At 68.8% G+C, this 45185-nt stretch carries 43 protein-coding genes; 10 read left to right on the top strand and 33 right to left on the bottom strand.

Features of this window, described 5'->3' with window-relative positions; all coding sequences use genetic code 11:
- Positions 1 to 219: 219 nt before the first annotated feature.
- Positions 220 to 1191 carry a helix-turn-helix transcriptional regulator gene (locus tag EV137_RS40325; protein ID WP_134133448.1) on the bottom strand — a complete coding sequence of 324 codons (972 nt, stop codon included), beginning with the start codon at positions 1189 to 1191 and terminating at the stop codon, positions 220 to 222.
- On the bottom strand, positions 1188 to 2144 hold the full coding sequence (locus EV137_RS40320; RefSeq protein ID WP_133787977.1) for a helix-turn-helix transcriptional regulator: 957 nt from the start codon (positions 2142 to 2144) through the stop codon (positions 1188 to 1190). The genes EV137_RS40325 and EV137_RS40320 overlap by 4 nt, the downstream gene beginning before the upstream one ends.
- A gap of 87 nt (positions 2145 to 2231) precedes the next feature.
- Between EV137_RS40320 and EV137_RS40315 the strand changes: the two genes are divergently transcribed.
- Both EV137_RS40315 and EV137_RS40310 read left to right on the top strand, forming a co-directional pair.
- On the top strand, positions 2232 to 3332 hold the full coding sequence (locus EV137_RS40315) for a DUF3866 family protein (protein WP_134133446.1): 1101 nt from the start codon (positions 2232 to 2234) through the stop codon (positions 3330 to 3332).
- Positions 3333 to 3364: 32 nt separating this feature from the next.
- Complete coding sequence (locus EV137_RS40310; RefSeq protein WP_134133444.1) at positions 3365 to 3862, top strand: hypothetical protein; 498 nt, start codon at positions 3365 to 3367, stop codon at positions 3860 to 3862.
- A 59-nt stretch (positions 3863 to 3921) separates the two neighbouring features.
- Here EV137_RS40310 and EV137_RS40305 read toward each other — a convergent pair whose 3' ends face one another.
- The 3 genes from EV137_RS40305 to pafA all read right to left on the bottom strand — a co-directional run bounded on the left by EV137_RS40305 (position 3922) and on the right by pafA (position 7786).
- Positions 3922 to 4878 (bottom strand): FKBP-type peptidyl-prolyl cis-trans isomerase, encoded by a 957-nt coding sequence (locus tag EV137_RS40305; RefSeq protein WP_133787974.1) that lies wholly within the window; start codon positions 4876 to 4878, stop codon positions 3922 to 3924.
- 143 nt (positions 4879 to 5021) lie between these two features.
- Positions 5022 to 6308, bottom strand: coding sequence for a GNAT family N-acetyltransferase (locus EV137_RS40300; protein ID WP_134133442.1), 1287 nt, complete (start codon positions 6306 to 6308; stop codon positions 5022 to 5024).
- Positions 6309 to 6424: 116 nt separating this feature from the next.
- Entirely contained in the window at positions 6425 to 7786 is a 1362-nt protein-coding gene (gene pafA, locus EV137_RS40295) for a Pup--protein ligase (RefSeq protein ID WP_130387242.1), read from the bottom strand.
- Positions 7787 to 7943: 157 nt separating this feature from the next.
- Here pafA and EV137_RS40290 point away from each other — a divergent pair, with 157 nt between their 5' ends.
- The 4 genes from EV137_RS40290 (at position 7944) to EV137_RS40275 (ending at position 11969) form a co-directional block, all read left to right on the top strand.
- Positions 7944 to 8879, top strand: a complete 936-nt coding sequence (locus EV137_RS40290; protein WP_238175882.1) for a hypothetical protein — start codon at positions 7944 to 7946, stop codon at positions 8877 to 8879.
- Between the two features lie 94 nt (positions 8880 to 8973).
- Positions 8974 to 10077 (top strand): alpha/beta hydrolase, encoded by a 1104-nt coding sequence (locus EV137_RS40285; protein ID WP_134133441.1) that lies wholly within the window; start codon positions 8974 to 8976, stop codon positions 10075 to 10077.
- A 42-nt stretch (positions 10078 to 10119) separates the two neighbouring features.
- Positions 10120 to 11037, top strand: a complete 918-nt coding sequence (locus tag EV137_RS40280; RefSeq protein ID WP_134133439.1) for a hypothetical protein — start codon at positions 10120 to 10122, stop codon at positions 11035 to 11037.
- Positions 11034 to 11969, top strand: coding sequence for a hypothetical protein (locus tag EV137_RS40275; protein WP_134133437.1), 936 nt, complete (start codon positions 11034 to 11036; stop codon positions 11967 to 11969). Before EV137_RS40280 ends, EV137_RS40275 begins: the two co-directional genes overlap by 4 nt.
- Positions 11970 to 11981: 12 nt before the next feature.
- Here the strand turns inward: EV137_RS40275 and EV137_RS40270 are convergent, their stop codons facing one another.
- From EV137_RS40270 to ald, 7 genes are all read right to left on the bottom strand, one after another.
- Positions 11982 to 12716 (bottom strand): pseudouridine synthase, encoded by a 735-nt coding sequence (locus EV137_RS40270; protein ID WP_133787971.1) that lies wholly within the window; start codon positions 12714 to 12716, stop codon positions 11982 to 11984.
- Positions 12706 to 13845 carry an SMC-Scp complex subunit ScpB gene (gene scpB, locus EV137_RS41920; RefSeq protein ID WP_311136394.1) on the bottom strand — a complete coding sequence of 380 codons (1140 nt, stop codon included), beginning with the start codon at positions 13843 to 13845 and terminating at the stop codon, positions 12706 to 12708. Before scpB ends, EV137_RS40270 begins: the two co-directional genes overlap by 11 nt.
- The gene (locus EV137_RS40260; protein WP_134010498.1) at positions 13842 to 14828 is read right to left on the bottom strand and encodes a segregation and condensation protein A; all 987 of its coding nucleotides are present in this window, start codon (positions 14826 to 14828) and stop codon (positions 13842 to 13844) included. Before EV137_RS40260 ends, scpB begins: the two co-directional genes overlap by 4 nt.
- Positions 14825 to 15187 carry a hypothetical protein gene (locus EV137_RS40255; RefSeq protein ID WP_134010496.1) on the bottom strand — a complete coding sequence of 121 codons (363 nt, stop codon included), beginning with the start codon at positions 15185 to 15187 and terminating at the stop codon, positions 14825 to 14827. The genes EV137_RS40260 and EV137_RS40255 overlap by 4 nt, the downstream gene beginning before the upstream one ends.
- Entirely contained in the window at positions 15172 to 16242 is a 1071-nt protein-coding gene (locus EV137_RS40250) for a ParA family protein (protein ID WP_305000167.1), read from the bottom strand. Before EV137_RS40250 ends, EV137_RS40255 begins: the two co-directional genes overlap by 16 nt.
- 200 nt (positions 16243 to 16442) lie before the next feature.
- On the bottom strand, positions 16443 to 17393 hold the full coding sequence (gene xerD / locus EV137_RS40245; RefSeq protein ID WP_134011437.1) for a site-specific tyrosine recombinase XerD: 951 nt from the start codon (positions 17391 to 17393) through the stop codon (positions 16443 to 16445).
- Positions 17390 to 18505: an alanine dehydrogenase gene (gene ald / locus EV137_RS40240; protein ID WP_134133435.1), complete on the bottom strand. Its 1116-nt coding sequence runs from the start codon at positions 18503 to 18505 to the stop codon at positions 17390 to 17392. Before ald ends, xerD begins: the two co-directional genes overlap by 4 nt.
- 355 nt (positions 18506 to 18860) lie before the next feature.
- On the opposite strand from ald, the gene EV137_RS40235 reads away from it, so the two are divergent.
- Both EV137_RS40235 and EV137_RS40230 read left to right on the top strand, forming a co-directional pair.
- Positions 18861 to 19685 (top strand): LLM class F420-dependent oxidoreductase, encoded by an 825-nt coding sequence (locus tag EV137_RS40235; RefSeq protein WP_134133451.1) that lies wholly within the window; start codon positions 18861 to 18863, stop codon positions 19683 to 19685.
- Positions 19686 to 19814: 129 nt separating this feature from the next.
- Positions 19815 to 20510, top strand: a complete 696-nt coding sequence (locus EV137_RS40230) for a DUF4386 family protein (RefSeq protein WP_134010491.1) — start codon at positions 19815 to 19817, stop codon at positions 20508 to 20510.
- Positions 20511 to 20519: 9 nt separating this feature from the next.
- On the opposite strand, the gene EV137_RS40225 is transcribed toward EV137_RS40230, so the two are convergent.
- A complete protein-coding gene (locus tag EV137_RS40225; RefSeq protein WP_134133433.1) occupies positions 20520 to 20939 on the bottom strand; it encodes a cupin domain-containing protein in 420 nt (139 codons plus the stop codon).
- Between the two features lie 28 nt (positions 20940 to 20967).
- Between EV137_RS40225 and EV137_RS40220 the strand changes: the two genes are divergently transcribed.
- Entirely contained in the window at positions 20968 to 21576 is a 609-nt protein-coding gene (locus tag EV137_RS40220; RefSeq protein ID WP_134010487.1) for a hypothetical protein, read from the top strand.
- Here the strand turns inward: EV137_RS40220 and EV137_RS40215 are convergent.
- From EV137_RS40215 to EV137_RS40140, 17 genes are all read right to left on the bottom strand, one after another.
- The gene (locus EV137_RS40215) at positions 21559 to 22287 is read right to left on the bottom strand and encodes a peptidylprolyl isomerase (RefSeq protein ID WP_134133432.1); all 729 of its coding nucleotides are present in this window, start codon (positions 22285 to 22287) and stop codon (positions 21559 to 21561) included. The two genes, EV137_RS40220 and EV137_RS40215, sit on opposite strands and share 18 nt — an antisense overlap.
- Complete coding sequence (locus EV137_RS40210; RefSeq protein ID WP_255517884.1) at positions 22287 to 25265, bottom strand: GH92 family glycosyl hydrolase; 2979 nt, start codon at positions 25263 to 25265, stop codon at positions 22287 to 22289. Before EV137_RS40210 ends, EV137_RS40215 begins: the two co-directional genes overlap by 1 nt.
- A gap of 5 nt (positions 25266 to 25270) precedes the next feature.
- Entirely contained in the window at positions 25271 to 25663 is a 393-nt protein-coding gene (locus EV137_RS42125) for a hypothetical protein (RefSeq protein ID WP_255517883.1), read from the bottom strand.
- Between the two features lie 121 nt (positions 25664 to 25784).
- Positions 25785 to 26702, bottom strand: coding sequence for a hypothetical protein (locus EV137_RS40205; RefSeq protein ID WP_134133430.1), 918 nt, complete (start codon positions 26700 to 26702; stop codon positions 25785 to 25787).
- A gap of 97 nt (positions 26703 to 26799) precedes the next feature.
- Positions 26800 to 27450: an NUDIX domain-containing protein gene (locus EV137_RS40200; protein WP_134133428.1), complete on the bottom strand. Its 651-nt coding sequence runs from the start codon at positions 27448 to 27450 to the stop codon at positions 26800 to 26802.
- Positions 27447 to 29192, bottom strand: coding sequence for a CTP synthase (gene pyrG, locus EV137_RS40195; protein WP_134133427.1), 1746 nt, complete (start codon positions 29190 to 29192; stop codon positions 27447 to 27449). Before pyrG ends, EV137_RS40200 begins: the two co-directional genes overlap by 4 nt.
- Positions 29193 to 29213: 21 nt before the next feature.
- Positions 29214 to 30239: a glycosyltransferase family 4 protein gene (locus tag EV137_RS40190; RefSeq protein ID WP_134133425.1), complete on the bottom strand. Its 1026-nt coding sequence runs from the start codon at positions 30237 to 30239 to the stop codon at positions 29214 to 29216.
- Positions 30236 to 31813 (bottom strand): murein biosynthesis integral membrane protein MurJ, encoded by a 1578-nt coding sequence (gene murJ / locus EV137_RS40185; RefSeq protein ID WP_238175881.1) that lies wholly within the window; start codon positions 31811 to 31813, stop codon positions 30236 to 30238. Before murJ ends, EV137_RS40190 begins: the two co-directional genes overlap by 4 nt.
- Complete coding sequence (locus EV137_RS40180; RefSeq protein ID WP_134133424.1) at positions 31792 to 32601, bottom strand: hypothetical protein; 810 nt, start codon at positions 32599 to 32601, stop codon at positions 31792 to 31794. The genes murJ and EV137_RS40180 overlap by 22 nt, the downstream gene beginning before the upstream one ends.
- A 1-nt stretch (position 32602) precedes the next feature.
- Positions 32603 to 33550: a copper transporter gene (locus EV137_RS40175; protein ID WP_134133422.1), complete on the bottom strand. Its 948-nt coding sequence runs from the start codon at positions 33548 to 33550 to the stop codon at positions 32603 to 32605.
- Positions 33547 to 34728, bottom strand: coding sequence for a putative cytokinetic ring protein SteA (gene steA / locus EV137_RS40170; protein ID WP_134133420.1), 1182 nt, complete (start codon positions 34726 to 34728; stop codon positions 33547 to 33549). The genes EV137_RS40175 and steA overlap by 4 nt, the downstream gene beginning before the upstream one ends.
- Before the next feature lie 110 nt (positions 34729 to 34838).
- A complete protein-coding gene (recN, locus tag EV137_RS40165) occupies positions 34839 to 36569 on the bottom strand; it encodes a DNA repair protein RecN (RefSeq protein ID WP_134133419.1) in 1731 nt (576 codons plus the stop codon).
- Complete coding sequence (locus EV137_RS40160) at positions 36569 to 37498, bottom strand: NAD kinase (RefSeq protein ID WP_134010466.1); 930 nt, start codon at positions 37496 to 37498, stop codon at positions 36569 to 36571. The genes recN and EV137_RS40160 overlap by 1 nt, the downstream gene beginning before the upstream one ends.
- A gap of 9 nt (positions 37499 to 37507) precedes the next feature.
- Complete coding sequence (locus EV137_RS40155) at positions 37508 to 38323, bottom strand: TlyA family RNA methyltransferase (protein WP_134133417.1); 816 nt, start codon at positions 38321 to 38323, stop codon at positions 37508 to 37510.
- 12 nt (positions 38324 to 38335) lie between these two features.
- Positions 38336 to 38812 carry a hypothetical protein gene (locus EV137_RS40150; protein WP_134133416.1) on the bottom strand — a complete coding sequence of 159 codons (477 nt, stop codon included), beginning with the start codon at positions 38810 to 38812 and terminating at the stop codon, positions 38336 to 38338.
- 1 nt (position 38813) lies between these two features.
- The gene (locus EV137_RS40145; RefSeq protein ID WP_134010460.1) at positions 38814 to 39332 is read right to left on the bottom strand and encodes a polyhydroxyalkanoate synthesis protein PhaF; all 519 of its coding nucleotides are present in this window, start codon (positions 39330 to 39332) and stop codon (positions 38814 to 38816) included.
- A gap of 159 nt (positions 39333 to 39491) precedes the next feature.
- The gene (locus tag EV137_RS40140) at positions 39492 to 40598 is read right to left on the bottom strand and encodes an HAD-IIA family hydrolase (RefSeq protein WP_134133414.1); all 1107 of its coding nucleotides are present in this window, start codon (positions 40596 to 40598) and stop codon (positions 39492 to 39494) included.
- Positions 40599 to 40622: 24 nt separating this feature from the next.
- Between EV137_RS40140 and EV137_RS40135 the strand changes: the two genes are divergently transcribed.
- Positions 40623 to 41774, top strand: coding sequence for a DUF1015 family protein (locus EV137_RS40135; RefSeq protein WP_134010456.1), 1152 nt, complete (start codon positions 40623 to 40625; stop codon positions 41772 to 41774).
- 1 nt (position 41775) lies between these two features.
- Here the strand turns inward: EV137_RS40135 and EV137_RS40130 are convergent, their stop codons facing one another.
- Genes EV137_RS40130 through EV137_RS40120 form a run of 3 tightly spaced genes read right to left on the bottom strand, consistent with a single transcriptional unit; the run spans position 41776 to position 44360 of the window.
- Positions 41776 to 42630 (bottom strand): CHAD domain-containing protein, encoded by an 855-nt coding sequence (locus EV137_RS40130; RefSeq protein WP_134133412.1) that lies wholly within the window; start codon positions 42628 to 42630, stop codon positions 41776 to 41778.
- A 3-nt stretch (positions 42631 to 42633) separates the two neighbouring features.
- Positions 42634 to 43617 carry a hypothetical protein gene (locus EV137_RS40125; RefSeq protein WP_238175880.1) on the bottom strand — a complete coding sequence of 328 codons (984 nt, stop codon included), beginning with the start codon at positions 43615 to 43617 and terminating at the stop codon, positions 42634 to 42636.
- Positions 43614 to 44360, bottom strand: coding sequence for a hypothetical protein (locus EV137_RS40120; RefSeq protein WP_134133411.1), 747 nt, complete (start codon positions 44358 to 44360; stop codon positions 43614 to 43616). Before EV137_RS40120 ends, EV137_RS40125 begins: the two co-directional genes overlap by 4 nt.
- Positions 44361 to 45185 lie beyond the last annotated feature (825 nt).

Genomic DNA, 45185 nt, shown 5'->3' with positions numbered 1-45185 from the left:
CCACAAGCCCTCATCGCCTTGACCATGCTCACCCTCGGCGGCTACCGACCACCCCTCCCAGGCCGCACCTGACCCACACATCAGACAGAAGACCCGGTTATCCGCTCGTGTGTTGGGTTCTCCCCTCGTGTACGAGCAGAGAACCCTGCAGTCGAGGGGTTATCCCCTCGAATGCACCCGAAGGCATCGCGGCGTTCGAAGGGGGCGATTGGGTGTGTGTTAGTCGTCGTACGCCGAGAGGGCGTCGCGGGCTGTGGCGGCTATCTGGGTGGTGAGGTCTGGCGGGTCCAGGACTGTGGCGGCTCCGCCGAGGCGGAGGACCAGGCGCTGGAGCCAGGCGGTGTCGGCGACGCGGAGTTTGACGATGAGGGAGTTGTCGGGGCCCTCTTCGACGGACTCGTTCGGGTAGTACTCCGCGACCCAGCGGGCCGGCGGAGCGAGTCTCAGGGTCGCCAGCAGGTCGCGCTCCGACGGCTGGAACATCCCGTTGGACAGGTCTCGCGGCGTCGCCTCCGGCGGCGGCTCGCTCGGGAGGTCGAGCAGCTTGACCGCAGCGATCCGGTCCAGGCGGAACAGTCGCACGTCCTCGGCCAGGCGGCACCAGGCCTCCAGGTACGTGCGTCCCTCCGACACGACGAGCCGCATCGGGTCCACGTCGCGCTCGGTCGTCTCGTCCCGCGACGGTACGTCGTACGTCAGATGCAACCGCCGCTTCGTGGCCAGCGCGCGGTTGACGATCTCGGCGATCTCCGGTGCGGCCGGCTCGACGTGAACGTGCGCGGCCGCACCCTCACTCGCCGCCGCGGCCTCCCCGGCGGCCCGCTCCAGCTTCGCGATCGCGCGGTCGACCGCGTCCCGGTCCGGACCACCTGTCACCTCGCGCAGCGTCCGCAGGGCGGTCAGCAGCGCCAGCGCCTCCGCCGCGGCCAATCGCAGCGGCCGTGCGAGGTAGTCCGCGTTGTTGATGTGGATGACCCCGTCGCCCTCGGCCGCCTCGATGTCGATCTCGATCAGATCGCCCATCTGCGCACCCGGCAGCCCGCAGAACCACAGCACCTTCAGGTCCGCGATGATCTGCTTCGGCCGTACGCCGAACTCCTTGGCGACGTCGTCGACGCGAGCACCGTCGTTCTCCCGCAGGTACGGCACCAGCGCCAGCAACCGCTGCACCTGGTCACGTGCATTGCTCATGCCCCGGCCACCGTCCGCAGCCGCCATAGCACGCCGTCCAGTACGTCGCCTGGTCCCTCTACGACCGCGTCAGGTCCGTACGACGCGATCTCCTCGGCCAGCACCGATGAGTCGGCGTACGGGACGTGCAGCAGGTCCCAGCCCTCCTCGTACGGCTCGATGGCGTTCGCGCGGCGCCGCAGGCTCACACACGACCCGGTCCGCGCTCGCACCTTCGCCTCCGAGGTCGGCCGTGGCGGGGCCAGCTCGGTCACCAGCGACCGCAGGTCCGTCCCCTCGGGCACGGTGAACGCACCCGGCTCCCCCACCGTCTTCACGTCCCCGCCGATCCGGGACATCCGGAACATCCGGGTCGCCTCGCGATCGCGGTCCCGTCCGACGACGTACCAGCGGCCGTGCCAGGAGACGATCCCCCACGGCTCGAGTGTCCGCGTGGTCGGCTCGGACGCGCCGCTGCGCAGGTGCTGGAACCGCACCGCCTGCCGAGCCACGACAGCGGCCCACAGCGGATCGAAGGCCGGCTCCGACGCCCCGACGTGCGGCTCGATCGCGCTCAGCGCCGACTGGTCGGTCTGGATCCCGGCCGCCTTCAGCTTCAGCACCGCCGACGTGGTCGCCTCGGACAGACCGGCGTGCTGCCAGACCCGCGCGGCCACGCCGAGGACGGCGGCCTCGTCCGGCTCCAGGTGCACTTCGGGCAGCTCGAAGACGTCCCGGCGGATCCGGTAGCCGACGTCGTCGGAGAAGAACTTGTCGATCGTGCCCATCTCGATCGGGATGCCGAGATCGCGCAACTCGTCCTTGTCGCGCTCGAACATCTTCTCGAAGGCGTCGTCGGTCTGTCCCGCGTACCCCTCGACGACCTCGCGGATCCGCTCCTTGGTCACATAGGTGCGCGCGACCAGGAGGCAGATGACCACGTTGAGCAGTCGCTCACTCTTCCGCGCCGACACCCGACCACCTTACGGCCTCGGGGCGTCCAAAACCCGCCTTTCCGCACCAGAACTTCGAACACCGGTTCGACCCAGTAGTGTCGGGCTGTGATTCGGTGGCGGGACGGTGTGGTGGCGCAGGTCGGGCGGAGCTGGGCCGGTGCGCTGGAACTGACAGTGATGGTCGGCGAGCAGCCTGTGCGCGCGCTGGCCTACCCGGACCTGGTCGGTACGCCGGTAGCCGGTGACCGCGTGCTGCTCAACGTGGGCGCGCTGGACCGTGGCCTGGGCACAGGGGGGTACGCGTTGGTGGTCGCCGTACCGGACCGGCTGCCGGAGGATCCGCCGGAGCGCGGGCACCTGGTGAAGGCGCGGTACACGCCACTGCAGGCGATGGTGCTGGGTGCGGACGAGCAGGACTCCCCCGATCACGACGTACTGCGGGACGCAGACGACCTCTTCGGTACGCCGGTAGTCGTCGCGGACCTGCACTCCGCCCTCCCTGCCGTGCTGGCAGGTGTGTACGAGGCGCGGCCGACCACACGGGTGGTCTACGTGATGACGGACGGCGGTGCGCTGCCACTGGCGTTCTCGCGGAGTGTCGCGACCCTGCGCGACGCCGGTTGGCTCAGCGGCACCGTGACCGTCGGCCAGGCGTACGGCGGTGACCGCGAGGCGGTGACAGTCCACACCGGGCTGTTGACCGCCGTACACGTCCTGGCCGCGGAGCTGGTCGTCATCACTCAGGGCCCGGGCAACCTGGGCACAGGTACTCGCTGGGGGTTCTCCGGCGTGCAGTCGGGTGAGGCGGTCAACGCAATCGGCACACTGGGCGGCCGGGCCGTCGCCTCGCTCCGGATCTCGGAGGCGGACCCGCGTCCACGCCACCGTGGCATCTCGCACCACAGCCTCACCGCGTACGGTCGCGTAGCGCTCCAGCCGGCCGATGTCGTCGTACCGGATCTTTCCGGCGACTTCGGTGACGCCGTACGGGACGCTGCCGAGCCGTTGAAGGCACGGCACCGCGTGGTGCGTGTAGGGGTCGACGGGCTGTACGACGCACTACAAGCGGCCCCCATCAAGCTGTCGACCATGGGCCGCGCCCTGGACGAGGACCGCGCCTACTTCGAGGCCGCTGCGGCCGCAGGCCGGCACGCCGCGCGTCTGGTGGATGTACCACCACCTGGAGTGGGGTCGCAGTACTCCTGACCGGACGGGCTCCCGCGGCGACAGTTGGTGGTATGAACAGCACCAAGCACCGCGCTCTCACGATTCACGACGTCGCCCGTCCCCAGCCGCCGCTGGCGGTCCGGGGCGCGACGACCCTGTGGTTCACAGCCGTCGGTGCCGGTGTCGCCGAGTCCGTGCTCGGAGTTGCCGGCGCGATCGCCGACGGCTCCTCCGTCCTCGGCCTGCTCGTCCAGATCGCCTTCCGCGCAATCGTGTACGGCGGCTTGTTCGTGGTCATCGACCGCTACTTCCGCCCGGGTGTCCGCTGGTCCCGCTGGCTGCTCACCGTCCTGCTCGGCACCGTCGGCATCGCCTCGCTGGCGATGGGGCCGGTCGGCTGGTTCTTCCGCGACGGCGACTTCGGCGCGCTCGACTGGTCGGCGTTCTTCATCGCGTTCGGCGCGATCCGCTGCGTCCACGTCACCGCGGTGATCACGGCGATCGTCCTCAGTTTCCACACCGACGCCAACCGGTGGTTCAGCGGCCGCCCGGTCCGGCGTACCCGCTGAAACGCCGAAGGACCGGCCTCCCGAGATGGGGAGCCGGTCCTTCGAGGTTCAGGCTGCGACTACTGGCCGGTCTGCTTCGGGGCCGGGAAGGCGTTGAGGACGTCGATCACGGCGAATGCGTTGACGGCCTTGCCTGCCTGGTCCTTGGAGGCGGGGAGCTCGACCAGCACGCGGCTGCCGACCGGGATTCCGGCGAACCCGTCCAGCGGGCCGGGTTGGGCGCCGCCGACCGTCGGGAGCTGGTCGGTCGGCGCGGCCGGCTGCGCGGGGCTCTGCGCGGTCGCGGGCTGAGCGTCCCAGGTGCTGGCCTGCTTCTTGCCGGTGTAGTCGTAGATGACGAACCGGCCGACCAGCTGGTCGCCCTTCTCGATCGGCTTGCCCTTGCCCTGCGCGAACACGACCGGCTTGCCCGGCTTCGCCGGCGGCTTGGTGCCGGCCGGAACCGTCACGGTCGGCGCGGCGTTCAATGGGCCGGAGACCTTGATCTTGGTCGGTGCCGACGGGGTGACCGGGTCGGCGTTCAGCTGGGTGTCGTTGCCGGCCGCGGCGACCAGGTCGACGACGAAGATCAGCGTGTCGTCGCCCTTGATCCCCGCCTTCTCGTTGCCCTCGGACTTGTAGCCCTTGTCGGACGGGATCGACATCAGCACGCGGCTGCCGATCTTCTTGCCGACCAGGCCCTCGTCCCAGCCGGAGATGACGCCGCCGACGCCGATCGGGAACGACGACGGCGCTCCGCGGTCGTAGGAGTTGTCGAAGACCTTGCCGTCGCGCCAGATCTGGCCGAGGTAGTTCGCGGTGAGCAGCTCGCCCTTCTTCACCTCGGGACCGTCGCCCTCCTTGAGGACCTCGGTCACCAGCTGCTTCTCCGGGTCGCCGTCGCGGTGGGTGATGGTCGGCTTCTGCCCGAAGTCCGAGGTCACCTTGATACCGCCGGCCCCGAATCCGTTGTCGCCACACGCGACCAGGGACGCCCCCAGCGCCGCGACTACGACGAAACTCAACAACTTGCGCACGAAACCAGCACCTCGAACCATCCCGGCGCCTAGTGCGCCGATTGCCTCCGGTCAACAACGCGGACCACCCTAGCTTGCGGACTCAACTGGGTGATCGGGCGCGTGCGTCACCGTTGCGTCACACCACGTACAGTCACAGCGACTCAGAAACCGACAGCGTTGTGCGGAGCACGGTCCGGGCGCAGCAGCGCGTCCAGACGTGACACTGCGCCGGGCGTGCGCTCTACGATGCGTCCGGCGTACGAGAGCTCGCTTGCGCGGACTCCGCCGAGGTACAGCGAGCCCAGCTCGTTCACGCTCAGGCTGAGGTCCGGTTCCGCGTTGACTGCGGTGCAGACGGCTCCGTCCGGTGCTGCGTCCAGCCTCCAACGACCGGCGCCGTACAGGTCGTCGGAGACGTCTAGCACGAGTGAATCGGTTGCCGCATAGGTGCGGGCTTCGAGAGCACGCCGTACGTCGAGAACGCGCAGCCAGAGGTTGTCCCGGGTCCGGGTGAGCTTGAGCGCTCGCGGGTTGGTCAGCATCCACCGCAGCGGCTCGTCGACCGGTCGCCTCGCGGCCACGACGCGCTTCGTGAGGTCGAAGTCCAGCAGCAATCCCCACAACGCACGGTACGCATCCGACGTCAGCGCCTCGATCGCCTCGACCTGCAGTACGCCGGCCTGCTCCGGGTCCGGCGACCACGGCAACCGGAAGATCGCGGCACCGTCCACCGCCCCGGTCGCGTCGTGATGCAGGAGGTGATGCGCCGGCCCGGACCCGTCAGCGGGCAACCCACCGCCTGCGAGCCCGTCCCACTTGCCCGGCAGCGGGCTGATCTCTCCGACCCGCTCTGCGCGCATCTGCTCGTGCAGTACCGGCCACGCCTTCGCGGCCTCCGCTCCGTCCACCAGGTCGAGTGAACCCGGGTCCGCGAACTCGGAGCGGAAGGCGACATCGGTACGGCGTACCTCCCATCGGTGCTGGAACGTCGCGGGCGAGAACCCGTAGCGCCCGTAGATGGTCGCCTCGCTCGCGCTCAGCCCGGCCAGGAACTCACCGCGCTCGCGGCAGTCGTCCAGCATCGCCGACATGATCTTCCGCAGCAGTCCACGCCGCCGGTACGTCGGCACCACAGCGGTTGATGTCACGCCGCCAAGGGCTACCTGTTGTCCGCCGGGGACGGTGACCTGCACCGAGACGATCGCCGACGCGCCTGCGATCTTACCGTCGACGAACGCCGCCTGTGGCCGGAACCAGTCCGTCAGGAGCTCCTGGGCGTCCCGCTCCAGCTCGTCCGCCGACTTCGGGACCTGTGGTGGCCAGGCTGCGCTACCGGCGTACCAGGCAGACGGCTCAGGCTCCTCCTGCGGGAAGCCGTTCACATACGGCAGCACCCGCAGGTACTCCTTCGCCTCGGCCTGGGTCACAGGCCTGATGTCACTCGCCATGCGCCCTTTCTAAGCAGCGCACAGCGACCAAGCATGCTATTTAGCCAGGACCTACATGCTGGCGATGAGCTTCTCTACGCGCTCGTCGTGGGCGCCCACCCCAGCTTTTCTTTCTTCTACATGCTGGCGATGAGCTTCTCGACGCGCTCGTCGTGGGACTTGAACGGGTCCTTGCACAACACCGTCCGTTGCGCCTGGTCGTTGAGCTTCAGGTGCACCCAGTCGACGGTGAAGTCCCGCCGCCGCTCCTGGGCGCGCTTGATGAACTCGCCGCGCAGCCGCGCCCGGGTGGTCTGCGGCGGCACCGACTTGGCCTCGAAGACCCGCAGGTCGTCGACGACCCGGGTGACCGCTCCCCGGCGCTCGAGCAGGTAGTACAACCCGCGCGGCCGGTGGATGTCGTGGTACGCCAGGTCGAGCTGCGCCACCCGCGGGCTGGCCAGACCGAGGTTGTTCTGCGACCGGTACCGCTCGATCAGCCGGTACTTGATCACCCAGTCGATCTCGCGCTCGATCCCGGACAGGTCGCCGGACTCGATCGCCTTCAGCGTCCGCTCCCACAGCGACAGCGCCCGCTCGACGGCCGGCGTCCCCAGCTCGCGGCGGTCGACGAAGTCGCGCGCCTTGGTCAGGTACTCCGTCTGGATGTCGAGGGCGCTCGCCTCGCGGCCGTTCGCCAGCCGCACCTCGCGGCGGCCGGACATGTCGTGGCTGATCTCGCGGATCGCCCGGATCGGGTTGTCCAGGGTCAGGTCACGCATCACGATGCCGGCCTCGATCATCCGCAGCACCAGGTCGGTGCTGGCCACCTTGAGCAGCATCGTGGTCTCGGACATGTTCGAGTCGCCGACGATCACGTGCAGCCGGCGGAACCGCTCGGCGTCCGCGTGCGGCTCGTCGCGCGTGTTGATGATCGGCCGGGACCGGGTGGTCGCGCTGGAGACCCCTTCCCAGATGTGCTCCGCGCGCTGCGACACGGAATACACCGCGCCGCGCGGCGTCTGCAGCACCTTGCCGGCGCCGCAGATCAGCTGCCGGGTGACCAGGAACGGGATCAGCACGTCGGCCAGCTTGGCGAAGTCGCCGTGCCTGCTGACCAGGTAGTTCTCGTGGCAGCCGTAGCTGTTGCCGGCCGAGTCGGTGTTGTTCTTGAACAGGTAGACGTCGCCGAAGATGCCTTCGTCGTGCAGCCGCTTCTGCGCGTCCACCAGCAGGCCTTCGAGGATCCGCTCGCCGGCCTTGTCGTGCGCGATCAGGTCGGTGACCGAATCGCACTCCCCGGTCGCGTACTCCGGGTGGGAGCCCACGTCGAGGTAGAGCCGCGCCCCGTTGCGGAGGAAGACGTTGCTGCTCCGTCCCCAGGACACGACCCGCCGAAACAGGTACCGCGCCACCTCGTCCGGGGTCAGTCGCCGCTGCCCGCGGAACGTACAGGTGACGCCGTACTCGTTCTCCAGACCGAAGATTCGCCGGTTCACATCACCCACACTACGGCGCACTTCCGACAACCGGGTGATGTCTCAGGCGCGCCGTCGTACGGCGTTATCCCTTTGATGCCCGCAACAATGGGGCGTCCGCCCGCATCGATCACTCGGAGGCACCATCTCCGACCAGACTGAGAAGGGCGAAAACGATATGAAGAAGAACAGGCGCGCGCTCGGTGCGATCGCCACCGGGGCGCTCGCTGCGGGCACCCTGATGACCGTGGGAGGCACCGCACCGGCCACGGCCGCACCAGCCGGCACGGCCGCTGCCTGCTCGCTGCGACTGGGCTCGGTTACCCCAGGTGGCGACCACACTCTGCAGACCATCACCGCAGCCCCTTCCGCCAGTGTCCGGCGGCTGGGCCCGATGAACCTTTACCCGGACGGGCAGGCACATCTGCCCACCTCGGTGCGCACCGAACTGGTGGTACCGGCCGGCGAGCAGCGCACCGGCCTGGTAGCTCTCGGGGCGCGTATGTACGGCACCAGCTACATCACCGACGGCACCGGAACCTCCGTCGTACCGGGCACCGTCAAGCAGACCCTGGTCGGTGGAGGCTGGGACGAGCTGCACAAGTACGTCGAGCTCAGCCGGTACTCCGTGGCCGGCTTCAGCCGGTCCAACGTCTACTCGCTGATCAATCAGTTCACCGACGGCCTGATTGCTCGCTGGACGGTCACTCCGAGCGGCTGGAAGTACTACACCACCTTCGGCGGCTTCGGCTCGGTCAAGACGATGACGCTGATCGGTCAAGGCCGTGCGTACGACACGTTCCTGGCGACGACGAACGGTGGCGCGCTCTACACGGTCCAGGTGCCCACGGGCTCCGGGAAGCCGGTGGTGACGAAGATCCGCACCTCGACCTGGCAGAGCTTCGAGACACTCATCGCCGAGAAGTGCGGCAACTACGGCACCCTGCTGCTCGGCATCGACAAGGACACCGGTGCGGGTTACCTGTACGCCGTCAGCCACGCCAACGGCGCCGCTACGGTCATCAAGGGTCTCGGCAAGGTCCCGACCACCTTCCCGGCCGCAGACTCGTACTTCCGCTACTACACGGCCGGCACCCAGCTGACCGGCGCCTGATCATCACTGGCATCTCCACCCGGGGCTGGAAGTCCGGGTGGAGATGCCGATGGCTCAGCCGACCTGCGGTTTCCATCGTGCCAACGTCGTCGGCATGAGACGACGAACCTTCCTCACCGCCACCGCCGCCTCCGCTCTGACAGGTGCACTCCCACTCTCAGCGTCCGCGGCCACCGACCTGACACTCCGTCTGCCCGCTCCCACCGGCAATTGGCACGTCGGTACGACGACCCGTGCCCTGGTCGACCCGGACCGCTCCGACCCGTGGAACGGCTCACCCACCCGTGAGCTCGCGCTGACGGTCTTCTACCCGGCCACCGTCGTACGCGGGTACCAACGGGCATCACAGCTCGCACCGGCCGCTGCAGAGGTCTTCAAGGGTCTGGACGCCGGCGTGCTGCATCCGGAGCTGCCGACCAGTGGAGTGAACTGGGCCGCCATCCTGACCCACTCGTACGTCGACGCACCGGCACTGCCCGGACGGCGGCCCACGCTGCTCTACAGCCCAGGTGGTGCAGACCCACGGACCATCGGCACCTCGGTGGCGGAAGAGCTCGCCAGCCACGGGTACGTCGTACTCACAGTGGACCACCCGGGTGAGGCGAGTGAGGTTGTGTTCCCGGACGGGCGGCTACGGGTCATCGAGATCGGTCCGGACGTGCAGACGGACCCAGTGCAGTCGCGGCTGATGATGGACACGCGTTTCGCCGACATGCGGTTCGTGCTGAACCACCTGTCGGATCTGCATGAGTCGATCGACCTGCGGCGTGTTGGTGTCTACGGGCACTCAGCTGGAGGTGCAACCGCCGCAGTGTCGCTGGAGCACCCGCGGGTCCGTGCCGCCGCCAACCTGGAGGGCTACCTGGACACGCTGGACGGTGAGCTCTACCCAATCGCTCGGCACGGCACGCGCAAGCCGCTCCTGCTCGCTGGGACAGACGGGTTCCGGGACGAGCGTTTCGACCGCACCTGGTCAGCTGTGCTCTCACAGGGCGGTCCGGTACGGCGGGTGCAGCTGTCCGACGCGAACCACTGGATCTGGACGGACTACGCCGCGTTCGCGCCGCAACTGCAGTCCGCCGGCCTGATGACGGCTGCCGCGCGAGCCAAGCTGGTCGGTACGCCGCGCTGCGGCGTACCCGCCGTACGGCGATTGGTCCGGGAGTTCTTCGACCGGTCCCTAACCTTTTCGGGATAGTCGGCATCGAGGTGGATGACACGACTCCTCGAAGGGGGCTGCATGATCAGAAGGCGGATCGCCGCGGGTGCGCTGGGCGCGGCGATGACGGCGGCAGCGCTGGTGCCGGTACCGGTACAGGCTGCGGCGGGGCAGGCGAGCGCGGCCTGTTCGATGACGCTGGGCACGGTGACCGTGCAGGGCGACCACAAGTTCCAGCGGATCACCGCGACCGCGCCCGTGACGGCGTCACCGCCCAGCATCGGGCCGAAGGCGTTGTTCCCGGTCGACTCGGTTCGGCTCGCGACGTCCGTCGGCTGGGAGCCGGATCCGCCGGCCGCCATCCTGGACCGGGGGTACGTGGTGATGGGGACGGACCTCTACCGGTTCAGCTACGCCACCGCCAACGGTCAGCTCGACCCTGACTCGGTCCAGAAGACCAGGGTGGGCGGTGGTTGGATCCACCAGACGTACCTGGAGCAGTCGACCTATTACGGTCCTACGACGCGTAGGAATGCATATGCGTTGCAGGGCGACGTCGTCACGCGCTGGACCGTGGAGGGGTCCGTCTGGCGCAACAAAGCGACGTACAGCGGGTTCTCGGCGGTGAAGACGATGACACTGATCAGTCAGACCCGCGGCTACGACACGTTCCTCGCCAACACGCGCGGCGGAGCGCTGTACACGATCCGCATCCCAGTGAGCGGCGCACCGGTTGTGAAGAAGGTGCGTGCGTCGACGTGGCAGGGGTTCGAGACGCTCATCGCCGAAAAGTGCGGCAACCAGAGCACGCTGCTGCTGGCCATCGACAAGGACACGCGGCGCGGCTACCTGTACGCCGTCGGCCACGCCAACGGCACCGCCACGGTCATCAAGGGTCTGGGGCAGGTGGGCGACCAACTCGCCGCACCTGAGGACAAGACGTACTTCCGGCACTACCCCGGCAGCTCAGAATCCAACGTCCTACTGTACGGAGAGTGACCGAGATGATCAGGAAGCGTGCTGCGGGGTTCCTGGGGCTGGCGATGGCTGCCGGGGCACTGGTTCAGGCAGCGCCCGCCACAGCAAGTACTACTGACGCGGCAGCTGTGCCGTTCTGTCAGCTGGTGCTGGGCTCGACCACCAGCGGAGGGGACCTCATCGTGCGGGGTCTGTACGGAGTGAGTCCGCCGGGCGCCAGCCCGAGCACGTGGGGCGGCAAGGACCTGCTGCCGGACAACCAGCTCCGGGTCGCCAGTGGGATCGGCACACAGACGAACGCCGAGCAGACGGGTGAGGGCCGGCGGCAGTACGTCGTCCTCGGGTCCACCCTGAACCTGCTGACCTACACGGCGAACGGGTTCCCCAGCGAGGTCGATCCGTCCACCGTGAAGCGAACCCCGATCGGCGGCGGCTGGGGCGATGTCCGCTACCTCGAGAGCTCCCGGTTCAACCGCGACAGCACACTGGTCCGCCAGAACATGTACGCCGTCCTGGGCGACAACATCGTGCGCTGGAACGTCGTCGACGGTACGTCGTTCAGCCGGAAGACGTCGTACGCCGGGTTCAGCGCGGTCAAGACGATGACGCTGATCAGCCAGACCGCGACGTACGACACGTTCCTCGCCAGCACGCGCGCGGGGGCGCTCTACACGATCCGGATCCCGCTGACCGGCAAGCCGGTGGTGAAGGTCGTGCGGCGATCCACCTGGCAAGGGTTCGAGGCGCTGGTCGCGAACAGCTGCGGCGAGAAGACGATCGTGGTGGGCGTCGACAAGGAGACCGGGGCGCCGTACCTGTACGAGTTCGGGCACGCCAACGGGACGGCGACCGTGATCAAGGCGTTCGGCAAGGTGCCGCGCACGTTCAGCGAAGTGGCGTACTCCCGGCTCTACCAGGACAACCAGGCCTACGAGCAACTGTTCGGCGAGTAGACCCGGCCCCGGTCAGAGGTCTACGAGGTCGAGGAGTTGGCCTAGCTCGGGTGGGTCGAGTTCGCGGAGCTCTCCGGTGTGGAGGTTGCCGCGGCGGACCGGACCGATCGCGGTACGGGTCAGCCGCTTCACCGGGTGACCGACCGCGTCGAACATCCGGCGGACGATCCGGTTGCGGCCCTCGTGGAGTGACATCTCCACGAGGGTGCGGCCGGGCACCGTCGAGACGATCTTCACCGTGTCCGCGCGGGCCGGGCCGTCCTCGAGCTCGACACCGTCCAGGAGCGCGCGCAGTACTACGGGCTTGACGTTGCCCTCGACCTCGGCGACGTACGTCTTGGAGACCTCGTACGACGGGTGCGCGAGGCGATGTGCGAACTCGCCGTGGTTCGTGAGCAGCAGCAGACCTTCGGTGTCGGTGTCGAGCCGGCCGATGTGGAACAGCCGCTCGGGCCGGTCCTCCACGAAGTCGGCGATACACGGGCGCCCCTGCGGGTCGGACATCGTGGTCACGACGCCGCGGGGCTTGTTGAGGACGAGATACACGTTCGCGCTCACCGGCGGAATCCGCGCACCGTCGACCCGGATCACCGCCGTCTCAGGATCCACCCGGACCCCGAACTCCGTCACCACCCGCCCGTCGACCTCGACCCGCCCCTCCTCGATCAAGATCTCCGAGTTCCGCCGCGAGGCGACGCCCGCCCTAGCCAGAACCTTCTGCAACCGAACCCCGCCGTCATCCCCCATCTCGCACCCCCGCCTCCACACCCAGATCCCCAGCGTCCGCGTCTGCACCCTCTTCAGCGTCCACGTCGTCGGACTCCACGTCCACGCCGTCCGCAGCTGCCTCGCCAGAGCCGCTGTCCGTCGCACCCGCAGGAGGCTCCTCGCTCACCTCAACCGCACCAACCTCCGCGCCCTCCGCGCCCACTTCGGCGTCCTCGGCGTCCTCGACGAAGGTGCTGTCCGCGGCAGGTGCTGTGGCGTCGTCCGACCCCTCAGCCTCACCGGCCTCGTCTGCTGATGACTGCGGGTCGGGCGTGGGGGCGGGTTGGAGGGTCTGGGCGGCCAGTTCGTCCTCGATGTCGTCCATGTCGGGGAGGTACGGGGCCAGCTCGGGGAGGTCGTCGAGGGACTGCATGCCCATGCGTTCCAGGAAGTACGTCGTCGTGCGGTACAGGGTCGCCTGCGACTCGGTGTCCGAGCCGGCCTCCTCCACCAGACCGCGGGCGACGAGCGTACGCATCACGCCGTCCACGTTCACCCCACGAATCGCGGAGACACGCGCCCGGCTGACCGGCTGCTTGTAGGCGACCACAGCGAGGGTCTCGAGCGCAGCCTGCGTGAGGCGTGCCTGCTGACCGTCGAGGACGAAGCGTTCGACGTACGGCGCGGCTTCGGCGCGGGTGTAGTACCGCCAGCCGCCGCCCACCTCACGCAGGTCGAATCCACGCCCCTGCTCGGTGTACTCCGCCGCCAGCTCCTCGAGCGCTGCAGCCACATCACCCGTCGGCCGGCCGACCGCACGAGCCAACGTCAGCACCGGTAACGGCTCGTCGGTCACCATCAGGATCGCCTCGAGCGCCCGCCGCATCGTCTCGTCGTCGACAACAACCTCGTCCCCGACGGGCACCGCCGTCTGCCCCGTCGGCAGATGCTCCTCGTCCTCCCCACCCGCCTCGTCGGGTTGGGGAGAGTTACCTGCCGATTCGGGGGCAAAACCCTCCCCAACCACCTCGTCCGACACTCCCGACTGCTCCACGGCATCGGAGGTGGTGGTCGCGTCGGGGGTGATCGTCGGGTCGGGGGTGGTGGACGGCTGCGCCTCGGTGGACGTTGTGTCCTCTGGAGTGGAGGGCTCGTGGGAGTTGGTCACTGGTTTGCCGTCTCGGATTCGTCTGGGGCGGGTTCGTGGATGTCGGATTCGTCGGTGAGAATCTCACCGGGTTCGAGGAAGTGCGTATCGTCCTCGACGACCGGCGCCTCGCCGGTCTCGTCGGCGGGCTTCGGTTCCTCGTCGAACTCGTCGCTGACGGCGATCTCACCTTCGTCGGTCCCGGTCCACCGAATGGTCAGCTCGCCCAACGGCGTGACCTGGTCGAACGTCACGGCCGCCTCGCGGAACAGCTCCAGCAACGCCAGGAACCGGCACACCGTAGTGACAGTGTCCGGCGAGTCAGCCACCAGCGACCGGAACGTAGCGCTCCGCTGCCGCCGCAACCGGTCGACGATCACCTCCGCCTGCTCCCGAACAGTGACAGCCGGCGCGTGCAGGTGCGCAAGCGAAACCCCAGGAGGTACGTCGTCCTTGGGCGCCATCGCCTTGGCTGCCAGCGCTGCCAACCCGGCCGGGTCAATCCCCAGCAACACCTCAGGCAGCAGCTCCGCGAACCGCGGCTCCACCCCCACAGCCCGCGGGAACCGGCGCGACTCGACCGCCATCCGCTCCTGCACCAGTGCGGCGATCTGCTTGAACGCCCGGTACTGCAACAACCGCGCGAACAACAGATCCCGTGCCTCGAGCAGCGCGAGGTCCTCGTCGTCCTCGACCTCGCCCTTCGGCAGCAACCGCGCCGCCTTCAGATCCAGAAGCGTCGCCGCGATCAGCAGGAACTCCGACGTCTGGTCGAGGTCCCACTCCGACCCCAGCGCCTTGATGTGCGCGATGAAGTCGTCCGTGATCACCGATAGCGCGATCTCGGTGATGTCCAGCTTGTGCTTCGAGATCAGCTGCAGGAGCAGGTCGAACGGCCCCTCGAAGTTCACCAGGTGAACACTGAACCCCTTGCCCTCGGCAACAGCCGGGGCAGCGTCGGTGCCCAGGTCCAACGGCAACGAGTCCGAGGAGGACACGGTCACTCCGACGCCTTCAGCCGCCGTACCAGCACCGAGTCCGGCCCGTGGTCGACGAAGTCGGCGAGCAGGACGTCGATCGCCTCGCGGACGATCCGGCCCCGGTCGGCCGTCAGGCCGTGCTCCGCGCGCAGCGCGAGTCTGGTCTGTTCCAGGCCGAGCAGCTCCTCCTCCGTCACGTACACGGTGATCTTCGTGTCGTGACGGATCCGACCACTCGACTTCCGGTCGTCGACGACCGCGGTCCGGGACCGCACAGTCGAGGACGGTCCGTCGGTGGTGGTGCGCTTCTCGGGTCTGGTCTGCTTCGGTGCCGCACCCCCGAAGAGTTCACTGGCACCTGGCAGGCTCACCCGGCGGGACAACGCGCCAGCACCTCCTTGGCAAGGTCGCGGTACTGCGTGGCCGCTTGGGACGATGGCGCGTACGTCGTGATCGGTTCGCCGACGACCGTGGTCTCGGGGAACTTGACGGTACGCCGGATGACGGTGTGGAAGACGCGCTCGTCGAAGGCCTGGACCACCCGGTCGAGGACCTCCCGGGCGTGCGTCGTGCGCCCGTCGAACATGGTGCCGAGGATCCCGACGATCTCCAGCTTGGGGTTCAGCCGGTCCTGCACCTTGGCGATCGTGTCGGTGAGCATCGCCAGGCCGCGGAGCGCGAAGAACTCGCACTCGAGCGGTACGACGATGCCGTTCGACGCGGTCAGCGCGTTCACGGTGAGGAGGCCGAGCGACGGCGCGCAGTCGATCAGGATCACGTCGTACAACGGGATGATCGGGTCCAGCACCCGCTGCAGCGTGTACTCGCGGGCGACCTCCTGGACCAGCTGGACCTCGGCCGCCGACAGGTCGATGTTGGCCGGCAGCAGGTCGAGGTTCTCCACCCGGGTCGGCTGGATGACCTCGTCCGGGGTGATGTCGCGCTGCATCAGCAGGTTGTAGACCGACAGCTCGAGGTCGTGCGGCTGGACGCCGAGACCGATCGAGGCGGACCCCTGCGGGTCGAAGTCGATCAGCAGCACCTTGCGACCGGTCTCGGCGATCGCCGCGCCGAGGTTGATCGTGGTGGTGGTCTTGCCCACGCCGCCCTTCTGGTTGCACATCGCGATCACCTGCGCCGGGCCGGTCTTGGTCGGGGGCTGTGGCGTCGGCAGGTCCGGCAGCGGCCGGCCGGTCGGCCCGATCCTGTGCCTCGGGCCGTTCGCGTCGTTCACGGGTGCAAGGTCCTCCGCGGTGAGCTTGGCCGTCGGCTTCGGCATCTCCGCATAGTTGTCGGGCAGGGCGCGCGCCGGCGCGGGGGCCGGACGGGGCGGTTCGCTGGGTGGCGTGCTGATCGGCTGGACCGGCTCCGGGGCGGGAACGTGTCCCGGAAGGTGGCCCATCACGTGTTCGGTGCCCGGGAATGTCGACTCGTTCATGACTCGTCAAACCTTTCAACCGATACGGGCGATCCCAGCGACTGTAAGCGTGCATTCAAGCACTCTCAACCAGCCACTCCGCACCGGGGTGGGGCTGTTTGTCGACAAAGCTCCGAACTCGGCCGATCACTCTCCCCGGATCACCGGCCGTGACGAGATGATCGCACGCCGTCCACGGACTCAGCGCACCGGGGTGGCCCTCAGGAGGACAGCGCCCGCGGGTGTGAGGTGGCGTAGACCTCGCGGAGCTTGTCGACCGTCACCAGCGTGTAGACCTGCGTCGTCGTCACCGACGCATGTCCCAGCAACTCCTGGACCACACGTACGTCGGCGCCGCCGTCGAGCAGATGTGTCGCGTACGAGTGCCGCAGTGTGTGCGGGGAGATTTCCTTCGAGATCCCGGCCCGCTGGGCAGCACGACGCAGTACCGTCCAAGCGCTCTGCCGGGACAGGCGCCCGCCGCGGGCGTTCAGGAACAGCGCAGGGGTGCCGCGACCCCGTGACACCAACTCAGGGCGCCCACGGACCAGGTACGCCGACAGCGCTTCACGGGCGTAGGTGCCGACAGGTACTACCCGCTCCTTGCTGCCCTTACCGCGCAGCAGTACCGCACCGGCGTCCAGATCGATGTCGTCGACGTCCAGCCCAACCCCCTCCGAGATACGGGCGCCAGTGCCGTACAAGAACTCCAGCAACGCCGCATCCCGTGTTGCCAGTACAGCGGGCTCAGCCTCGGCCCCAGCGGCCGCCGAGAGGATCCTGGTCACCTCGTCGACAGACAGGGCCTTTGGCAGCCGCTGCGGCGGCGCAGGTGGTTTCACCGCCGCCGCAGGGTCCACTGCGGTCAGTCCCTCGCGCACACAGAACTTGTGGAAGCCACGGACCGCCACCACGGTCCGCCCCGCACTGGACGCGGTCAGTGGCGGGTGGTCGGCGTCGCCCTCGCGCAATCGCATCAGGAAGTCGCTGACCACAGCCTCCGTGATCCGGCCGAGGTCGTCGATCTCCGTGGCCGCGAGGTAGCCGACGTACCGGCGTAGGTCACGCCGGTACGACGCCAACGTGTTGGCGGCCAGGCCGCGCTCGACGGTGAGGTGGTCGAGGTACGCGCTGACCGCCCGTGCGATGTTGCCCCGAGAGATGTTGCTCAGACCAGCACCTCGTCGAGCTTCAGCTGCGACAGGTCGTGTGCCTCCGCGACCGGACCGTAGGTGACGTGCCCGTCGAACGTGTTCAGGCCGAGCGCCAGGCTGTGGTCCTGCTTCAGCGCCTCCCGCCACCCGAGGTTCGCCAACTCGATCGCGTACGGCAGCGTCACGTTGGTGAGCGCGTACGTCGACGTGTTCGGCACCGCGCCGGGCATGTTCGCGACGCAGTAGAACAGCGAGTTGTGGACCTTGTAGACCGGGTCGGCGTGCGTGGTCGGACGCGAGTCCTCGAAGCAGCCGCCCTGGTCGATCGCGATGTCGACGAGCACGCTGCCCGGCTTCATCCGGCTGACCATGTCGTTGGTCACCAGCTTCGGCGCCTTGGCACCGACGACCAGCACCGCGCCGATGACCAGGTCGGCTTCCAGAACAGCCTTCTCGATCTCGAACGCGTTCGACGCGATCGTCAGCAGATGGCCCTGGTAGATCTGGTCGGCCAGCCGCAGCCGCGCGATGTTGCGATCGAACAGCTGCACCTGTGCCTGCATACCGAGGGCGATTGCGGCAGCGTTCATCCCGGAGACACCGGCACCGAGGATGACCACGCGAGCCGGATGTACGCCGGACACGCCGCCGAGCAGCACGCCACGGCCGCCGCCCTGCGCCATCAGGTGGTACGCCCCGGACTGCGGCGCCAGCCGGCCCGCCACCTCGCTCATCGGCGCCAGCAGCGGCAGAGTGCCGTCCGGCAGTTGCACCGTCTCGTAGGCGATTCCGGTGACACCCGACTTCAGCAGCGCCTCGGTGCAGTCCTGGCTCGCGGCAAGGTGCAGGTAGGTGAACAGCACCTGGTCCTTGCGCATCCGGTGGTACTCCTCCGCCACCGGCTCCTTCACCTTGAGCACCAGCTCCGCGTCGGCCCAGACATCGTCCGCTTCTGGCACGATCCGCGCCCCGGCGGCGACGAACTCGTCGTCCGGGATCAGCGAACCGTTGCCCGCCCCCTGCTCGATCAGAACCTCGTGCCCGCTCCGCACGAACTCGTGCACACCGGACGGGGTGATCGCCACCCGGTACTCGTGGTTCTTGACTTCTTTCGGTACTCCGACCTTCACAACTCGCCCTTCTTTCACGCTCCAGGTGTGCGGCTCACGTCGTTGTGTCCGCGGCCCGGCGGTTGAGGGGTATGCCGCTAGGTCGCTGCCGAGTGTAAGCCCGCGGGGTTCATACCAGCCGATCGGATGGTCTGATCGTCACGCGACACTCTGCGAGTGCCCCGGCATTAATCCAATGGAAGCATTCCGGCAAAAATGAACCGGTCGTTTCATGCACTTCTCAACTACTTGGCCGGCTGACGTGGCAACGATCATTGACGGGCATTCGTAGCCGTCGGGGATGCTGTGGAATGGCGCCCGCCCGCCCCGGGTTGCCCGCCGAGGGACGTCCGACGAGAAGGAGTACGCAGTGGCGATGGAACTGGGACGGTACGGGATCTGGCACGGCGGCCAGCATTACGGCCCGGAGCTCGCGGCCGGACTGGAGCAGGCGGGGTACGGCACGCTGTGGCTGGGCAGCTCGCCCGAGGCCGATCTGCGCGACGCCGAGGTGTTGCTGGCCGCAACGAGTTCCGTTGCCGTCGGCACCAGCATCGTCAACATGTGGAAATCGCCGGCGGCCGACGTCGCGGGGTCGTACCACCGGTTGGAGGAGGAGCACCCGGGGCGCTTCCTGCTCGGCGTCGGGATCGGCCACCGGGAGGCGACCGGCGAGTACAAGTCGCCGTACCGGACGATCGTCGGTTACCTCGACGAACTGGACGACGCGAAGGTGCCGGCCGACCGGCGGGCGCTGGCCGCGCTCGGGCCGAAGGTGCTGCAACTGTCCGGTGCGCGGGCGGCGGGAGCGCTCCCCTACCTGACCACCGCGGAGCACACCCGGGAAGCGCGCCGGATCCTCGGCGGCGGGGTGCTGCTCGCACCGGAGCAGATGGTCGTGCTCGAAACCGATCCGGAGATCGCGCGCGCGACGGCCCGCGACCGCTTGGCGCCGTACCTGCAGCTGAGCAACTACACGACGAACTTCGAGCGGCTCGGTTTCACCGACGACGACTTCGCCGACGGCGGCAGCGACCGGCTCGTCGACGCGATGGTGCTGCACGGCTCCGCGGTCGAGATCGCGGCCGGCCTGAAGGCCCATCTGGACGCCGGCGCGGACCACGTCGCGATCCAGCAACTGGGCCATGAAGGCATCGATCTGCTGCCCGGATACGAGGCGTTGGCAACCGTTCTCCAGTAGCGGTGTGCGCTGCCGTCCGACGACGCGCCTGTTCGCCGGACGGCACCCTCTTGACGGCCGCTCGGAGCGGAGGAATATCAGCAGTAGACGCACCATATTTCGTGGTGCGCACACTGGAGGTGTTTCCCCATGACTGAGCGACACGAGTTGCGTTGGGGCGGCTTCGCCGGGTTGGCCTTCGTCGTCCTGGCACTCCTGGGCAGGTTCCTGCCCGGCAATCCACCGACCGTCGACGACTCCCAGACCACGATCACGGCGTGGCTGAGCGACAACCGCGGCATGATCCTGGCCAGCGCGCTGATGTGGGCCGCAGCGGGCGGGTTGGTGATCTGGTTCGCGTCCGCCTTCGCCGAGGCGATGCGTGAGCGCGACGAGCGCAGTGACGTGCACCTGGCACTGCTCGCCGGTTCGGTGCTGGTGGGTGGTGCGATCTTCGTGAACGCCGCGCTCACCGGTGCGACCGCTTTCGGTATCGACGGCCGCGACGCCGGGGTGACGATGGCGATGTACGAGACCACCTCGGTGATGACCACGATGATCGGCTTCGCCGCGGCGCTGCCGTTGGCCGCGGCCGGCCTGGGTGTGATGCGGACGCACCTGATGCCGAACTGGCTCGGGTATCTGGCGCTGCTGGCAGCCGTGGTGTCGTTCGCCGGTTCGTTCGGTGTGTTCGCCTCCGACGGCGCGTTCGTTGCCGGCGGCTTCCTGATGACCGGCATCCCGTTGCTGCTCTCCGCTGTGTGGATCGCCTGCGCCGGCGGCTACATGGTCCGCGAACACCTCCCGGAGGTCACAGCAGGCGAGGGCATCGTCCCGCAGATGTAGAGCCAGGGTCTAACGCATCGTGAAGTCGGCGAAGTCGAAGCCCGGTGACACGATGCACGACACCAGCACCGCCTCGTCACCCACGGGCCGGGCCGCCTGCCACGCGCCCGCAGGTATCACCACCTGCGGGCGCTGCCCGGCACGCACGTCCGGACCGAGGATGACCGTCTGATCGTCGTACTCCAACGTCAACGGCCCGCCCGAGTGCCACAGCCAGAGCTCCGTCGACCGCACCCGGTGCGATCGCGACTCCTCCCCCGGTGCGAGTAGGAAGTAGATGGCGGTCGCGCTGGCACGAGTTCCGTCATACCCCGCTGGCTCGAACTCGACCGGCGAGCGCCACGTCTGCCGGTACCACCCGCCCTCCGGGTGCGGTTCGAGATCCAGCAGCGTGGCGAGTTCCGCCGCAACAATCCGACTCTGTTCCATGCCCCGATTCTCCGGCAGAGTGCGGTCCATGACCGATCTGCCCTCCGACTACCACCGGCGGCTTCCGTACGGCGAACGCGTGTCGGCCGAACCGTTGCTCGGCGAACCGTTCTTCCCGTTCGAAGGCGACCTCCAGGTCGTGCCGCTGGCCGATCCCGTGCTGCCCGAACCACCGCGACGCGGCGAGGACGGCGGCCCGCCGTGCCTGAAATGTGCGGATCCGGACCGGTCCGTGATCTGGCGCGACGACCAGTGGGCGCTGAAGGTGTTCGAGCCTACCGGCCTGCCGCTGGTCGCGCTCCTGGAGCCGCACGAGCACTACCGCCTCGACAATCTGCCTCCGGAGCTGACCGCCACCCTCGGCTCGATGATCCAGCGCGTGGCGAAAGCGATCCAGAGCATCGACAGCGTCGGCCGGACGCATTTCAGCCGCTGGGGTGACGGCAGCGAGCACTTCCACCTGTGGTTCCTCGCCCGCCCCCTCGGCATGATGCAACTCCGCGGCGCGATGATCGCCGCCTGGGACGACATGCTCCCGAAGATCCCCGCCGGCGAATTCACCGCGAACAGCCGGCTGGTCGCCGCCGCCCTCGCGGAGGACGGCGGCGAGGCCGTGGGTTCAGCGGGAGCCGAGTGACCGCGCGACGATGATGTCGGTCCTGCGCACCGGCGGGCCGTCGACCGGTGCCGGGTCGTCGGGCGTCGGTGCGATCCCGCCGGCCGCCACCCGGTCGAGTGTGGCGAGCCCGAGGCGGTCGACCGAACCGAAAACGGTGTAGTCCGGCCGCAGCCGCGAGTCCCCGAAGACCAGGAAGTACTGCGACCCGTTGGTGTTCGGGCCGGCGTTCGCCATCGCCAGCGTGGCGCGGGCGTACACCTTCCGCGTCCCGGTCGGGTCGTCCGGCCAGTTCGGCAGGTCGGTGGGCAGCTCGTCCTTGTACGAGTAGCCCGGCCCGCCCTCGCCAGTACCGCTCGGGTCACCGCACTGCAGCACCTTCAGCGTCGGGTACAGCGTGAGCCGGTGGCAGGTGGTGAAGTCGTAGAACCGGCTCTTCGCCAGGTGCAGAAAGCTCTGCACCGTGCACGGCGCCTTCGCGCGGTCCAGCGACAGCAGCATCGGTCCCTGGCTGGTCGCGACGACGACCTTGACGATCCCCTTGTCCGGTGTGGGTTCCGGGTCGGGCGGTAGCGACACCGGACGGGCAGGCGGCTCGTCGGGCGTCACCGTGTAGCCGCATGGTCCTTTGGTGCTCCCCGGCGTACCGGCAGCGTCGGCCGGTGCTGTGGCGACCAGCAGACTGGCCCCTGTCAGCACTGTCAGCGCTGCTATCACGATGGTTTTCCTCATCAAGAATTCCCTCCCGCAACGGTGAAGAGTCTTAGGTCACGATTCTCGGGCAGCGTGATGCTGACCGGGGTCTGCGTCAACGTCACAGGTGCCGTGGCGAAGATGTGCGTGGTGACGTTGTCCTTTCCGCCGCCGGACTCGTTGCGGTACGGCGTGGTTGCGACGATCACGTTGCCGTAGTGGAGGGTGTCGCCGCCACCGCCCAGGGTCCAGTCGCTGAAGGACAGGTCGATCTGCGACGTCGTACCGTCCGCGTAGTTGAGCGTCGCGGTCGTCTGCTGATTGCCGTTGACCGCGCTGCCGATGAAGGACAGCTTCGTCGTACCGGCGGGCAGGTTCAGGTTGAGCAGCTGTCCGTCGGCCGGCACATTGTCCGGGTCGCCGGCGGGTACGTCGGGCCACGTGAAGCTCAGGCCCTGGACCGTCCCTGTGCCGCCTGCGGTCAGACCGGCTGCGGCCAGCGCCTGACGTGAGTAGCTGACGCCGCCGCCGTCGTAGTCCGCCTCGGTGTGGTCGCTGCTGTCATCAGAGATGCCCACGCCTTCACGTAGTACGAAGAACGAGTTCGGTTGCCCCACGACCACAGTGAAACCGACCTGTGGCAAGGCGGTTCCGTCAGCCGCCTTCATCTCCACTGTGACGGGGTAGCGGCCGTCCGGCGTACCAGCGGCGGCCGTGATCGTCACTGACGCGCTACCGACCTTGTCGACGTGGAACGTGCCGGTAGTAGGTGTCGCTGTGAGACCAGCAGGTGTTTTCAACGTGTAGCTGACATCCTGCGCCGTACCGCTCAGCCGGTGAGCCTGCAGCGCTACGGGTGCACTAGTAGTGCCAGGCGCGATTACCACGCGGCTGGTGTCGGTAGAGGTCTGGAACGGGATCTCGCCGGTCCGCCAGGACGGCGGTGCGTCCTTCGCACCCCAGGTCTTGTTGGGCGTCATACCGAGTGTGAAGTCCAGCGTCCCACCACGCTGCACGAACGACTCCGGAAGCCACGGCTTGGTCGAGGTCTTCCCGTTCACCTTCAACGACTGCACGTACTGCGCATCCGCACCCGGAGCGTTGATCCGGATGGTCTTGCCGTCCCGGTGGATCACCGCCCGCGGGAACAGGGGTGCCGCGACCTGGAGCTCCGCACGGCTCGGTACGTCCGGGTAGAGGCCCAGTGCGGTCCACACGTACCAGGACGACATCGCCCCGAGATCGTCGTTCCCCGGGATCCCACCGGTGCTGGTGTTCCACAGCTGGTTCATTGCCTGCCGCAACGTCTCCTGCGTCTGGTACGGGCGGCCGGTGTAGTTGTAGATCCAGGGCGTGTTGATCGACGGCTCGTTGTCCATCTCGGCATGCAGTTCGCCCGCACCGGTCAGCGCCCAGGTCCCGTCCGGGTTCTTGAAGAACGCATCCAGCCGCTGGTTCACGGCGTCCGTACCGCCCATCGCGTCGACCAGACCGGCCCGGTTGTGCGGCACCATCCAGCTGTACTGCGCACTGCTCCCCTCGGCGAACCCGTCGTACGTCGACGGCGTGAAAGCCGGCCAAGCGCCGTTGTCGTCCCGGTTCTGGATGAAGCCGCCGTTGGCCGGGTTGAACACGTTCTGCCAGTACTGCGACCTGGTGAGGAACTTCTCGTACGTCGACGTGTCGCCGGTCCCCTGAGCCAGCCGGAGCGCGAGCTGAGCCAAGGCGAAGTCGTCAGTCACGTCCTCGAGCGTCTCGACCGCACCACCCCAGGCGTTGGACTTCGTGGGGATGTAATGCAGCGCCAGGTACTTGTCCAGCGACGGGCGCTGCCCGATCGACATGACCGGCTTGCCGGCCGAGCTGAGGTCCTTCGCGGTCGGCACGGTCGCTGCCTTCACCAGCGAGCGCAGTGCGCCGCGGGCGTCGAAGTTCGTACCACCGAACGCGTAGATGCCGGCCACAGCTGGTGCGGACGGGTCGCCGGTCATCACCGCCGTACTGCCGGACGCGTGCGTCCATCGGTCCCAGATGCCGTCGTTCTGCGTGGCCTGGTTCAACAACGACTGCGCGATGTCTCCGGCGCGCTCGGGCTCGAGCAATGTAACTAGTTGCAGCTGCGACCGGTAGACGTCCCAACCGGAGAACGTCGCGTACTGCGCCTGCTGCCCGCGCGCGAGGTAGTGCGGTTTCTGGTCGAAACCCCAGTACTGACGGTTGACGTCGCTGAACACGTTCGGGTGCAGCTGGGCGTGGTACAGCGCGGTGTAGAACGTGGTGCGCTGGTCCGTCGTACCGCCGGTGATCTCGATCCGGTGGAGCTGCTTTCGCCACGTCTGCTTGGCTTTCGCGGCCGTGACGGCGACCGACGTACCGCGCGGGTTCTCGGCGCGCAGGTTCGCCAGCGCGTTGGCGGTGCTCACGTAGGAGATGCCGATCCGCATCGTCACCTTGTCGCTGTCGAACCCGACGTACCCGCCGGATCCCTTGTTCGGCGGCATCCACCCATCGGCGCCGTACGTCGTACCGCCGCGAGCGCTCGTGCTGCCCGGAGTCACCGTGGTGTCGGTCCAGGTGCCCTGGTTCGTGAAAGGCTGGTCGAACTCGGCGACGAAGTGCAGCGTGTAGTAGCTGCGCTGCCCGACGCCGGCCAGGTAGCCGCAGAAGTTCCCGCTCGTCACCGACCCGCTGACCGTGCGACGGGCCGCGTCGATGCCGACCTGCGCGTCACTGGACCCGACCTCGGAGTTCGACGTACGGAACATCAACGTCTTGGCCTTGTCCGCCGGGAACGTGAACGCCGCCGACCCGGTCCGTGTGGTCGCACTCAACTCCGCGGTCACGCCGGAGTCCAGACCGACTTTGTAGTACCCCGGCTTCGCGACCTCGTTCGCATGGCTGTACGTCGACGCGTAGAGCTCGTCCTTCGCATCACTCTGCGGCGAACTCGTCACCTCACCCGCCAACGGGAAGATCGGGATGTCTCCCGATCCACCCGCACACCCGGTGCCGCTCATATGCGTCAGGCTGACCCACGAATCTTGCTCGCCGAGTACAAGTACCCGCCCGGAGCAGCAGTCCGGTAAGCATTCCCCCGGCTCGTCTCCGGACTGAACGAGAACATCCCGAACGGCACAACGGCCCCCGGAAACACGTTCCCCGCATTCGACGTACCCACCAACGGATCCACCTGCTCAGTCGGATCCAAGGAACTACTGGTGATCCGGCTACTCCCGACTGCCTCCGGCGTGCGCAGACCAGCAACCAGCGGATCAGGCGGCGTCGCCGTCGTCGGATGATCGCTGGAGCCGGGCGGCGCCGGCGTGGGCACGGCATGAGCTTGCGGAGCGAGAGCCACGAGCACAGCGCCGGCAAGCAGCAAACGCGCAGGCCGAAACACACCAGAACGACGCATGGGCGGACCAACCTTCAAGGATGGGTGACATCGTTGTCAGCAACAAATACCCGCACCGACCGCAGCCGGTCAACCCCTCCGCGTAGTTCCGGAACCGCCGATTACGTCCCCGGCTCCCGGGTCAGCGACCGAAACTGGTCCACTTGTGCGGCCGCTCTGCCGCGGATTTGCGCGCTCCGGTGGCCGATGGCCGGCCGGATTGCTGCGCTGCCACCGCGTTGAGGGTTTCCTTCACGGTCCGGGCCGAGTCGTCGACGCGCTCGCACACCGCGGCCACTCGCCTCTGGACCTCGGACGTCTCGAGATGCGGTTCCTGGGAGAGTTGCTGGAACTCGGTGCGGATGTCGTCGGTCAATCGCGCGCGCAGATCCGCCAACGCGTCCCGCGCCGGCTCGAAGTTCTCCCGCAGGTGCGCTGCCAGTTTCGCGTCCACAACACTTTCGAAGACCTGCTCCCGCGGCACCTTGAGCAAGCTCCTGACCGCGTTGTCGGGCCAGTCACCGTGCGCCCGCGCGTACTGAGCGGCGAGCGCCAGCGCCGCGTCCCGGGCGACCGGACGCTCAGGCTCATCCGTCGGGACCTGCCGAAGGCTCGTGCCGAGCTCGGGATTGAGCCGGTAGCAGATCCGGTCGCCGTTGATGGCCCAGTCCGCGTGCCGCAGCCCGTCGTTCAGGAACCGATCCGCTGCGTTGCCGGCATCAAGTCGCATCTGGAGGGGTCTGCCCGCTTCGGTCGCACGGTCCTCGAGGCGCTTGTCCAGCGCCGTGAAGGTGACAGCCCGGATCGCGTGCCTGAGCTCGGTCACCTCGTCGGTCGTGAGCGAGTGAGGTCGCTCCGCGGCTGTCTCGAAGGCACGACCGACCGCGTCGTCGAACACCATCGAGCCGTCGTCTCGCGCTGCCCCCACAGGACCGGCCGACGGGTCGAACGACACAGCGGCCGTGTTGTGATGGATCATCACTTCGCCACCGTCGATGACATTCACCACGAGCTTGTCGAGGATTCTCTTCGCACCGGGCGATGGCTGCCACGTGCTCATGAACCGGTCTCCGTCCGCTCGCCGTCGGTCATCTCAGCGACGCTAGCGAGCAGGCAGGCCACTCTCCACGGGGGGCGGGTAACGATGTCTCAACAGGTCAGCGATCCTTCGCCGGCCACGAGGCGTCGGCCGGGCGGAGGGTTTCGAAGCCGGGGCCGTTGAGGGCGGTCCAGGCGGCGAGGGCGCCCATGATGAGGATGGGGTTCTGGAGGTGGCCGGCGAGGGCGGCGCCGACAACGTCGACGAGAGGGGCCCAGACGGTTTCCATGTCGGCTTCCTCGTGCACCCTCGCGAACGACTCCGGCGCCGGTGACAGGTCGCGGGCCAGGAAGATCCGGACCGCCTCGTTCGTCAGGCCGGGTGAGGTGAACGCGTCGACGAGGATCCGCCAGTCGGCGGCCTTGGTCGCGGTCTCCTCCCACAGCTCACGCTCGGCGCCCAGGCGGTACTGCTCCCCCTGGACGTCGAGCAGCCCGGCCGGCGCCTCGAGCAGCTTGTAGCCGACCGGGTGCCGGTACTGACGCACGAGCAGCATCCGGTTGTTCTCGTCGAGCGCGACCACGCCGACAGCTCCGGGATGTACGACGACGTCCCGCGTGAACTGCTCACCGACAGGCGGTTCGATGGTGTCCCGGCGTACCGAGATCACCCGGCCGGTCTCGTGCACGGTCTCCGAGGCGGAGACCGGCCAGCGCTCGGGCCGATCCGTCAGCCCGGCGCCGAACCGGAGCTCCGGGTAGTCGGTCATCGCGCCTTGACCGTCTCGACCTTGGCCTTCTCTGCACCGGACTTCTCAGTACCGGCCTTCTTGGCCACCGGCTTCGGGTCCTCGACCGGGAGCCGGGACTCGCGCTGCCGCTCGATGGCGGCCGCAACCAGCCCGGAGAAGAGCGGGTGCGGCTTGGTCGGCCGCGACCGCAGCTCCGGGTGCGCCTGCGTGGCCACGAAGTACGGGTGCACGGAGCGGTCCAGCTCGATGAACTCGACCAGCTCGTTGTCCGGGGACAGGCCGCTGAACACCAGCCCGGCGGTCTCCAGCTTGTCCCGGTACGCGTTGTTGACCTCGTAGCGGTGCCGGTGCCGCTCCTGCACCGACGGGGCGCCGTACAGCGAGCGGACGATCGAGCCGTCGGCCAGGTTCGCCGGGTACAGACCGAGGCGCATCGTGCCGCCCAGATCGCCGGAGCCGTCGACGATGTGCTTCTGCTCCTCCATCGTCGCGATCACCGGCTGCTCCGCATCCGGGTCGAACTCGCTGGAGTTCGCCTGGTCGAGACCGGCGAGGTCACGCGCCACCTCGATCACCATGCACTGCAGGCCGAGGCACAGCCCGAGGATCGGGATGCCCTGCTCACGGGCGTACCGGATCGCGCCGATCTTGCCCTCGATCCCGCGCACCCCGAACCCGCCCGGGATGCAGACCGCGTCGACGTCGCCGAGCAGCCGGGCTGCGGCCTCGGGCGTGGCGCACTCGTCGGAGGCGATCCAGCGCAGGTTCACCCGGGCGTCGTTGTCGAACCCGCCCGCACGCAGCGCCTCGGCGACCGACAGGTACGCGTCCGGCAGGTCGATGTACTTGCCGACCAGCGCGACCGTGACCTCGTCCTTCGGGTGGTGCACGACCCGGAGGAGCTCGTCCCACCGGGTCCAGTCCACGTCGCGGAACTGCAGGTTCAGCCGACGGACGACGTACGCGTCCAGGCCCTCGGCGTGTACGACCTTCGGGATGTCGTAGATCGACGGCGCGTCCACCGCGGCCACGACCGCTTCGACGTCGACGTCGCACATCAGCGAGATCTTGCGCTTCACGCTGTCCGGGATCGGCCGGTCGGCGCGGCACACGATCGCGTCCGGCTGGATACCGATCGACCGCAGCGCGGCGACCGAGTGCTGGGTCGGCTTGGTCTTCAGCTCACCGCTGGGCGCCATGTACGGCACCAGCGAGATGTGCAGGAAGAACACGTTGTCGCGCCCGACGTCGTGCCTGACCTGCCGGGCCGCCTCGAGGAACGGCAGCGACTCGATGTCGCCCACAGTGCCGCCGATCTCGTGCAGTACGACGTCCACGTCGGGGCCCGCCATCGCGAGCATCCGTTCCTTGATCTCGTTGGTGATGTGCGGGATCACCTGGACCGTGTCGCCCAGGTACTCGCCGCGGCGCTCCTTGGCGATCACGCTCGAGTAGATCTGGCCGGTGGTCACGTTCGCGACCTGGGAGAGGTCCCGGTCGAGGAAACGCTCGTAGTGGCCGATGTCCAGGTCGGTCTCGGCGCCGTCGTTGGTGACGAACACCTCGCCGTGCTGGAACGGGTTCATGGTGCCGGGATCCACGTTGAGATACGGATCCAGCTTCTGCATCGTGACGCGGATGCCCCGAGCCGTCAGCAGACTGCCGAGGCTGGACGCCGTCAGTCCCTTACCGAGACTGGATGCCACGCCACCGGTGACGAATACGTGCTTGGTCTGCTGCGAATTGGAAGCCCTGTCCACGGGTCTCCAGCCTACCTCTTGTCAACCACCGGCCGCGACGAGACCCGCGTAGATGTCGAGCAGATTCTTTGCCACCGCGTCCTCGTCCATCCATCTGGACGCCAACTCCCGGCCGCGTGTCCGCATAGCGTTCGCGGTCTCGGGCTCCGCCAGGACGGCCCGCACCCCGTCCGCCAGCCCGTCCGCGTCAGCGGGAAACGCCAGTACGGCGCTGTCCCCGACCAGCTCGGGTACGCCGCCGACCGCGGTGGCCACGACCGGTACGCCGACCTGCATCGCCTCCTGCAGCACCAGGGCGCGCGCCTCCCAGTGCGATGTGAGCAGAAACACATCGGCCGCACCCAGCAGGTCGGCCACGTCGTTGCGATGACCGAGCAACCGGACCGGCAGCTCCTCCGCGTCGATCCGCGCCTGCAGGTTGTCCCGCAGCGGTCCGTCGCCGACGACCACGAACACCGCGTCCGGAGTCGACTCGTGTACACGAGCAGCGACGGACAGCAAGGTCGGGTAGTCCTTCTGCGGCGCCAGACGCCCCACGGTGAGCACCATGGGTTGCTCGCCGATCCCCAGCTCCCGCCGTACGTCGGCGCGCCGGGCACGGATCCGTGGCATCGCCGGAGCGGCCACAGGTGCCAGCTGCGCGTTGCGGGCGCCGAGACTCTTGGCCAGGTCCACCAGGTCGCTGGACGCGCCCAAGGTCAGGTCGGCGCCTCTGGCAACCAGCCGCTGCCCCATCCGCATCACGAGGCCACGTGGTCCTGGCGCGATCACCGCGTTGTGCCAGGTGACGACCAGGGGGCGCAGCCGGGACCTGTCCCGTAGCGCGGTCATGCCGGCGCGGTAGCCGTGCGCGTGGACGACGTCGCAGTCACGCAGACCGGCCGCTTGGGAGACGACGGTCGCCGGAGCGAACTCGAAGTGCTCGGCCGTGCCCGGAGGAGCGCACACCACCACCTCGTGCCCCGCACTCACGAACCGCGGCACCAGCGAGGCAACGTGCTGCCCGATGCCGCCCCGCGACTCCGCGAGCAGCAGCCCGATCCTCATGGTTTCTCCCGTCGTACGAGTGCGCGGGCGTCCGCGCGATCCAATGCAAGCACGACCACGGCGTACACGACGACGGCGGCGAGCCCGGAGAGGACGGAGAACGCCACTGCTTTGCCGACTCCACCGTCTCCTGCGGGCAGTGCCACCGCCCAGCCAGCCGCGCCGGCCAGCACAGCGCCCGCCAGTGCAGTGAGGTGGGCACGTGGTACTCCGGCCAGTACAGCGGGTCCGGCCTCGCGACGCAGGACGAGGATCAGTGCAACTGCCCCGACGACCATGCCGATCGACATCGCAGCGGACAGCGCCGGTACTGCGTCCCAGCGAGCCGTGAGCACCACGCCGGCAACAGCCACGAGTATCCAGGCCGCGGATGTCACTACGGCCACCTCGCGCCCGCAGTGCCGGGCGTAGAGCATCCGGCCGACATGCATGAGTACGGCGAACCCGATGGCAGCTGGTGCGAATGCGACGAGTCCATTGGCGAGTGAGGTCGCCTTGGCCTCCTGCACCGCGCCGTCGTCGTACGCGAAGATCCTGGCGACGGGTACCGCCGTACCGACGAGCAAAGCGGCACCGGCGCCACCGGCCAGCATCACCGCGCGGGTGGACGCCGCGGCGTAGCGGTCGAAGCCCTCCCCTGCCTCGAACGCTGCTGCCAGACGCGGGAACACAGCTGTGGTGATCGGCACGGCCAGCACCGCGTACGGCAGGAGGTACACCGCGTTGGCCCATGTGTAGACGGCAATGCTGCCTGCCACACCACGGTGGTTGGCCAGGTACGTCGTGACGACGAAGGTGAGCTGTTGCGCGACCAGTACTGCCAGGCCGGCGAGTGCGAGCTTCCGCAGTACCGGTCCGACGCCCGGGTCCAGTCGGAGGGTCGGTCTGATCGGCAGGCGGAGCAGGAGCATCGGGACGAGGACTGTGAGGGCTAGTGCGAGGACGCCGGCTGTAGTACCCCAGGCCAGCAGATCCGTGGCGCCTTGCGAGGCCGAGTCCGCGTCAGGTGCCGTGCCGGCGAACAGGAAGTAGGTGCCGACGACCACCAGGCTCGAGATCAGCGGCGCCCAGGCACCGGCCGCGAAACGCTTGTGGGACTGGAGAACCGCGGTCGCGACCACTGCCACGGCATACCCGAAGACCTGCGGCACGAAGATCGCCAGCATCCTGGTGGCGGTCGCCGTGGAGCTCGCGCAGTCGGCGCCGGGGTCGAGCATCGCGTCGGTGTACTGCCCCGCCAGAACCCAGGCCAGCAAGGCGACCGGCGCCAGCAGCACGAACGACCAGGACAGCAACGCCCCGATGATCCGCCCTTGCGCCGCCCGATCGCCGCGGGCGACGGGCCCGGCCAGCACGGGGATGACCGCCCCCGCCAGCGCCCCACCGGCGACCACTTCGAAGAGAATGTTGGGCAGCTGATTGGCCGTCGTGTAGGCCTCAGCCAAACAGCCCGCGCCGACAGTCTTCGAGAACACCAACCACCGGCCGAAGCCGACAACCCGCGCCAGAACCGTGACGGCCGCAACAACCAGGGCCGCGCGGGCGAGCCTGCTCACCTGGGTCGACGGCCCCACTGGTCGATCTTGTCGAGGACCGGGGTGTCGGCGATGACCTTGGTGAAGCTGACCTTCTCGCTGGCCAGGTTGAGTCCGACGACAGCCGCCAGCACGAGCGTCTTCAACGGACGCGGGAGCGACGCGGCCAGCGCCGTACCGGTGATGGCGCCGAGGCCGTTCGCGCCGCAGTCGCCCAGCATCGAGCGCTCACCGAGGTCCGACGGGGCGGACGCCGCGGCAGCGCCGACGACGGCACCGGCCGGACCGTTCACGACGGCCAGCGGTGCGTTCAGGGCCGTCACGGCCTTGAGCGCGCGGCCCGGTCGCAGGTCGAGGAGGTTGGTGAGGTTCGCCGTACCGGCGATCAAGGCGCCGTCGGCAACGACCCCGGCGACGGCCTTCACGCCGCGCGACTTCCGCGGCAGCAACGCGGCGGCCGCGAGACCGGCCGCGCCGACCCCGAGGATCTTCACCGCGCCGCTCGTCACCTCGCCGCGCTTCAACGCGCTCAGATGACCGCGGAAACCCTTCGCCTGCGTGGTCCCGCGCAGGTCGTCGTACGCACCGACCGCGCCCGACACCGTGCCGGCCACCAGTGCGGCAGCCTTCACCTTGCCGCTGCCGCGGGACACCGCGACGCCGGCGAGCGCACCGAGCAGCGCCACCGGACCTTCGAGCAGCGTCACCGACTCACCGCGATGGTTGGTGCGCTCGAACGGCTGCCGAGTCTCCTTCGGCAGCTTCTCCGCCGCACGCTCGAGCCCGGCAGTAGCGGCCGCCGCGATGGCGGCGCTCAGAATTCCCACGTCAGTTGTCCTTCGTCTGTACGGCCGACGGCGCGACGCCGTTCTTCGCGTTGATCGCGCCGTACTGCCCCGCCTTGCCCTCCGCCTGCTCGACCAGCGAGAAGACAACGGTCGCCTGTCCGGCGGGGATGTCGGCCACGTCCACCGAGGAAACGATCTTGGTGGCCTCGGAGTCACTCCGCAAGGCCTTGATGATTCCGCCGTCGGCCGCGGTCTCCGGCGTCCCCGCGACCACGACGCCGGCGCTGCCGGTGTCCAGGCCCTCCAGGAAGTCCACGCTGTCGTTGTACGTCGAGTTGTCCGGCACCGGCGTCGGCGGCTTCGCCGCGATCACGACGACCAGCGTCGCCCGGTCCTTGATCTGCGACGGCTTCAGCGACAGCAGCTTCGCGCCGGTCATCCCGCTGATCACCTTGGTCGAGTCCGCGTCGCCGGTCTTGCCGTCCTCCTTGGCCGCGATCCCGCGGGCCAGCAGCAGCCCGGCCCGCTGGTACGTCGTACTGTCCGTCGGGATCTGCATGTCGGCGGTGACCAACTGGTTGACCAGCGACTCGACCAGCTGCCGCTGACCGGTGTCGAACAGCTTCGCGTCCAGCGCGACCTTCGTGGTCACGACGGCGCCGGCCTTCTCCACCTCGTCCTGCACGCTGTTCGTCAGGTCGTTGTCGGCGTTCGGCATCGTGACGATCGCGATCTTCTTGTTCGCCAGCTTGCCGGTGGTCATCCCGGCGGTCACCTTGGCGACGTAGTCGTCGCGGTACTTGTCGAGCGCCTTCAGCTGCACCAGTTCGGCGCGGGCGTCGGACAGCTGCTGACGGTCCTTCTCGGCCTGGCTCGCGACGAAATCCTTGCCGGTGCTCTTCAGCGGTCCGGCGCCGAGCACCACACCGGCGCCCAGGGCGAAGAAGATCGCCACGATCGAGACGATGTGGTAGCGAAAGTCGATCACGTGAAAAGCTCCCGGATCCAGTAGACGAAGTCGCCCCAGCGCGCCCGCAGGATCGACCAGACGACGTCGTCGGCCCCGATGGCGACCATCGCCACCCCGACCGCGAACAGGCCGGCCGCCATCAAGGCGACCACCTGGAACGTCGAGACCCGGCTGCGGTACAGCCGGGAGACGCCCTTGGCGTCGACCAGCTTGGCACCGACCCGCAACCGGGTGATGAACGTGCTCGCCATGCCGGGGCGCCCCTTGTCGAGGAACTCCACCAGCGAGTTGTGGGTGCCGACCGCGACGATCAGCGAGGCGCCCTTGGAGTCGGCCAGCAGCATCGCGATGTCCTCGCTGGTGCCGGTGGCCGGAAACTCGATCGATTCCACGCCGAGCCGCTCGAGCCGCTCGGCCCCCGGCGCACGGCCGTCACGGTACGCGTGCACAACCACCTCGGCGCCGCATTTCAGGGTCTCGTCCTTCACCGAGTCCATGTCGCCGAGGATCAGGTCCGGGACGAACCCGTTCTCGACCAGCGCGTCCGCACCGCCGTCGACCCCGATCAGCACCGGCCGGTACTCGCGGATGTAGGGCTTCAGCGCGACCAGGTCCTCGCGGTAGTCGTACCCGCGGACGACGATCAGGACGTGCTTGCCCTCCATCGGCGTGTGGATCGCCGGTACGCCGACACCGTCGAGCAGCAGGTCCTTCTCGCGACGCAGGTACTCGAGCGTGTTCGCGGTGAACGCCTCGAGCTGGGCGGACAGCCCGGAGCGGGCGTCGTCCATCAGCTCCGCGACCGACTTGCTGTCCTGGGCCATGCCCTTCGCGACCGCCTCGTGGCCGCGGTACAGCGTGGCGTCGTCGAGCCGGACCTGCTCGCCCTCGTGCAGGATCGAGAAGACCTCGCGGCCGACGCCGTCGACGAGCGGGATGCCGGCCTCGACCAGGATCTCCGGACCGAGGTTCGGGTACCGCCCGCTGATCGAGTCGGCGACGTTCACCACCGCCGCGACCCGGCAGTCGACCAGCGCCTCGGCACTGACGCGGTCCAGGTCGACGTGGTCGATGACGGCGATCTCACCCGGCTTGAGCCGTTTGGTGAGATTCTTGGTACGTCGATCCAGCCGGACCACTCCGGTGACACCGGGTAGTTCAGTGGGTCGTGCTCTCCGCAGGCTGGGCAGTTTCATCGCACCCTCATCCTGCCATGTCAAGAGCCCCTTCCCGGGCCATTTACCCGGCCCGGCCCTTGTTCACGCATCGAATTAACGGTGACTATGGGTGAATCGGGGCGTCAAAATCATCCTTTGGAACGACTCTTCCGGCGCGGTTTGTGCCGCTCGGCGGCCAGTGCGAGCAGCTCCTCGGCGTGCGCCTGCGCGGCGTCGGAGTTCTCCAGGCCGGCCATCATCCGGGAGAGTTCCTTCAGCCGGGCGTCGTCGTCGAGCGCGATCAGGCCGCTGGTGGTGACGGATCCGTCGTCGCTCTTCAGCACGACGGCATGACGGTCCGCGAACGCCGCGACCTGCGGCAGGTGCGTCACTACGATCACCTGGGTCTTCTCCGCCAGCCGGGCCAGCCGCTTGCCGACCTCGACCGCCGCGCGGCCGCCGATCCCGGCGTCGATCTCGTCGAACACCAGCGTGGGCACGGGGTGCGTGTCCGACAGGATCACCTCGAGCGCGAGCATCACCCGCGACAACTCACCACCGGACGCCGCCTTCTGCAGCGGGCGCGCCGGACTCCCCGGGTTCGCCGCGAAGCAGAACTCGACCTCGTCGATCCCGAACGGTCCGGCCGTGGTCTCGTGCACCTCGACCGACAGCTTCGCGTGCGGCATCGCCAGCCCGGTCAGCTCCTCGGACACCGCGACGCCGAGCCGTGCGGCCGCCTCGATCCGTGCTTCCCGCATCTGGCGGCCCAGGTCCGCGAGTTTCGCGTCCAGCTCGGCCAGCTCGGCCGTCAACTGCTCGACGCGCTCGTCGCTGCCGTCGAGTTCGGCGAGCCGCTCGGCCGACCGTTTGGTCCATTCGATGACCTCGTCGACCGTGCCGTGCTCAGCGCCGTACTTGCGAATCAGGTTGGTGAGCAACGCACGTCGCTCGCTCACCACAGCCAGCCGTGCCGGATCGGTGTCGACATCGGCGGCGTACGACGAGAGCTCCTGAGCCAGATCAGCCGCCAGGTAGCCGAGTTCGCCCGCCCGGTCGGCCAGCTCCGCGAGCTTCGCGTCGTGCTCGCGCTCACCGTCAAGGACCTGTTTCGTCAACGCCAGCAGGCCGAGTACGTCGTTCGGCCGGGTGGAGTCGAGATCCTCCGACGCCAGCGCATCCGCCGCGTTCGTGGCCGCCGTACGCAGACCGTCCGCGTACGCGAGGCGATCTTCCTCGGCGGCGAGCTCGCTGTCCTCGCCCGGCAACGGCTCCGCCTTCGCGACCTCGTTCAGGCCGAACCGCAGCAGGTCCGCCTCGGCGAGGCGATCACGCTCGCGGGTGGTCAGCTCGGTCAGCTCGGCCTCGACCTCACGGTGCCGCTTGTACGCGGCGGCGTACTCCTGCAGCGGCACCAGAACCGCCTTGCCCGCAAAGGTGTCCAGCGTTTCGCGCTGCCGCGCCGGCTGCAGCAACCGCCACTGGTCCGCCTGGCCGTGGATCGCGACAAGGTCTCCGGAGACCTCGGCCAGCACGGAGACGGGGACGGACGCGCCGCCGAGGAACGCTCGCGAACGGCCCTCCGACGACAGCTCGCGCGCGATCAGCAGCTCGTCGTCGTCCAGCTCGCCGCCACGGTCCTCGGCCTGCTGGACGATCGCCCGCGGTACGGCGCTCGCGCGGCCCTCCACGCGCGCCCGCCGCGTCCCGTGCCGCACCAGACCGCTGTCGGCGCGGCCGCCCAGCAGCATGTTCACGCCGGTCACGACCATCGTCTTGCCGGCACCGGTCTCACCCGTGACCGCGGTGAAGCCCGGGTCGAGGTCCAACGTCGCGTCCTCGATCACGCCCAGCCCGGTGATGCGGATCTCCGAAAGCACTATGTCTCCTGTTGGCCGTTGCGTTTGCGCTCGGCGGCCCCACGCCAGCCGAGCACCGGGAGGTCGAACTTCGCCACCAGCCGGTCGGTGAACGGCGCCTCGTGGGCCCGGGCCAGCCGGACCGGCGTCGAACCCCGCCGTACCTGGATCTCGGCGCCGGGCGGCACCTCGACCATCCGCCGGCCGTCGCACCACAACACGCCGCGCCCGTGCCAGGACGGGACCAGCTCGATCGACAGCCGCGACGTCGGCGCCACCACGATCGGCCGGGAGAACAACGCGTGTGCGCTGAGCGGCACCATCAGGATCGCCTCGACCTCGGGCCAGACGATCGGTCCGCCCGCGGAGAAGGAGTACGCCGTACTCCCGGTCGGCGTCGCCACCACGACGCCGTCACAGCCGTAGCGGGACAACGGGCGGTCGTCGACCTCGACCAGGACCTCGAGCATCTTCTCCCGGGCAGCCTTCTCGACACTCGCCTCGTTCAGCGCCCAGGTCTCGAAGATCAGTTCGTCGTCCAGCCGTACGTCGACGGCCAGCGTCATCCGCTCCTCGACCGTGTAGCTGCGGTCCACCACGACCTGGACGATCCGCTCCAGGTCGTCGACCTCGGCCTCGGCCAGGAACCCGACGTGGCCCAGGTTCACGCCGAGCACCGGCGTACCGTGCGGGCGGGCGAGCTCGGCGCCGCGCAGGATGGAGCCGTCGCCGCCGAGCACCATGATCAGCTCGACGTCGTTCGCCGCCTTGTCCGGGTCGTCGACGATCTCCACCGGGTCGAGCTTGAGCTCCTCGGCCTCGCCGCCGAGCAGCCGGACCTGCATCCCGGCGTCGGTCAGCAACCGGTGCGCGTCGCGGGCAACCTCGACGGCCTCCTCGCGGCCGGTGTGCGTCACCAGCAGCACGCGCCGCGGCTCCTGCTCAGCCACCCTGCCTCCTTATTGCGGTCCGCGCTCGATGGCGGTCAGCAGCATCGTCTCATCGAGGGGCGGTGCTTCCCGGCGTATCCACAGGAAGTATTCGACATTTCCTGACGGTCCAGGTAACGGGCTGGCCGCTACGCCTTCGATTCCCCAGCCCAGGGCCTGTGCCTTGGCGGCGACATTCCGGACCGCCTCGGCCCGTAGTTCGGGGTCGCGGACCACGCCGCCCTTGCCGAGCCGCTCCTTGCCGACCTCGAACTGCGGCTTCACCATCAGGACGAGCTCGCCGTCCGGCTTCACCACGCCCAGCAGCGCCGGCAGCACGAGCGTGAGCGAGATGAAACTCAGGTCGCTGACCACGAGATCCACCGGTTCACCGCCGATGTCCTCGAGCGTCAGCGTCCGGACGTTGGTCCGGTCCATCACGGTGACCCGCTCGTCGGTCTGCAACGCCCACACCAACTGGCCGTACCCGACGTCGACGGCAATCACGTGCGCCGCCCCGTTGCGCAGCAGTACGTCGGTGAATCCGCCGGTGGACGCACCGGCGTCGAGCGCACGGCGGCCCTTGACCTGGACAGCTGGGAACGCTTCGAGGGCGCCGATCAGCTTGTGCGCGCCACGGCTCGCGTAGCCGGGGTCCTCGTGCTCGGACGTGTCGACAACGATCGGGGCATCCGCACCCACTCCGGTCGCGGGCTTGCCGGCAACGGTCCCGGAGACCTTCACCTTGCCGGCCGCGATCAGTTCGCTCGCGTGCTCACGGGAGCGCGCGAGCCCACGCCGTACCAGCTCGGCATCGAGCCGCGACCGCTTGACTCCTTTGGCCACTCGGCTCTTCCGCTAGTTCCGGTCGCCCTGCTCGGCGTCGGCCTCGACCAAGGCGGTCTGCAGCCGCTCGTGCAGGTCGGCGTACACCTCACCGTGCTCACTCACCGGCTTCTCCCGCAGCTCGTCCAGCCGAGCCATGGTCTCCTCGACCAGCGGATGACCGCCTTCCTCGGTCGAATCGTCGCTTGCCGGGTCCTCGTACGCCGGGTCCTCGGCGGAGCCTGCCTCGAAGGAGTGCTCGTACTCCTGGCCGGGAGCGCGCGCGAACTCCGGGCCGAACTCGACCGCGGCCGGATCCACGTGCTCCGCCGTCTCTTGGGCTGTCTCCTCGGCCGTGTCCTGCGCCGTGTCCTGCGCCGTGTCCTGGGCACCGGGCTCGGTGTCGTAGTCGGGATGCGCCTGCGTCTCCTCGGACTGGTACGGGTCGAAGGCAGGCTCGACGTCTGGGTCCACGTCCGGTGGGAACTGCTCGCCGGGATGCTCGGTCATGTCAGGCCTTCTTCGCCGTCTTCTTGGCCGGAGCCTTCTTGGCGCCCTTGACAGCTGCCTGCTTCGCAGGTGCCGCCTTGGCCGCATTCTTCGTGGCAGCCTTCTTCGCCGCGACCTTCTTCGCCGCGGGAACCGGGCCCGGTCCGTCCTCCAGCAGCGCGTCACCGACCGGTGCGGCGGCGGGTGCAGCGGCCGCCGGCGTAGCGGCAGCGCGCGCTTCGGCGAGTTCGGTCTCCAGGGTCTTGACCCGACGGGTCAGCGCCGCGACCTCCTCGGAGCGGACGAATCCGAGCCGTGCGACCGCACCCTCGACCTCGTTCGACACGATCGCCTGCAGCAGCTGGCGGTTGCTCTTGCTGGTGGCAACGATCTCGTCGGCCAGGTCACTCGCCTTCGTCGTCAGCGCGTCCGCCCCGGTCTGCTGCAGCAACGCCTTCGCAGCCGCCAGGGCCTTCTGCTTGGTGACCTCGGTCAACCCGTTCGCCAGCTGTACGTAGCCGCGCAGTGCGTCCATCACCATGACTGCCTCCTAGCATCGTTCCCAGCAACGGTATCGCCTCCCCGCCCCAACACCACCCCCCGGCGCCCCGACGCGCAAACCCTCCAACTCGGTGGGCACCCACTCAGCTACCGGGTTGCCCACTGAGAATCTCAGGGGGCAACCCTCCGACTCAGGGGGCTACTTGTCGAGGCCGACGCGGTGGAGGGCCGCGTCCAGGGCGATGTCGTCGGCCGTCGGCGCGGGCTTCGGGCGAGGCCGGCGGCCGCGGGCGGTGGGCTTGGCCGGCTTCGTGGGCTCGGCGGGGGCGTCGACGGCGGCCCAGACCGCGGACAGGATCGCGCGAAGTCCGTCGTACGGCGCTCCCTCGCCCTTCACCGTGACCGCGTTGTTCACGACCTCGGCGGTCCACCCGGCCGACGTGTGCTTCGAGCCGTTGACCGTCACCCCGGGCTGCTTCTCGGCCAGCGCCCCGAGACCTGCGGCGATGTACGTCGGACGCTGGTGCTTCGGCGCCCGCGCCAGGTCGTACGGGTCGTTGACGCCGGTCGCCACCCACAGACTCGCGATCCCGACCGCGTTCGCACCCTCGATGTCGGAGTCCAGCCGGTCCCCGATCATCAACGGGCGCTTGGCTTCCAGCCGTTCGATGCTCGTCTCCAGCAGCGGCGGCTCGGGTTTCCCGGCAACGACCGGGTCCACGTCGACCGCGGCCCGGACCGCCTGCACCAGCGTGCCGTTCCCCGGCGCCTTGCCGGCCGCGGTCGGAATCGTCAGGTCGAGGTTGGTCGCGAACCACTTCGCGCCCTCGTGGATCGCATGCGCGCCGTCGGCGAGCATCACCCAGTTCACATCCGGGTGGAAGCCCTGCACGACGGCGACCGGCCGCGCGTCACTGGTCCGCACCGGCGTCAGCCCGTACTCCTCGAGCGCGACGAACAGCCCCTCGCCGCCGACCACGAGCACCGGGGACCCCTTCGGGAACTCGCTCGCGATCAGCTTCGCCGCCGCCTGCGCCGACGTCACCACGTCCTCGGCGATCACGTCCAGCCCGAACGACGCGAGGTGCTCGGCAACAATCCCCGCCGGCCGGCTCGCGTTGTTGGTGATGTACCCGATCCGCATGCCTTCCTTGGCGGCCTTGCGGAGGTACTCCGGCGCGTCCGGGACCGGATCCGGCCCGACGTACACCACGCCGTCGAGGTCCAGCAGCGCCACGTCGTACCGGGTCGCGAGCCGTTCGTCACACGCCGAGAGCGGCTGCGGCGCTGTGCGTTTCGCGCTCACGCTTCACCCCGTACGATTCCGCGCATGCTGGATCCTCGGGGGGTGCTGAGACTCGACCCGTTGCGTGCCTGGCGGTTCGTGGCGGGCAAGGTCAGCGGGCTCGGCGCCGTCACCTCACCGCCGTACGACGTGCTGGAACCCGCCATCGTCCGGCGGCTGACTGATTCTGATCTGCACAACATGGTGAGGCTCATCCTTCCACGCGATCCGGACCTCGGTCGCGGCCGGTACGACGAACCCGCGCACCGGCTCGCAAGGTGGCAGCGCGACGGTGTGGTGGTGCAGGACGAGCGTCCCGCGCTGTACGTGTATGAGCAGCGCCTGGGCAGCGCCGTACTGTGCGGACTGGTCGGCTCGCTGCGGCTGGACCCGACGCGGCAAGTAGTGCTCCCGCACGAGGAGGTGATGCCGCATTGGGTCGAGGACCGGCTGCAGCTGATGGAGGCGACAGACGCCGATCTGGAGCCGATTCTGCTCGCGTACGCCGACGGTGGCGCGGCAAGTGATGCTGTGGACGCGGCACGGTCCGGTGAGCCCTGGGTGGAGGCTGAGACGTACAACGGCGCCGAGCACCGCATTTGGCGGATCGACGACCCAGAGGTGCTGGCGACGATCGAGCTGGAGCTGGCCAAACACGAGGCGGTCATCGCAGACGGTCATCACCGGTATGCGGCGTACCTGGAGCGCCAGCTACGCGAGCCGTACCGGCAGACCGCAGAGGCCGGTCTGGCGATGCTGGTCGACTACATCCGGCACCCACTGACGCTGGACCCGATCCACCGCGTCGTACCAGGTCTGGACCTGATGACAGTGCAGTCACGTACGCCGGCTGGCTGGCAGATGCAGCCTGGTCGAGTGGAGGGCGATCCGGACCGCATCTCGATCACGGACGGCTCCAGCTGGCTGACTCTCCACACTGATTCCGAGACGCCTACGGTCGCGCTGCTGCATGAGGTGCTGTTTCCGGCGTGGGGTGTGGTCGAGGACGACCTCACCTTCCACCACACGCTGTCAGACGCACTGGCGCTGGCTGGCCCTCAGCAGGTTGTTGTGGAGCTCGCAGCGCCCCGGATGGACCAGGTACTGCGTTCGGCCGCGCAAGGCGTCGTACTGCCACAGAAGGCCACCTCGTTCGGCCCGAAGCCGCGGGTAGGGCTGCTGTTCCGGACGCTCTGAGTCAGGGGCGGTGGTAGAGGCTGAGGAACTGCTCGCGCAGGGGCTTGCGAGCGGCCCGGTGGCGCTCGGTGAGCCGTCCGAGGGTGAAGGAGAGCTCTGGGTCGTCCTGAGCTGCTGCGTCGACAGCCATGGCAGTTAGAGCGTCAGCTGCAGCGCAGTTGTCCTGGTGCTGTCCCAGGAGGTCTTGGTATGTCGCTGCGTGCGCTGCGGTCGTCCGTGCTTCGTCACCGAGTACGACGGCGCTCGTGTCGGCGGCGTACCGGACACGCTTCGCCAGGAGCCGTACCTCGTGCCAGTCGTCGTCCGGGGTCCAGGGCTTGAGCTTGTCAGCTGCCTGGGTGAACTTCTCAGTGGCGGACCGGAGGAGCTGCGGTAGTACCTCGCTGCAGGGCCTTTCTGCCTTGGCGTTGAGGTCGGGAGCTGCTGCGACGGCCTCGATGGTGGTGAGCAGGTCCTTGGTGGACTCTCCCAGGACCACCTCTGCGGAGCGGGCCGCGGCGCGTTCCAGGCCGAGGGTGAGCGTGGTGAGTATCGTGTCGACGTGTTCCTGGTTGTCCTCGCTGGTGGCGGTTTCGCGGACGAGCGCCGCGATCACCTCGAGATCCCGGGCCTCACCGCACGCCTGCGCGAGCGCGGCCAGGTCGGCTCGCAGTTCGGTCGCCCAGTCGCCGGCCAGCAGGTTGCGGAACAGCTTCAGATCGCTCCGCAACCGCCGGCAGGACACCCGTACCTGGTGGATCGCGTCGTCCTCGGCGTTCTCCACCATCCCGACAGACTTCTCGAGTCGCCGCGCCCCCTTGGCCAGCGCGGTCCCCACCAACACCCCAACCGGCTGGTCCCCCGCCGCGCCCTCCACGCCCTACTCCCCGTCGCCCTTGGACTCCCCGCCCGTCATCTCCCCAACACCCTCGTCACCCTCGCGACCAACCTCACCGAAGCCCCCGGCGTCGTCCACGCCAGCGTCGTCCACGCCGGCGTCGTCCACCTCGTCGGTGTCCACGTCCAGAACCGCGTCGTCAGCGGCCACGTCCGTGGTTGTGCCGGTCTCTTCGTCGGCGTCTTCGTCGGCGTCGTCCACCTCGTCGATGTCCACGTCGTCGGTGTCCACGTCGTTGGTGTCCACGTCGATGTCCACGTCCTCAGCGGCCACCTCCGAGGTTGTGTCGGTGTCTTCGTCCTCGAAGTACTCGTCATCGACAACCGTGTCGTCCTCGTCGAGGTCGGTGAACTCGAGGCCCTCGAGCTCGGCAGCCCGCTCGGCCGCACCCGTCACACCGTCACCGTCGACGCCGGCCGCACGGTGGAACCAGACGAGCGCGTCATCGGTCCGCCCAGCCTCCGCCAACGCATCGGCATACGCGTACCGCAGCCGCGGCAGCCACTCGGCCCGCGTCCGCTTCGTCAGCTCCGGCACCTCGAGCATCTGCACCGCCGCCGCAGTCTGACCCTTGTCACGCCGCGCCCCGGCCGCCACGATCAGCAGCTCGACCTGCGTCGCCTCCGACACGTCATGAACGTGCTTGTCCTTGGTCAGCGCCAGCGCCTTGTCCGGCCGCCCGAGCGCCCGCTCACAGTCGGCCATCATCGCGATGACCTCGTGGTTACCCGTCATCCGCCGTACGGCACGGAACTCGGTGAGCGCCTCGTCGTAGTGCTCAGCCAGGTACGCCGTGATCGCCACAGCCTCCCGCACACCACCGAGCCGAGCCGCCAACCGCCGCGCGGTCCGGGCGTGCTGGTACGCGAGCTCCGGGTCGTCGTCGAGGAAACGCCCCGACGCCACCAGATGCTGCGCCACCAGGTCCGCCAACGTCCGCGGCAAGGACCGCAGCTCAGCCTTCACCCCACGGTCGAGTTCGGCTCCCGTGATCCCTTCCGGAATCTTCGGATCATCGCGCCGCGGCCCAACCCTCTCCTCACGATCCTCCCGACGAGGCCCACCCCGCCGGTCATCACGCCCACCGGCCCCGCGCCGCTCGTCACGCCCACCGGACCCGCGCCGCTCGTCGCGACCCTCGAAGCCACCACGCTCGTCCCGACCTCCGGAACGCCCACGCGCATCCCCGGCCGGACGCCCACGCGAGTCTCCCCGGTCATCCCGCCGGAACGGAGCACGCTCGCCCCGCCCAGGCCCACCGGCCCGAACAGGCCCACGCCCACGAGAATCCCCACGCTCATCCCGCCGAGCCCCACGGTCGTCCCCCGACCGCTCATCCCGCCGGAACCCACCACGCTCACCACCACGATCATCCCGCCGATACCCACCACCGCCAGCGCCACCACGGTCATCCCGCCGATACCCGCCGCGGTCATCGCCCCCGCGATCGTCACGCCGGTACCCGCCGCGGTCGTCACGTCCGCGATCATCGCGTCCGCCGTCCGCACGGTCATCGCGTCGGTATCCACCGCGCTCACCACCGCGCTCATCACGACGGAACCCGCCGCGGTCGTCACCGCCGCGATCGTCACGCCGATACCCACCACCGCCAGCACCGCCACGGTCATCCCGCCGGTACCCGCCGCGGTCATCGCCTCCGCGATCGTCACGCCGGAAGCCACCGCGGTCATCACGACCCCGGTCGTCACGACCGCCGCGGTCGTCTCGCCGGGAGCCGGCTACGCCGCGTCCCGCACCAGGCCCGCGCCCCGAACCGCCCCGATCATCGCGCCGGTACCCACCAGACCGATCGTCCCGCCCACCCTGGCCGGACATCTGACCTCCGAACGGGTCCCGCGCAGACTTGTCATCACCTCGAGAACCGACAAACCCCCGCCTGTTCTCGGAAGAACTCTCATCCCGGTACGACGAACTGCCCGAGCCACCCGAACGCCCACCGGCAATCCCGCTCCGCCGACTCGGCGCCCCACCACTACGACCCGCAGAACCTCCGCGGCTACCGCCACCAGCACCGGATCCGCCACGCCCCGCTCCAGAACCAGAACGGCCAGCGCCAGAGCCAGAGCCAGAACGACCCGACCCGGAACCACCACGACCGGTCCCGGAGCCGGTCCAACCGGATCCAGAACCAGAACGACCGCCACCCGAGCCCGAGCGACCCGCTCCAGAGCCCGAACGGCCGGCGCCGGAGCCCGAACGGCCGGACGAGTTCGAACGACCCGAGTCCGAGCGTCCACCACCGGACCCGCCTGAGCGGCCCGCCCCTCCGGACGAACCGCGTCGGTCCCCTGAACCGGACCGAGGATTGCGAGGTGGCGTGGCCACGGTGACTCCTAACGATGCTGAAGAGCAGTAATCGGACAAACGTTACCGCGCCCGCAGCGGGAGGTGACGTCCTGGTCGGCGGCCGCCGACCCTCCACAAATGTTAAGGGCCACCCCTCGCGGGGTGGCCCTTAACAGTGTGAATGTCCGGCGGCGTCCTACTCTCCCACGACCTCCCGGTCGCAGTAC

Source organism: Kribbella pratensis, assembly GCF_004366075.1.
GTDB classification, from domain to species: domain Bacteria; phylum Actinomycetota; class Actinomycetes; order Propionibacteriales; family Kribbellaceae; genus Kribbella; species Kribbella pratensis.
The sequence above is the reverse complement of the archived record's forward strand: the minus strand, read 5'-3'. Positions and strand labels throughout refer to the sequence as shown.

Bases quoted from the DNA above. Each gene is read 5' to 3' on its own strand.
- EV137_RS40250 (WP_305000167.1), bottom strand. From the start codon at position 16,242: ATGAACGAGTCGACATTCCCGGGCACCGAACACGTGATGGGCCACCTT.
- EV137_RS40215 (WP_134133432.1), bottom strand. From the start codon at position 22,287: ATGAGGAAAACCATCGTGATAGCAGCGCTGACAGTGCTGACAGGGGCC.
- EV137_RS40150 (WP_134133416.1), bottom strand. From the start codon at position 38,812: ATGACCGAGCATCCCGGCGAGCAGTTCCCACCGGACGTGGACCCAGAC.
- EV137_RS40270 (WP_133787971.1), bottom strand. From the start codon at position 12,716: ATGGGGGATGACGGCGGGGTTCGGTTGCAGAAGGTTCTGGCTAGGGCG.
- EV137_RS40230 (WP_134010491.1), top strand. From the start codon at position 19,815: ATGACTGAGCGACACGAGTTGCGTTGGGGCGGCTTCGCCGGGTTGGCC.
- EV137_RS40225 (WP_134133433.1), bottom strand. From the start codon at position 20,939: ATGGAACAGAGTCGGATTGTTGCGGCGGAACTCGCCACGCTGCTGGAT.
- EV137_RS40325 (WP_134133448.1), bottom strand. From the start codon at position 1,191: ATGAGCAATGCACGTGACCAGGTGCAGCGGTTGCTGGCGCTGGTGCCG.
- EV137_RS40285 (WP_134133441.1), top strand. From the start codon at position 8,974: ATGAGACGACGAACCTTCCTCACCGCCACCGCCGCCTCCGCTCTGACA.
- EV137_RS40280 (WP_134133439.1), top strand. From the start codon at position 10,120: ATGATCAGAAGGCGGATCGCCGCGGGTGCGCTGGGCGCGGCGATGACG.
- EV137_RS40205 (WP_134133430.1), bottom strand. From the start codon at position 26,702: ATGAGCACGTGGCAGCCATCGCCCGGTGCGAAGAGAATCCTCGACAAG.
- EV137_RS40145 (WP_134010460.1), bottom strand. From the start codon at position 39,332: ATGGTGATGGACGCACTGCGCGGCTACGTACAGCTGGCGAACGGGTTG.
- EV137_RS40290 (WP_238175882.1), top strand. From the start codon at position 7,944: ATGAAGAAGAACAGGCGCGCGCTCGGTGCGATCGCCACCGGGGCGCTC.
- EV137_RS40310 (WP_134133444.1), top strand. From the start codon at position 3,365: ATGAACAGCACCAAGCACCGCGCTCTCACGATTCACGACGTCGCCCGT.
- EV137_RS40220 (WP_134010487.1), top strand. From the start codon at position 20,968: ATGACCGATCTGCCCTCCGACTACCACCGGCGGCTTCCGTACGGCGAA.
- EV137_RS40300 (WP_134133442.1), bottom strand. From the start codon at position 6,308: ATGGCGAGTGACATCAGGCCTGTGACCCAGGCCGAGGCGAAGGAGTAC.
- EV137_RS42125 (WP_255517883.1), bottom strand. From the start codon at position 25,663: ATGCGTCGTTCTGGTGTGTTTCGGCCTGCGCGTTTGCTGCTTGCCGGC.
- EV137_RS40200 (WP_134133428.1), bottom strand. From the start codon at position 27,450: ATGACCGACTACCCGGAGCTCCGGTTCGGCGCCGGGCTGACGGATCGG.
- steA (WP_134133420.1), bottom strand. From the start codon at position 34,728: ATGAAACTGCCCAGCCTGCGGAGAGCACGACCCACTGAACTACCCGGT.
- EV137_RS40210 (WP_255517884.1), bottom strand. From the start codon at position 25,265: ATGAGCGGCACCGGGTGTGCGGGTGGATCGGGAGACATCCCGATCTTC.
- EV137_RS40190 (WP_134133425.1), bottom strand. From the start codon at position 30,239: ATGAGGATCGGGCTGCTGCTCGCGGAGTCGCGGGGCGGCATCGGGCAG.
- EV137_RS40135 (WP_134010456.1), top strand. From the start codon at position 40,623: ATGCTGGATCCTCGGGGGGTGCTGAGACTCGACCCGTTGCGTGCCTGG.
- EV137_RS40235 (WP_134133451.1), top strand. From the start codon at position 18,861: ATGGAACTGGGACGGTACGGGATCTGGCACGGCGGCCAGCATTACGGC.